Source organism: Pseudomonas sp. SDO5522_S412 (genome assembly GCF_054071215.1).
Window position 1 is genome coordinate 1 of the sequence record NZ_JBSVWQ010000005.1, and the last position, 56,571, is coordinate 56,571.

Here is a 56,571-nt window from a genome sequence, read left to right on the forward strand (position 1 = left end):
GCATATTTAGCGACTGACACACCGCCTTCGCGAGCAAGCCCGCTCCCACATTGGACTCTTTGTGGCTGTTACACCTCGCTGGTCTGCGCCCTGCCGTGCACCGCCGCTTTCTTCGGCACTTCCTCCAGCAACGGAATTTCCTTGCCCTCGGCATCAAACAGCTTGCCGCCGCTGAAGTAATCCCCGTCCCGCAACGCCGCCACGTCCTGGAAGCACAGGCTGCGTTCCGTCCCGGCGACGAATACCGACTGCTGGTCCGAGTTGCCCGCGGTGAAGTGGTTGAACGCCAGGTTCAACAGGATCGCCATGATCGCCGACGAACTGATCCCCGAGTGGAAAATGGTCGCGAACCAGCTCGGGAAGTGATCGTAGAAACTCGGGGCCGCAATCGGGATCATGCCAAAACCGATGGAAGTGGCGACAATGATCAGGTTCATGTTGTTGCGGTAATCGACCTTGGACAAGGTCCGGATACCACTGGCAGCCACGGTGCCGAACAGCACGATCCCGGCCCCGCCCAGCACCGAAGTCGGCACTGCCGCAATCACCCGCCCCATGAATGGCAGCAGGCCGAGGATCACCAGGAATATCCCACCGGTGGCGACCACATAACGGCTCTTGACCCCGGTAACCGCCACCAGTCCGACGTTTTGTGCAAACGCGCTCTGGGTGAACGAGCCGAAGATCGGCGCAAACATGCTCGACAGCATATCCGCACGCAGGCCATTGCCGAGGCGCTTGGAGTCGACCTTGGTGTCGATGATTTCACCCACTGCCAGAATGTCCGCCGAGGTTTCCACCAGCGTCACCATCACCACGATGCACATGGAAATGATCGCCGCGAGATGGAAGGTTGGCATGCCGAAATGGAAGGGTGTGGGAAAGCCGAACATCGGGCCCTGGGTCACGCTGGAGAAGTCAGCCATGCCGAGGAACACCGCGATAACCGTGCCGATCACCATCGCCAGCAGGATCGACAGCCGCGAGATGGTCGCGCTGCCGATCTTGCTCAGCAGCAATACCAGCACCAGGGTCAGCGCCGCCAGGCCGATGTTCGGCATGCTGCCGAAATCTGCGGCGCGGCTGTTGCCGCCCATGGCCCAGCGGGCGGCGACGGGCATCAATGTCAGGCCGATGGTAGTGATCACAATCCCGGTAACCAACGGCGGGAAGAATTTGGTGATTCGCGAGAACACCGGGGTGATCAGCAGGCCTATCAGGGAGGCGGCCATCACCGCCCCGAGAATCGCCGGGATGCCACCCGCACCGTCGCTGCCAACAATCGCCACCATGGTCGCCACCCCGGCAAAGGACACCCCTTGCACCAGCGGCAACTGGCAGCCGAAAAACGGCAGCCCCAGGGTTTGCAACAGCGTAGCCAGGCCTCCGGCAAACAGCGAGGCAGCGATCAGCAGGCCAATATCGGCCGGCGACAACCCGGCCGCCTGGCCGACGATCAACGGTACAGCCACGATGCCGCCGTACATGGTGAGCACATGCTGCAGGCCGTAAGCCATGTTGGCCGCGACGCCGAGATTCTCATCTTCTGGCCGCTGCGGTGACGCCTTCGGGATAGTCATGGTGAGGGGTTCTCTGTTTTTGTTGTGCACTCACTGTATGCAATAGAAAGATTGGATGTCCATAGAGTTGTATACAATCATTTTCACAAGAACACCCTGAACGCCGTTACAAAAATCCATTCAGCCGCCCTGCCCCGTGGCTCGAAGCGCTGCGCACAAGGACTTGAAAAAAATGCTCAACCGCAAGCTGCGCATCCACGCCCCGGCGATTTACTACTTCGACATGGTTCGCCGCTGCCACTCGATCCGCGAAGCCGCGCGCCGCCTGAACGTGGCGTCTTCGGCGGTGAACCGGCAGATCCTCAAGCTGGAAGACGAGGTGGGCGCGGCGCTGTTCGAGCGCCTGCCCGGCGGCCTGCGCCTGACGGCGGCCGGGGAAATCCTGACCCGCCACGTGAGTTTCCTGTTGCAGGACGTGGAGCGCGTGCGCGGTGAACTGGATGGCTTGAACGGCGTGCAGACCGGCCATGTGGAAATCGCCACGGTGGAGGGCGCCACTGTGGAACTGCTGCCCGCCGCTCTCAAGCGCATGCGTGAGCGTTATCCGAAAGTGACTATTGGCGTCACGGTACAAGGTTCGCAATCGATTCCCGGTGCGGTGGTCAACGGCCAGGCTGACCTGGGGTTGGCCTTTGCCTTACCGCGCAGCAGCGAAACCATCCAGGTGTGTGTCGGCCATTTCCGCCTGGGGGCGTTGATGGCGCCGGGGCATCCGTTGGCCGGTGAAAGCAGCGTGAGTTACGCGCGCTGCTGTGAACACGGGGTGATCCAGGCCAAGAGCGAGCTCTCGGTTCACCACCTGATCGCACCGCTGCACAAGCGTTCGGCGGCGACGAACAAGCCACTGCTGCACAGCAACTCGATGGAGCTGGCCCGGCAACTGGCGCGCCAGCAACTGGGCATCGCGTTCCAGACGCGCATTGGCGTGGAGGTGGATTTAGCCCGCGGCGAACTGCTGCACATTCCGCTCAGCGACCAGGGCGGGATCTTCAGCGACCTGGGCTTGTACGCCCGCAAAGACCGGGACTTGCCGATGGCGGTGCAAGCCATGGCCCATCTGCTCAGTGAAGAAATCAGTTTGCGCGAACATCAGGAAACACCCTGGGCGCCGCGTATTTCCTGACTCTCAGGCCAGTTTCAGTGCTGCCGTTTTGGCATCGGCCCAGGCGAGATTCTGTTCTTTGGAACCTACAACGGATGTGCCGATACTGCGCCCGGCGACCCTTGCGCGGTCGCCATGAGCCAAAACGCCAAAGGAATTAAAACAATGAAAAAGGCACTGCACGGCGCAACCGTATTACTCACATTGTTCGGCGGCGGGGAGGCTGTCGCGCTGGAATGGATGAACAACAGCCTGGGATTTCGCTACGGCCAGCAGTTCACCAACCCGAACAACCCGGATGAATTCAGCAAGCGCATCTACAGCTTCACCCACGCCAGCGGCTACCAGTACGGCAGCAACTACCTGAACCTCGATGTGTTCCTGTCCGACAGCCGCGACCCGCGCAAGGGCACCGACCACGGCGGCAGCGAAGTGTATGCCGTGTACCGGCATCAGCTGTATGCCTCACGGGTATTCGATGTACCGCTGGGCACCGGGGTGATCAAGGATTACGCCCTCACCTTCGGCTTTGACGCCAACCGCAACAACAACCTGGCCTCGGCGAAAAAACGCGCACTGGTGATTGGCCCGACCTTGAAGTTCAACACCGTCGGCGTGCTGGACCTGAGCCTGATGTACTACAAGGAAAGAAACCATTCCGGCATCCCTGGCGCGAAAGAACCCGATCACACCTTCGACGATACCTACATGCTCAACCTGACCTGGATGCGGCCTTTCGAGATCGGCAACCACGGGGCGAAGTTTCAGGGGTTTATCAATCACGTCGGGGAAAAGGGCGAGGACTTCCATGGCCGCGACACCGCGCCGGAAACCCTGATGCGCACCGCGCTGATGGTGGCGGTGCGTCCGGGCAAAGGCGTCAAGCCCAATCTCTACCTGGGCGTCGGCTATGAGTATTGGCATAACAAGTTCGGCGTGGACGGCGGCCGGGGTAGCCGCACGTCAACGCCGACGGTGAACATGGAAGTGACGTTCTAGCGGGCGCGCACCAGGTCGGCATCGCCATCGTCGACCTTCGGTCGCGCCAGCCAGTAGCCCAACACGGCCAATGGCGCGGTCGCCAGCATCACGATCGCAGTGATCAACAGCGGCTGGTCGATCATCGACGACACGATCAGGCTCGCCAGGAAGCACAACCCCAACTGCAAGGTGTTCTGCAATGCCGCCGCCTTGCCGGAATTTTCCGCAAACGGCATCAGTGCATTCGCCACCACGATCGGGTAGCTGGCGCCATTGACCAGGGCCATCAGGCAGAACGGAATCAGCAAGGTGGCGAGCGTCGGCACGGTCAAGGTCGCGACGAGGTACAGCGCGACCATGCTGATGCAGTACGCCAGCAGCAGCCACGGCAACAAAGTCTTGCCCTGGAACCGCTGCAACGCACTGCGGCAACTGTAGCCACCGATCAGGAACGACAGCGTTGGCAATACGTAGCTCAAGCCGATGTCATTCGGGCTGTAGCCCATCCCGCCAAGGATGAACGGCGAGGCGGTAAGCCAGGCGAAGAAACTGGCCGAGCATGCGGCAAAGATCATCACGTTGCCGGTGAACACCCGCGACTTGAGCAATTGCCCATAGCCGATTCGGGACGGTTCGCCGTCGGTTGTCAGGCGTTTCGGCAGCGGCCTGAGAAACAACGTAGGCAGCAGCAGGAGCAGCGAAACCACCAACAACACACCGAAAATCGCCTGCCAGCCCCAGTGATTCAGCATCAGCGCTCCCAGCAATGGCGCCAGGGCCGGAGACAGTGACATCAGCGGCATGATGCCGGCGAACACCCGATGGGCCTTGTCCGCCGGGTAGCGGTCGATCACCAGCGCCTGCCAGCTGACGGCGGCGGAACACACGCCAATCGCCTGGACAAAACGCAAGGCCAACAGCTGCGGTGCGGTCTCGACCCAGCACATCCCCAGGCAGCCGAGCACAAACAGGGAAAGGCCCGTAAGCAGCACCGGCTTGCGTCCCAACCGGTCGGATAGCGGCCCCCACAGCAACTGCCCGACGGCAAAGCCGGCGAGGAAAATGCTCAGGCTCGCGCCCACCGCGCCGGGGGAAATCTGCAGTTGCTCGCCCATGGCGCCAAACGCCGGCAAGTACATATCCATGGCCAGATAGCCGAGCATGCTCAGCCCCGCCAGGTACCAGGTGAATCCAAAAGAATTTTTCATTGAAGCCTTGTATAACCTGCCATCAAACTATTTGCTGACTGGCACCTATTATGAAGCTGAGCAAATCCCTGTGAAGCGATAATAATTGGACACTCTTATCAATAATTTTGAAGACAAATCCCATGTGGTCTGAATATTCCCTGGATGTGGTGGATGCAGTGGCCCGCCACGGCAGCTTCAGCGCCGCCGCCCAGGAACTGCACCGCGTGCCGTCAGCCATCAGCTACACAGTGCGGCAACTTGAAGAATGGCTGGCGGTGCCGCTGTTCGTCCGACGGCATCGGGATGTGGAGCTGACACCCGCAGGTAAATTGTTCATCGACGAAGCCCGCGGCGTCATGAAAAAAATGCTCGGCACCCGCCGGCTGTGCCAGCAAGTGGCAAATGGCTGGAGTGGCCAGTTGAAAGTCGCGGTGGATTCCATCGTTAAACAGCAGCGCTGCCGGCAGTTGGTACTGGATTTCTATCGGCAGTTCCCGGAGGTGGAATTGCTGTTGGATTACGAGGTGTACAACGGGGTGTGGGATGCCCTGGCCGATGACCGCACCGATATCGTGATCGGCGCCACCAGCGCGGTGCCGGTGGCCAGTCAATTCACATTTCGTGACATGGGCCTGCTGAACTGGCTGTGCGTGGTCAGCAGCCGGCATCCGCTGGCAGCGGTCGAAGGCCTGCTCAGCGATGACCAATTGCGGCCCTTCGCCTCCCTGTGCATGACCGACACCTCGCGCAACCTGCCCAAGCGCGACACCTGGACCCTGGATAACCAGCGTCGTTTGGTGGTGCCGCACTGGGCTTCGGCGATTGATTGCCTGCGGGACGGCTTGTGCGTCGGCATGGCACCGGCGCACCTGGTGCAGCCGTGGATCGAGCGCGGCGAGCTGAGCGCCCTGCAACTGTCCCGGCCCTTCCCTGCCAGCCCGTCGTGCGTGGCCTGGGCACAGAACAAACTGTCGCCGGCCATGGCCTGGTTGCTGGATTACCTGGGGGATACCGAGACCCTGAATCAGGAATGGCTGAACGGGGTGCAGGTGGGCTCCGGCTACCCCGTTTGACTGATCGTTCCCACGCTCTGCGTGGGAATGCAGCCAGTGACGCTCCGCGTCAGCCTCATCCGTGTTTAGTCCAGAAGCCGGGAAAGTGCTCGCACGATCATCTCCACTTCCTTGGCATCGATGGTCAGCGGCGGCAGCAGGCGGATGATCTTGCCCCGCGTGACGTTGATCAGCAGGCCATGCTCTTGCGCCGCGCGCTGGGCCAGGTCGCGCTGAGGTGTTGCCAGTTCGATGCCGATCATCAGCCCCTGCCCGCGAATCGCCAGCACCTGGGGATGCTCGTTCAATTCCACCCGCAGGCGCGCCAGCAGCCGCTCACCCTGTTGCGCCGCGTTGTCCAGCAGGCCTTGTTCTTCGATGATCTCCAGCACCGTACAACCGACACGGCAGGCCAGCGGGTTGCCGCCGAAGGTGCTGCCGTGGCTGCCGGGGGTAAACAGTTGCGCAACAGCGGCCCGGGCCAGGCACGCGCCAATCGGCACACCGTTGCCGAGGCCTTTGGCCAGGGTCATCACGTCAGGCACGATGCCTTCATGCTGGAAGGCAAACCAGCGACCTGTACGGCCGATCCCGGTCTGGATCTCATCGAGCATCAACAACCAGCCTTGCCGGCTGCAGTGCTCGCGCAAGGCTTTCAGATAGCCCGGCGGCGCGACTTGCACGCCGCTTTCGCCCTGGATCGGCTCAAGCAGCACCGCAACAATGCGCGGGCCAAACTCCCGGGTCACGGCCTCCAGCGCCTTCAAGTCACCGAAGCCGACCTTGATAAAGTCCCCCGGCAGTTTTTGAAATCCCAACCGCACGGAAGGCCCGTCGCTGGCGGACAGGGTGCCCAGGGTGCGCCCGTGAAAGGCATTCTCCATCACCACCACCAGCGGCTGTTCGATGCCCTTTTTCCAGCCATGCAGCCGGGCCAGCTTCAGCGCCGTTTCGTTGGCTTCGGCACCGGAGTTGTTGAAGAACGCCTGGTCCAGCCCGGAAAGCCGGGTGAGGCGCTGGGCCAGGCGCTGCTGCCAGTCGATGCTGTAGAGGTTGGAGGTGTGCAGCAGCAAACCGGCCTGCTCACTGATGGCCGCTACCAGCCGCGGGTGGGAATGACCGACGTTGGTCACCGCCACACCTGCCACCGCATCCAGGTATTCACGGCCCTGCTGGTCCCACAGGCGCGTGCCAAGGCCACGGGTAAAGCTCAGGGGCGACGGTTGATAAGTGGTCATCAGGCAGGCGGCGGTCATGGCATCAAGCTCCAGTGCATCGTAGTGATGGCACCAGTATCGTTAGCCACCCGAGCTGGATAAACTGCACAACACTGCGATCACTTTAAACCAGGGCTTGATAATGGATCTGTTCCAGGCGATGACGGTGTACGTAAAAGTGGTGGAAGCCGGCAGCATGACGGCGGCGGCGCAGGCGTGCGGCATGTCCACCACCATGGTCGGCAATCACCTGCGCGCGCTGGAACAACGCCTGGGGGTCAGCCTGCTCAAGCGCACCACGCGCAAGCAAAGCCTGACCGAGTTTGGCGGGATTTATTACCAACGTTGCCTGGAGGTGCTGGGCCTGGTGGCCGACTCCGAGCAGATGGCCGAACAAGCCAACAGTGACGTGCCCAAGGGGCTGCTGCGGATCACCGCACCACCGGCCTTTGGCACCGAACGCCTGGCACCGGCGCTCAGCGAATTTTCCCAGCGCTACCCACAGATCAAGCTGTACGTGGTGCTGAGCAACCAGCGGATGGACATGGTCGACAGCGGCTTCGACGTGGCCATCCGCTTGGGCGACCTGGACGCGCCAAGCCTGATTGCCCGCCCCATGCAGGATTACACCATCACCCTCTGCGCCTCTGCGGAGTACCTGGCGCGCCGTGGCACACCTCAACGCCCCGATGATCTGCAGCAACATGACTGCCTGGCGTTCGCTTACCCGGCGACCGACGATTGGCGCAACGCCGACAAGTTGTGGCGAATGCGCGGCGCAGAGGGCGAAGTGGAAATTCCGGTTTCCGGCTCATTGACCATCAACAGTTCGCAGGCCTTGCGCCAGGCTGCCCTGGAAGGCATGGGCATCGTGATGCTGCCTGACGCCCTGGTCGAGCCAGACCTGCGGGCCGGGAAACTGGTGGCATTACTGACGGACTACCAACTGCCCAGCCGGCCCATGCATTTGCTGTACGCCCAGGACCGCTATCGCCTGCCCAAGCTGCGGGCGTTTGTGGACTTCGTCATGGAGAAATGGGCGCGCTAGAGGCTCACCCCCAGCTCGATCAAGCGCTCCCGGGTCTGCGCGGCAGACACGTGGTGAATCCCCTGCCAACCCAGCGCAGTAGCCGCCTCGGTATTGCCGGCTACATCGTCAATAAACACCACTTCACCCGGCTGGATATCCGGCAGATGGGCGCGCACCTGCGCCAGGCTGGCGTGGTAAATCGCAGGATCGGGCTTGATCAGCTTGATTTCGCCGGACACCACGATGTCGCGAAAATAATGCAGGAAGGGATAGTTGGCGCGGGCATAGGGAAAGGTCTCGGCGGACCAGTTGGTCAGGCCGAACAGCGGCATCTTCGCCTCATGCAAGGCTTCGAGGATCGCCACGCCCTCCGGCAATGAACCACGCAGCATCTCGTGCCAGCGGTCGTAGTACGCCTGGATCAGTGGTGCATGCTGCGGATGTTCGGCGATCAGCGCGCGGGTGCCCTCAGCCAGGCTACGCCCGGCGTCCTGCTCGGTGTTCCAGGCCTGGGTGCAGACGGTGTCCAGGAACCGTTGGCGCTCCCGGTCGTCGGTAATCAGCTGGCGGTAGAGATGGTGCGGGTTCCAGTCGAACAGGACACCGCCGAAATCAAAAACGACTGCACGAATCGTCATGTAGATCCTCCGTTAGCGTGGGTGTGATAACGGGCGCAGTCTGGCATGACGCGCACAAAAAAGCGGCCCCTGGAGGCCGCTTCTTCGTTACCGCAAGCGCTTAAGCCTGAATCAGGCCCTTGATCTTCACGGTCGGATTCACGTCAGCGTCGTAGTCCACGCCGTCGATCTCGAAACCGAACAGGCGCAGGAATTCCGCCTTGTAGCCGGCAAAATCGCTGATCTCGTTGACGTTGTCATCGGAGACCTGATCCCACAGGGCCGCTACCGCGTCCTGAACCTTAGGCTCAAGTTCCGCGAGGTCGGCACGCAGGCGGCCGTCGGCGTCGAGCTTGGGCTCTTTGCCATACAGGCTGTCCTTGAACAGGCCGTAGACCTGCTCGATGCAACCTTCGTGGGTGCCCTGCTCTTTCATCACTTTAAACAGCAACGACAGGTACAGCGGCATGATCGGGATCGCCGAGCTGGCCTGGGTCACTACTGCCTTGAGTACCGACACACGGGCGTCGCCTTTCAGCGCCGCGAGGTTTTCGCGCAGGGTCAGGACTTTCTTGTCCAGGTCTTTCTTGGCTTCGCCGATGGAGCCGTTCCAGTAGATGTCCTGGGTCAGCTTCTCGCCGAGGTAGGTGAACGCAGTGGTCTTGGCGCCTTCGGCCAACACGTCGGCGTCACGCAGGGCGTCGATCCACAGCTGCCAGTCTTCGCCGCCCATGACTTTCACGGTGCCGTCGATTTCTTCCTGGGTGGCCGGTTCGAGGGTGGTGTCGACCACGACGCCCTTGTCGGTGTTGATGCCGCGCAGGGTCACAGCCTTGCCGATCGGCTTCAGGGTGGAGTTGTGCACCACGCCTTGCGGGTCGGTACGGCGTGGCGCGGCCAGGCTGTAGACCACCAGGTCGATCTTGCCGAGGTCTTTCTTGATGGTTTCGATGGTCAGGCGCTTGATCTCGTCAGAGAACGCATCGCCGTTGATGCTCTTGGCGTACAGGCCTTTTTCCAGCGCAAACTTCTCGAAGGCGGCGCTGTTGTACCAGCCGGCAGAGCTGAGCTTGCCTTCTTCGCCTTCTTTCTCAAAAAACACGCCCAGGGTGTCGGCGCCGCAGCCAAAGGCAGCGCTGATGCGCGCGGCCAGGCCGTAGCCGGTGGAAGCCCCGAGGACCAGCACCTTTTTCGGGCCGCCTTCAATGGCACCGTGTTCGGTCACGTAGTCGATCTGCTCTTTGACATTCGCTTCACAGCCAACCGGGTGAGCGGTCACACAGATAAAGCCACGAACCCGCGGTTTGATGATCATAAAATTTCTGCCTCTTCCAAGGTGCCGAAGGCCAATGGTGGCCATTACAGCGTCAATCGTACCGGTCTATGACGCCCGGAAAACCGAAGCGTCACGATAGTCGCAAATCTTCTGTTCACAAAATGCTATCCGCAACACCGCCGACCTGACCATCCGCCGAGGCATTTTAGGGGGACAACGGTAAAAATCTGTGCTGCGACTTCACAAATTTCCAGCATTTAAAACGCCACGTGAGGGCGATAACACCCTATCATGACCATATTATTTCGATATGTTTCGGCTCGGGCATGATGCCCACGGGTTGACTGACTCCTTTGCCTGGCCTGCCAGTCAATCGCGGACGGTTTTGAAGCAATCGAAAACCGTCCGATGGAGCCCAGTTTCATGAGTAAGAGTGTCATCCGCAAACGCCTGGCATCCGCCGCTTGGGTCCTTGGCGTATTGCTGTTCATTTATTGCTTCCCCAAGACCACCCTGGTGTTTCTGCTGCTGGTGGTGTTCTGTGGACTGTATGACTTCCTACGCAATGGCCTGTACGACAGCGCGACCATCAAGAAGTATTTCATCGGCAACGGGCGCAATACCTGGCTGCTGGCACCGTTCAACACGCTGTTCGATTTGTTGAGCCAGCGTAATCGCCACGTTTATAAAATGAACGACTTGCCGCCGGCCTGGCGCGAAGACCTGCAAAAGGTGATCGACGACGCCATGGCCAACAAAGACGAGATCATCCAGTACCTGGATGAGCGCATGGCCGAGAAAAAACGCGGCATGCTGTTTTTCCAATGGTACGGCCGCCCGATCGAGACCACCCTGGATATCCCGCAACTGCGGGAAAAACTGCCCTACGTGAAAACCATCGGCGTGTCGGTATTCAACGAAAACCGTTCCACCTCGTTTCACTTCGGCCCGCTGCGCATGATGTTCCGCGTGCTCTACAACATGGCACCGGCGCCCCATCACGATGGCGTCTACATCCAGGTCGGCAAGCACAAACACTACTGGCACGATGATCCGCTGTTTATCTTCGATGACACGCTGATGCATGCCTCCTTCAACAAGAACGACGCCAAGCGCTACTGCCTGTTCATCGACATCGTGCGGCCAACCCTGGTGCCGTCGGTGCTCAACGGCCTGATCGCGGGCTTTGCCGGAGCAGTCTTTACCCTGCGTCGGTTTTTCTACAAAAACTGGAAGCTGATTCAGTAACTTCTGCGGCATGATGGTGCGCGACGGTGTTTGCGCTCGGCTCCAGTGCCGGGGAAAATGCCAGTCCAATGCGACCGAAAACGGCGCGCACTATCCTCAAGCCACTGGCCATGCATGGTCCGGTGGCTGTGCTTTCAGGGAATCAGAATGCCCCAAAGACAAGTCATCAATGCCTCCGTAAGCCCTAAAGGCAGCCTTGAAACGCTGTCGCAACGTGAAGTCCAGCAACTGAGCGAAGCCGGTACCGGCAGCATCTACACCCTCTTCCGTCAATGCGCCCTGGCCATCCTCAACACCGGCGCGCACATCGACAACGCCAAGACCATCCTCGACGCCTATAAAGATTTCGAAGTGCGCATCCACCAGCAGGACCGTGGCGTGCGCCTGGAACTGTTGAATGCACCGGCTGACGCGTTCGTCGATGGTGAAATGATCGCCAGTACCCGGGAGATGCTGTTCAGCGCCCTGCGTGACATCGTCTACACCGAAAACGAACTGGACAGCCAGCGCATCGACCTGAGCAGCTCCCAGGGCATCACCGACTACGTGTTCCACCTGCTGCGCAACGCCCGCACCCTGCGCCCGGGCGTCGAGCCGAAGATCGTGGTGTGCTGGGGCGGGCACTCGATCAATACCGAAGAATACAAATACACCAAGAAAGTCGGCCACGAACTCGGCCTGCGCAGCCTCGACGTGTGCACCGGCTGCGGCCCCGGCGTGATGAAAGGCCCGATGAAGGGCGCGACCATTTCCCACGCCAAGCAACGCATTACCGGCGGGCGCTACCTGGGCCTGACCGAACCGGGGATCATCGCCGCCGAGGCGCCGAACCCGATCGTCAATGAGCTGGTGATTTTGCCGGACATCGAAAAGCGCCTGGAAGCCTTCGTGCGCGTCGGCCACGGCATCATCATCTTCCCGGGCGGCGCCGGCACCGCCGAAGAGTTCCTGTACCTGCTGGGCATCCTGATGCACCCGGACAACCGCGACGTGCCGTTCCCGGTGATCCTCACCGGGCCGAAACACGCCGCGCCGTACCTGCAACAGTTGCACGCGTTCGTCGGCGCGACCCTGGGCGAAGCGGCCCAGGCTCATTACCAGATCATCATTGACGACCCGGCTGAGGTGGCCCGGCAGATGACCGTCGGCTTGAAAGCGGTCAAACAGTTCCGCCGCGAGCGCAACGACGCGTTCCACTTCAACTGGCTGCTGAAGATCGACGAGGGCTTCCAGCGCCCGTTCGACCCGACCCACGCCAACATGGCCAGCCTGCAACTGAGCCACGCGCTGCCGCCCCATGAACTGGCGGCCAACCTGCGCCGGGCGTTCTCGGGGATTGTGGCGGGCAACGTCAAGGACAAGGGCATCCGCCTGATCGAGCAGAACGGGCCGTATGAGATTCATGGCGACCCGGCGATCATGAAACCGCTGGATGAGTTGCTGAAGGCGTTCGTAGAGCAGCACCGGATGAAACTGCCAGGCGGCGCCGCCTACGTGCCGTGCTACCGCGTGGTGCAGTGAGTCAGCGCTGAACCGCTACGCACTTGATCTCCAGCAGCAAGCCTGGGTTGGCCAGTTCTGATACGCCAATGACCGTCCAGGCGCACAACCCGCGAGGGAACAGGCGGTTTTTCACTTCACGGAAAACCGCCATGTGCTCGCTCATGTTCACGTGGTAGGTGGTCATGTCGACCACGTCTTCAAACGTACAGCCCCCCTCCTCCAATACCAGGCGCAGGCTCTCCCAGGCGGCGACGAACTGTGCCTCGGGATCGGTGATGACTTCCAGGTGTTCCGTGCGGCCGACCTGCCCTGCGCAGTACAGGGTCTTGCCGACTTTTACGGCCGGGACGTAGCCGGCGCGCTCGACGATGGGGTGCATGGAAGTGGGGATGATGAGGTGGCGGTCGGTCATATGTTGTATCTCTTAAGGCTGGTTTCAGGCGTGTCGACGGGAAACGTTCGGACTATCGTTTTACCTGTTCCGACCCACCCACGCCAGATGAGTAACCTATGGACCAATGGATCTTGCCCTCCACTATTCCTTACCCTAAGGTAAGGAGTATCACGAGAGAGGCTTTCAACATGGCTACCGCCACACTCACTTCAAAAGGCCAAATAACCATTCCCGTTCAAGTCAGGGCCGCACTTGGGCTGAACACTGGCGACCGGGTCGAATTCGTCAAAATGGAAGAGGGCAAGTTTGCGATCATCGCGGCCAGCAAGACTGTGTTGGACCTCAAAGGGCTGATCCGCAAACCCGCCAAGCCCGTCAGCATCGAAGAAATGAACCTGGCCATCGCTGCACAGGGAGCCAAAGCACGATGATTGGACTGGATACCAATGTGCTGGTGCGTTACGTCACCCAGGATGATCCCGTCCAATCGCCAAAGGCATCCAGACTGATCGAGTCGCTCACCACTGCCTCGCCGGGTTTTGTCAGCCTGGTTTCAGTAGTGGAATTGGTGTGGGTCCTGCAGTCCAGTTACCAGTCAGCCAAGAGTGAAGTGGTTGCGGTCCTGGAGACGCTGCTGCGTACCCGCGAACTGACCGTAGAGCACGCCGACGTTATCTGGCAGGCACTCCGGCGATTTACAAGCACCAGGGCCGATTTCGCCGACTGCCTGATTGAACGCTGCGCCCACGCAGCAGGCTGTGAATATACGGCGACATTTGATGTCAGCGCGGCCAAGGCTACAGGTATGCGGCGGCTGACCTGAGGCGTCGCGTTGCAGAAGCGTCAAGGCTTTGGTAGAAAATGCCCTTACTGACTTTATCCAGAGACAAGACCAACGTGCGCACGCTTTTTCTCGCCGGCCTGGCATTAACGTCCCCATTGACCCTCGCCGAAGCCATCGCCTGGCCCGACCTGCCCGACACCTGCTTCGTCAGCGGTCGCTCCGCTACCAGTCAGGATGTGGACACCGGTTGTGCGGCGTTTCTGATCAATGTGAAGGGCAAGGCGGCAGGCACGCCGATCAAGCTGGATATCCCGCAGTACGCCATGCATGTCGACGAAGGCACCGGCAAGGAAACACCGGTGATCCTCATCCAGGCGGAAGAGAATGGCGATGTTAAAGCTGTAGGTTACAAGGAGCTTGGCACCGGCCAGTTGGGCGCGGCGCTGCTCAGGGAAGTTCGGCTTCTGGGTACGAAGAAGCCGATTTAAGCCATCGGAAAACGGTCAGCGAACCCAACCGCCGCCCTGCCAGTGATAGCCGTCGTTACGCTGCTCCCAATGCGGGTGAACATAACGATAACCTGGCCGTACCGGCTCCCAGTGGCCGTGAACCGCCACATAGCGCCCGCCTTCCCAACGCCAGTAGCCACGCGACCACAGGTAACCTGGCCGCCCTTCGGGCTCGACCTCGATGACCTGCACCGGCGGCGGTTGCGGCGCGACGACTTCTACATATTCACGCTGCACCGGTCGTCGATCATGTACGACCCGCTCCTCTACACACCCGGAAGCCGCGACGACCAAAGCCGCCAATGCCGCATAACGTAACAACATACAGAATCCTCGGGCGTGACCGCCCAGCGTTTATACCGGTAAAAAAAATGCCCCCTTGTTCCAGCCGCGCTCCTGCTCGGCCATAAGACTTTTTAACAGGTGCCAACTGTCAGCTTGCTGAACCCACGGGCAGACAGCAGGTAAAGAAAAACTGACCTTTTCAAGAGGCATAGACTGCGACCGGCTGTTTCAGTCGCACCAGAATCAGCCCGGCCACCACCACGGCGATCCCTGCATACGTCGACGCATGAATCTCATCGCCAAACATCAGTGCCGCCCACACCAGTGTCACGGGAGGCTCCAGGTACACCAATGTCGCCACATGGGTAGCCGTCATTACGCGCAACAACATCCACAGGCTCAGGTAAGCCACGAAGGTAGAGAACACCGTCAGCCAAACGATGGAGATCAATACGTCGGGGGTCCGCGGAATGCTCAGCGTATCGGTGTACAGCACCGCTGCAGCAAAGCCGATCAAGGTCAGCAACGACTGGATAAACAACGCCAGGCTCAGGTCGCCGGAGTCAGTGCGGGCCGCCCGCCGTTCGTACAGCGTGGCCACGGTCAGACCGAGTGCCGACACCAGGGGCAATGCATACATGACCCACCCGACTTCGGCCCCGCTGTTGCGGTATTGCCCGAAGATGACGATCGACACGCCGGCAAAACCGATCATCAACCCCAGCCACTGCCAGCCGCCGCTGCGTTCGGCGTGGCTACCCGATGACAGCGCCGCCGTCATCAATGGCTGCAGGGCCGCGATGATCGCCGCAATCCCCGGCGGCAAACCGTTCTGGATCGCCACGTAGACACAGGTCAAATAGAGAAACTGCGAGAGGAAACCCACCACCGCGTGATGGCGGATCTGTGCCCAGGAAACCTTCAGCAGCCGCACGTTCAAAAACAGCGCCAGGCACAACGATACCAGCAAGAAACGCCAAAACAGCACGTTGAACACGCCATCACTCCGGGTCGCCAGTTTCGCGCCGATAAACCCCGAACTCCACGACAGCACGAACACCGCCTGTAACAGCAACCGCCCCACGGTTGATCGCTTCATTGAGCCTCCGGTTCGCTTGATTGACCAAAAGGCTAAGTGCCGCGCATGATTCTGTATATTTGAATAATCTGTACCACTAATCCTTAAAAGTGGAATCATGAGCAAACAACTGAATATTGACCTGTTGCGCACTTTCCACGCGGTGGCCCGCTTCCAGCGATTCAACGAAGCGGCCAATCATGTGCATCGCAGTGCCTCGACGGTGACCACGCAGATCCAGAAGCTCGAAGACCAGGTCGGCCAACGCCTGTTCAGCCGCAGCAACCAGGGGGTTGAACTGACGATGTACGGCAAGAAACTCCTGGGCGAAACCACCGAATTCCTCAAGAGCCACGACCGCTTGCTGGCCTCCCTCACGCCGCAACGCATGCAGGGCAAGATTCGCCTGGGTTTGCCTGATTCCTACGCGCCAGACTTCATGCAGGAGTTCCTGCCCCGCCTGGTCGCCGACAACCCACTGCTGGAACTGGAGGTAGAGGCGCGCTCCAGTGGCGAACTGCTCACGCTGTTCGCCAGCAGGCAGTTGGACCTGGCCCTGATTGTCAGCGCCCAGCCGTTGGAACAAGGCGAGCGCCTGGGAGAAATCCAGCCGCTGTGGGTGGCCGCCGAACACTTCAGCTGCCCTCCGCAGGCGCCGCTGCCGATTGCCGTGCAACTGACAGGTTGCCCTTATCGCGCTGCAGCGATTCGAGCGCTGAAGGAGCACGGCACTTACTATCGGGTGCTGCTGGAAAGCGCGAGTTCGCCCGCTGTTGAAGCGTGTATCCGCAGTGGCATGGCGGTGGGGTTGGTGGAAGAAAGCCGCATGGGTAAGGGATTGACGCGCCAGATTGCTGGAGCTGAACTGCCGCCGCTGCCGCTGCATCACCTGTACCTGCTTGGCGACAGCAGCAACCTGTTGGCACTGCATCTGTATGAGCAGGTCAAGGCCGGCTTCAGCGTCTAGGGTGGTCCGAAACGCAACAGCACCGCATCGACAAATCGCCGCAGCTTGGCGGTGCGCTGGCGATTCGCGGTGTAGAGCAAATGCATCTGCCGACTTGGCGCCTCATAGTCCGGCAGCACTCGCACCAACTCACCGCTCTTGAGGGCCGAGCGCAAGAAATCCTCAGGCCCCAGCACAATCCCGAAACCATCCCGCGCGGCCGACATCAAGGCCCGGCTTTCATTCACGTGCAGGCGGCTGGCAACCTGCGCCTTGTGCAGGACGGCGCCTTGGTAGAACGACCATTCGCGATCCGCCGGGCGTGACCAGTAGGCGTATCCCAGGCACTCGTGGTGTTCAAGGTCAGCGGGCGTCAGCGGCGTGCCGCGCTCGGCCAGGTATTTGGGTGCCGCACAGACCACCAGGCGGTAGGGCTGCAGCGGCCGGGCGGTGAGGCTGCTGTTCGCCAGCGGGCCGATACGGAACGCCACTTCGTAGCCCTCCTCCACCAGGTCGACAAACCGGTCGGTCAGGTGCAGGTCGATTTCCACCTCGGGGTTATCGCGTAAAAATTCGGTCACCAGTGGCATCAGGCTGTAGGAGCCAAAAGTCACCGGGGCGCTGATCTTGAGCTTGCCCCGTGGTGTGTCATTCATGATCTGGGCGAGGGAGTCTGCGGCCTCTGCCTCTGTCAGGATATGTTTGCAGCGCTCGTAGTACGCGCTTCCCAACTCCGTCAGGCTTTGCCGGCGTGTGGTGCGGTTGAGCAGGCGTGCGCCCAGCCGCCGCTCCAGCGCCGCCACATGCTTGGCTACCATCTGCGGCGACATTCCCAGGCGTTCGGCAGCACGGGCGTAGGACCCCAGCTCGGCAGCCATCACAAAGGCACTCATGCTTGAAAGGCGGTCCATCATTCACAACTCCGAGTAACAACACCAAGACCAGAACGGCCATTTATCCTCATCCAGTAGCCAATCATCATAACGTCTCTCTCAACTCAGGAGCACCGACATGAAAATTGGCATCATCGGAGCAGGCTTTATCGGACGCGCCGTTGCGCAGTTGGCGTTGGCGGCCGGCCATGAAGTGATGTTGAGCAACTCCCGCGGCCCGCAGTCGATGAGCAGCGTGCTGAGTGGCATTCGTGGGGTTCAAGTGGGTACTGCGCAAGACGCCGCGCAATTTGGCGAACTGGTCCTGCTGGCGATTCCGTTCGAACATTACCGCAGCGTGCCGGCGCAGTGGCTGGAAGGCAAAACCGTGATGGATGCCAACAACTACTACCCGAACCGCGACGGCCATATTCCCGTGCTCGACCGCTTTGAAACCACCACCAGTCGGTTGGTGGCCGAGCACCTGTCGCAATCAAATGTGGTGAAAGTGTTCAACGCTATCCTGGCGCCGGACCTGACCCAGGATGCTCGCAGCCGCGGCGCACCCGACCGGCGCGCGCTCCCGGTCGCGGCGGATGACCCGGCAGCCAAGGCGCAAGTCATCGCCCTGCTGGACGAGATCGGCTTCGACGCAGTAGATGCCGGTGGGCTGGATGAGAGCTGGCGGTTTGAACGCGCCAAGCCGGCCTACTGCATACCTCTGGATAAAGAGGGACTGAAGGCAGCGTTGGCAGCTGCAGAGCGGCAGGTCGAGTTGCCCGTGCGCTGGTAACACCTGCAAAAAGCCCGCTGACCGTTACCGGTTCAGCGGGCTTTTTTTACATCGGGTTGATCCTGAATCAGGACCTCACCAACGTCTTACAGCGCGAGGTCAGAAGCTGGCTTGCTCGGCTCAGCCGCAGGCTTTGCAGCCTCGGTGGCTTTCGGAGCAGTCAGCTGCGGAATCGCAGGTGGAGGCGTCAGCTGCAGAATGTTGGCGGTGTAGGCCCATTCTTTAGCCACGGCTTCAGGGCTGTCGTTCAGCTTGGTGCCGTAGCTAGGCACGATCTGGTGCAGCTTTTCCTGCCAGGCCGGGGAAGCAACCTGTTCCTTGAACACTTTCTGCAGCACGGTCAGCATGATCGGAGCCGCGGTGGACGCGCCTGGCGATGCACCCAACAGGCCGGCGATGGTGTTGTCGGCGGAGCTGACCACTTCGGTACCGAGTTTCAGGACGCCGCCCTGCTCTTCGTCACGCTTGATGATCTGCACACGCTGACCGGCCTGCCACAGGCGCCAGTCTTCTTTCTTGGCGTTCGGGAAGTACTCTTGCAGCGCCTTGAAGCGGTCGTCATCCGACAGCATCAGTTGGCCGGCGAGGTACTCGACCAGTGGGTATTCGCGGATACCGACTTTGGTCATTGGCCAGATGTTGTGGGTGGTGGTGCTGGTCAGCAGGTCCAGGTACGAGCCTTCTTTCAGGAACTTGGTCGAGAAGGTAGCGAATGGGCCAAACAGAATCACGCGCTTGCCATCCAGCACGCGGGTGTCCAGGTGCGGAACCGACATCGGCGGTGCGCCAACGGAAGCTTTACCGTAGGCCTTGGCCAGGTGCTGCTCGGCAATCGTTGGGTTATCGGTGACCAGGAACGAACCGCCAACAGGGAAGCCCGCGTATTCCTTGGCTTCAGGAATGCCCGACTTCTGCAGCAGGTGCAGTGCACCGCCGCCCGCGCCGATGAACACGAACTTGGCGTCGGTTTCAGTCTTGGTGCCGTCTTTCAGGTTCTTGTAGCTGACACGCCAGGTGCCATCGGCGTTCTTGGTGATGTCCTGCACTTCGCTCGACAGTTTCAGGTCGAACTTCGGCGTAGTTTGCAGGTGAGCGACGAACTGGCGCGTGATCTCGCCGAAGTTCACGTCCGTACCGATCGGGGTCCAGGTGGCCGCGATTTTCTGGTTCGGGTCACGCCCTTCCATCATCAGCGGAACCCATTTGGCGATTTGCGCCGGGTCCTCGGAGTACTGCATGCCGGCGAACAGCGGGCTCGCCTGCAGCGCTTCGTAACGCTTCTTCAGGAACTTGATGTTGTCATCGCCCCACACGAAGCTCATGTGCGGAGTGGAGTTGATGAACGAACGCGGGTTCTTCAGGACGCCCTGCTGAACCTGCCAGGACCAGAACTGACGGGAGATCTGGAACGCTTCGTTGATCTCGACCGCTTTCGGGATCTCAACGTTGCCGTTCTTGTCTTCCGGGGTGTAGTTCAGCTCAGCCAAAGCCGAGTGACCGGTACCGGCGTTGTTCCAGCCGTTGGAGCTTTCTTCGGCCACGCCATCGAGGCGCTCGACCATCTCCATCGACCAGTCCGGTTGCAGCTCATTGAGCCACACACCCAGGGTTGCACTCATGATGCCGCCGCCGATCAGCAGCACATCGACTTTCTTTGCCTCTTCCGCGTGAACGGAAGTGATCCCCATCGACAAAGCCAGCCCCAGCAGGGCAGTGTTTACTTTTTTAAACATCAGTAGCACCTATGATAAAACGCCATCCGCCCCACTGCCCCTGATCATGGGCAACCCTCAATCACGCTGCGCCAGGCAACGCACCGCGGGGTGTGCACATTCATTCGGGGACCGCAGGGTGGGCACACAAGGCCGACGTATCGACCTCACTTTTATGTCCCTTCTGCGCTGACTTCTTATCATTATTGGCTTCAGCTACCTGGGCGCCAGCTAACCACCGGGACGTATACGGGTGTACGTACTCGATAGAGGCTAGACCAAGATGGCGCGCAGAATATCACGCTCGGCGCCTTATATGGACTCAGCGGTCGGGCGGCCATCAGTTCGCCAGTTTTTAAGATTCGTCTCATGTGCCTCTAAAACACAGCATTGCACTATGGATTGGCTTACCTGACGGGTAGGCAGACAACCTTCCTTCTCTTAAAAGAGGCACTGCAATGCTGAACAAACTGAGCCAACTCACCCTCGCCTGCGGCGCTTGCTGGTTGCTGGCCGGCACCGCTCAGGCGGCGGACGGGCAGATCGAATTCACCGGTTCCGTCACCGATAACGCCTGCACCATCACCACCGGCGACGTGAACAAGTCGGTGACTCTGGACCCGGTGCGCATCGCTGACTTCGCGCCCACCGTGGGTTCGGTGCTCACCGATAAAGCTAAGCCGTTTTCCATCAGCCTGGACAACTGCAGCACCGCGACCCGTAAAAACGTCGCGATCACCTTCAGCGGCCAGCAAGACGCCAGCGACCCGACATTACTGGGCCTGACCGGTGAAAACCAGGTGCGCGGCATCGCGATCCAGATCACCGACTCCCGTAACGGCAACAAACTGCCACTGAACACGCCGACCGCCGATTACGACCTGCGTGCACAGTCCAATACCTTCGACTTTACCGCTGCCTACGTGCGCACCGTCGCCGACACCACCACCGGTGAAGGCGACGACGCGGTGACCACCTCCGGCATCAGCACCGGTCAGGTGCACGCGCTGGCCAGCTTCGACGTTACCTACAAGTAATTGCTCGTCAACACCGTGGGCCAGGCGTTCGCGCGCCGGCCCGCGGGCTTCCGGAGGTCCCCCTGTCATGCGTTTGAAAGTCTATCTTCTGCTCGCCCTGCTGCCGCTCTGGCACAGCGCCGCCAACGCCGCCGTCACCGTCGGCGCCACGCGACTGATCTACGACGGCGCTTCCAACGAAGCCAACCTGAGCGTCAGCAACCGCGACGACACCTCGCCTTACCTCGTGCAGTCCTGGGTCAGCCACTTCGGCAGTGGCAACGAGGAAAGCGTCGATAACTTTATCGTCACGCCGCCGCTGTTCCGGCTGGATGCCGACAAGGAAAATATCCTGCGCATCATTTTTACCGGTGGCCCAGAAGTGCCCCAGGACCGCGAAAGCCTGTTCCTGATGAACGTCAAGGCAATCCCGGCCATGAGCGACGATCAAAAAGGCAAGAACGTGCTGCAGATCGCGCTCAAGACCACGATCAAACTGTTCTACCGCCCGGCCGGCCTCAAAGGTTCGCTCAAGGACGCGGTGGCGCAAGTGAACTGGAAGGCCCAAGCGGGTGCATTGGCCGTCAATAACGCCTCCAAGCTGCACGTGGTGGTCAGCGAACTGAAGCTCAACGGCCTGCCGATCACCCAGGCGCCGGATGTGCTGCGCCCAGGCGAAGCGCGTGAGCTGCCGATCCAGGCAAAGGCCGGCGATGAAGTGCAACTGAGCTACATCGATGACTACGGCAGCATCGTGACCGCCCCCGTCATCCGCATTCACTGATACCCACGCGACAACCCCGGAACGCCTTTTCAGGAACGACCATGCTCCGTTCATTCCCAGTCATGCGCCGTTGCGCCGTGAAGGCTTTCGGCTGCCCGCTCGTGGCCGCCGCCGCCTTGCACCTGGCCCCCGCACACGCCGGCTACGAGTTCGATGCGTCGTTTCTCGAAATCGGCGGCGGGCAGAGTTCGGCCGCTGTGAAACAACAGGTCAGCGCCATGAGCGACGGCCAGTTGCCGGGGATTTACCGGGTGGATATCCAGCTCAACCAGCGCTCGATCGAACAGCGTGATGTGCGTTTCATCCGCGCCACCGGCACCCAGGAACGCTCGAGCACCGGCCTGTTCCCCTGCCTGGATGTCGAGTTCTTCCGCGCCCAGGGCGTGGCCGACACGGCCCTGCAAAACCGCACCGACGCCGACCCCACCTGCATTGCGTTCGATCAGGGCCTGGCCGGCGTGAGCTACGACTACGACTTCAACCGCCAGATCCTGTCGATTGAAATCCCACAGGCCTACCTGGGCAGCATCCCTTTTGAAGTGCGCCGTCGGCAATGGAGTAACGGCGAACAGGTGGCCTTCACCAACTACAGCTTCACCGGCAGCACCGTGGAGTCCGATACCGGCCGCCGCCAGGACCAGTTCGGCAGCCTGAGGAGCGGCGTGAATGCCGGGGCCTGGCGCCTGCGCAATTTTTCGACCTGGCAAAAAGGCAGCACCACGCCCGGGCGCTGGGAGTCGCTGGAAACCTACGCCCAGCGCGACATGGGCAATATGATGGCGATCGCCACCCTGGGCGATTCCACCACCGAAGGCGACCTGTTTGACGCGATCCCCTATCGCGGGCTGGGCATCGCCTCTGATCTGGACATGCTGCCCGACCAGGCCCGCGAATTCGCCCCGGTGATTCGCGGCATTGCCAATGGCCGCTCGCGGGTGATCATCCGCCAGCGCGGCTATGTGATCCATGAGCAATGGGTGCCGTCGGGGCCGTTCGCCTTGACCGACCTGTACCCCACCGCCAGCAATGGCGACATCGAAGTCACCGTGGAAGGCCCGGACGGCCAGCGCCAGGTCTACACCCAGTCGTTCTCGTCGGTGCCCTACATGCTGCGCGAAGGCCAGCAAAGCTATTCGGTATTCGCCGGCCAATACCGCCCGGCGCAATCGTCCTTTGTGCAGCAAACCCCAACATTTATCCAGGCCTCCCTACGACGCGGTTTGAGCGGCAGCACCACGCTGTTTGGCGGCAGCCTGCTGAGTAATCAATACAACGCCGGCCTGCTGGGTTTTGCCCACGACTTTGCCGGCTTTGGCGCGATCTCGGTGGACGTGACCCACGCCCGCAGCGACGCCGTGGGCCGGGAGAAAACCACGTCCAGCGGCCAGTCGTTTCGCTTTCGCTATTCCAAGTCCCTGGCGGCCACCGACACCAACTTCAGCCTGATCGGCTACCGCTACTCCACCGGCGGCTACTACTCGTTCAACGAAGCGCTGAACAGCCGCAGCACCGAGCAAACCCTGGACACGTACCGCAGCGGCCACATGAAAAGCAACTTCACCGCCAACGTGTCGCAGCAATTGGGCGGCTACGGCGGGGTCTATGCCAACGTGTCGAAAACCGCCTACTGGGACAAGAGCAAGGCCGACACCTCGATCCAATTGGGATACAGCGCGAGCGTCGGGGACATTTCCTACTCCCTTGGGCTGGGCCTGAACAAAGGCGCCAACAGCGACGACCGCAGCCTGTCCCTGAGCATCAGCATGCCCCTGGGCGGCACGCGCAGCCAGCGCGTTACGGCCAACATGAACCAGAGCGCGCGGGGCTCGGCATCACGCACCGCGACCCTGAGCGGCAACGCGTTCGAGGACGATACGCTGGCCTACAGCGCGGGTGTGTCGCAGCAAGTCAGCGGCGCGCAACGCCAGACCGGCGGCACCTTCGCCGCGCAATACGACGCGCCCAACGCGATTGTGCGCGGTGCCTATAACGAGACCACCGGCAGCCGCCAACTGGACATGGGCGTCGAAGGTTCGGTGGTGGCGTATGGCAGCAACCTGATGTTCAGCCAGCCATTGGGCGAAACCAATGTGATCGTCGCCACACCGGGCGCCGCCGACGTGGGCATCAGCAACAAGCGCGGTGTGCGCACCAACAGCAATGGCTACACCGTGGTGCCGCAGGCCCTGCCCTATCGCAAAAACCGCGTGTCGCTGGACACCCAGTCGATGCCGTCTGACGTCGACATCGCCGAGCCGGTGCAGGAAGTCACGCCAAACCGCGGCGCGTTTGTACTGGCCGACTTCGACACCCGGCGCGGCCAACGCATCCTGTTTCGCATCAGCGACCCCCTTGGCGAAGCAGCGCCGTTTGCCGCCCGCGCCGAATTGTTTGCCCCGGATGGCCGCGCCCTCGGCAACACCCTGGTGGCCGACAAAGGCCGCGCGTTCCTGACCGGCGTGCCGCCCGAGGCGCGGTTGTTGGTCAGCGTCGACGGCCAGCCGTGGTGCAGCCGTGAATTGAAGCTGGACGAAACAGCGCCTGCCGACGGCGGCATCACCCAAATGAATATTCAATGTGAGCGCGCGGCCGGTGGGTCGGGTGCCAAGGATTCCTGACATGATCGTTAAAGCAACACATAAGGTGCGTGGACGGCTGATGCTTGCGCTGTTGTGCGCAGTATTGAGCTGCCTTTCACAACAGGCGCAAGCGTTGGTCGAAGGGAATCTCAACTGCACAGTGCCAGGCGTTCCGAGCGGCGGCTACACGTTTACACCGGGCCAGGCGATCAGGATCGTCTTCGAGGGCACGTGCACCGTTCGCCGCGCATTCCCCTATTCAGCCGGTTTAAATACGCGAATCAACTACATGAGCGGCCCGAATCAAGCCCCGTTGAGATGGTCCGACCCGTATAACAACATCTATTTATACGATCTGGATATCGGCCAATACAGCCGCAATTGCCTGGGCGGCTACTGCCGGCCTCTACCCCTTAATACTGTGGTGCCTTACCGCTACATTCTGGTGGGCACAGCACCCCAAACTGCAGGCACACGTTGGATAGGGGTGTTGCTGGGCGTTACCTCGGAAAACTGGCTGGGTTATGGCGAGTGGTTTCTTAACACAGGGTTTTCATACACCGTAGTCCCGCCTGCCTGCAGCCTGAGTTCACCCGGCAGCGTCAACCTGCGCTTCGGCTCTATCAGCAACAGCGACCTCAATAACCAGATGCAGTCGACCACAGTGTCAATTAAATGCTCGGCGCAGATGCGAGCCAACGTCTACCTGCTTCCAAACCAGACGGTAGTCAGCCCTACTACCGGTGTGACGCGCACCTCGCTGGCAGGTTTGAACATGCAGGCGCTGTGGACCGACACCCTGAACCCGGTGAACTTCACTACCCCGCGCTTTATGCAGTTACGCGTGGGCAGCAATGACGTAAACCTGAGCTTCAAGCCACAACTGGCGGCCGGGCAATCACCGACGGGTGCGTTTCAGAGCCAATACACGCTGAACATCGACTATCAATGAGGGCCTTGCCATGAAAACTCCACTGCTCGCCCTGATGCTGCTCAGCAGCACCGCTCACGCTGCCGACGTGGTGAATATCACCGTCAGCGGCACCCTCACCCGCCCACCGTGCGTATTGAGTACCGGCACAACCCTGACCGCCGCATTTGGCGACGTGCGTACTGACCAGGTGGCGACCACCGGCACTGTGGAAGTGCCGGTGCGCTTGAAGTGCTCGTCGGGTTCTTCGCTAAATGTCAGCTTCACGTCCAATAACGGCACCTACACCTCCACCGTGGCCAAGACCACGGCGGATAACCTCGGTGTGTCGTTGCTGTGGGCGGACAACACGGCGGCAAACCTCAATGGCACCGTCAAGAAATACACCAACCTCAGCGGCGACGTGGATATCAGCCTCAAGGCGCAACTGGTCGAACGCGGCACGCTGGCGCCGGGCGCGTTCACCTCGTCGATGGTCATGACCCTCAATTACCTATGAAAGCGCTCGCCTGGATGCTGCTGGCCGTAGCCAGCACCGCCCTTGCGCAAGCGGCGGAAGAAGCGCAGATCGACGTCAGCGGCAAGCTGACCGCACCGCCGTGCACCGCAAGGTTTCCGAGTACGCAACAGGTGGACCTGGGCAAGGTCAACCTCAACCAGTTGACCGACGGCAGCACCGTCGCCACCGATGTGCCGCTGGTCTTCGACTGTCAGGCGGGCGCTCAGGTCGAGCTGAGTTTGTCGGCGGGCATGGCCCGGGCCCTCACCGTCAGCCCGGTGCTGCTCACCAATCTCCCATCCCTGGGGTTGCAGGTGCAATTGCGTGACAAGACCGACAAGCCGGGGATCGGCCTGGGCCAAACCGGCACCTGGCCGGTAGAAGACGAACCGTTGGCGCTGACCCTGCGCGTCAAGCCCGTGTCCCTGGGCGAGCTGCCCGAGGCGGGTAGCTACAAAGCCACCCTGTTGATGCAGATGACGTACCGCTGATTACTGAAACTGCCGGGCTTCGATGCAATAGGTCAGCAGCGCCTGGTCACTGTCCACCTCCAGCTTGCGCATGGCCGAAATCTTCTGCGCGCTGACGGTCTTGTTGCTGCGGCTCAACTGCCGCGCGATATCGCTCACGCTCATGCCCGTCACGAATAAACGCAGCACTTCCATCTCCCGTGGCGACAGGCTCTGGAAGCGCGCCTGCACCTGGGTCACATTGGCCAAGACCGAAGTCGCGGCGGGCTCCGGTGCGCGGTAACTGCGCTGGGCACTGATCGCGCCGAGGGCCTTTTCGATCTCGCCGTGCAGGTGGTTCTTCTGGATCACCCCGGCCACACCCAATTCCTGCAAGCGGGTGAGAATCAGGCTGTTGGAAATCATGGTCAGCACCAGCACCTGGGTCGCGGGAAAGTGACGCAGGATGTACTCGATCAGCTTCAACCCATCGCCATAGGTGTCGTCACCCGGCATGTTGAAATCGGTGATCAGGACTTGCGGCCGGTGCTTGCGCAACTGCTCGATCAGTTGACTGGAACTGACCGCCTCGCCCACCAGGCTGTAGCGTGAATCACGCTGCACAATTTCGCGCACGCCCACCAGTACGATCGGGTGGTCATCGGCGATCACAACGTTCATTTCTCGCATTCTTTATCTTCCTTGTAATGGGCTTTCATCAAGTTTGCGACTCTGCCAGCAAGCACTGCGCAACCGCTGTAAGCCGTGCGCACACGCCTCGAATCTGCGTGGTGGCGTATGTATCCAGCGGTGCGTCGTACAGGGTGTTCTCCCATGCCTGACAAGCGCTGGACAGTTCCCCGGCACGCACACTGGCCAGCGCGCCGTTGAGGCTGTGCAAACGCTCACGTACGAGGGTGGCATCGCCGGCCGTCAGGCCTTGTTCGATCTGCTGCACATCCACCAGCAACGTGTCGGCCATCAGTTGGCGCATGGCCGGGGAAAGCTCGATCCAGCCTTCGCGGTCCCGGTCCACCTGCACCACCGGCAAGGCCGTGGCTCGCCGGCAGTGCGCCATTAACGCCTGGCGCAGCATGCTCAGGCTCAGCGGTTTGACCACCCACGCGTTCATGCCCACCGCCAGGCAACGCTCGCCCTCCTCGCGCAGGGCATTGGCGGTGACGCCGATGATCGGCACCTGGACGCCTTGTTCACGCAACGCGCGGGCCAGGTCGTAGCCGTTGAGGCGCGGCATATTGATGTCGGTGATCACCAGGTCGAACGGCTGCGAACCCCAGATTTGCAGCGCATGCTCGCCGTCACGCGCTACGGTGGGGTGGGCGCCAAGGGCCTCGAGCTGTTCTTGCAGCACGGCCTGGCTGACCGGGTTGTCTTCGGCGACCAGCACGCGCACGTTCAGGCACGGTGCGTCCAGGCACGGCGGCATCGGCGGTTGTTCCGCAGAGGGCAGGGTTTCCTGAAGCACCGGCAAGGTGATGAACAGCGAAAAACTGCTGCCCAACCCTGGCTCGCTGACCACGCGCATGCTGCCGCCCATCAACTCACTCAAGCGCGAGCAGATAGACAGGCCCAGGCCGGCGCCATTGCCGTCCTGGTCGCCCGCTACCTGATAAAACGGCTTGAACAACTGGTCCAGCGCCTTTTCCGGAATGCCCACGCCGGTGTCAGTGACCTGCCATTGCAGGGTCACTTTATCGTCAAGTAGTTGCTGCACCATCAGGCGCAAACGCACGCGCCCGGAGTCGGTGAACTTGATCGCGTTGCCCAGCAGGTTATGCAGGACCTGCCGGATGCGGCCAGCATCGCCAAGCAGTTGCGGCGGTAGCAGCGGGTCGATCTCGGCATCGATCTGCAAGCCTTTATTGCGCGCGGTCGCGCTGAACGCCAACACCGATTCCGCCACCAACTGGCCCGGGCTGAACGGCGCCGCTTCCACGGCCATTTGCCCGGATTCGATTTTCGATACATCCAGTACGTTGCTGATCAACTGGAACAGCACAGTGGACGAACCCTGGATAATTTCCAGGTAGTGGCGCTGGCGCTCGCTCATGTCGGTCAGGGCCATCAGTTCCAGGTTGCCGAGCACGCCGTACAGCGGGGTGCGGATTTCATGGCTCATGGTTGCCAGGAACACGGTTTTGGCCTCGTTGGCTTCGGTGGCTTCCTGGCGCGCCTGGGTCAGCAACTGGGCTTCGTCCACGTGTCGGGTGATGTCGTTGCAGCCGCAGAGGAACACGTCCTCACCTTCGTACCGCGCCGCCACCACCACGACCTGCAAGTACCGCCCCTCCACCGCCAGGCACATCTCGCCGGGGGTATCCGGGCCATCGTTGGCCTTGAGCACGTCGAGCAGCGGTGCGGTGCCCTGCAATTGCAGCGCGCGCTGGTTTTCCAGGAGTAACTGGTGATCGCTGCGGCGCACTACGCACAATCCCACCGGGGCGTTGTGCAGCATGATGCGGTTGAATGCCTCGCTCTCGAACAGACGCTCCTGCGCGCGTTGCGCCGGGCTGACGATGCGGGTCTTGTACCAATGGTTGATCCACCAGCCCAGCAGCACGGCCGCCAGAAACGTCAGGCCAAGGCCCAGCAGCGGCCATTTGGCGTAGCGCAGGAAATCCTGATAGCTGATGGCGTACAGGCCGGTCCAGTGCTCTCCACCCTCGCTGAGCATCTTGAAGCGCAAACCCTGGCTGTTGAAGCTCAGGCCCAGGGGCGCCATGTGTTCATCGCCGAGGCTGCCGAGCAACACGTCGCCCTGGGGCGAGATCAGGGTGAACTGGTTGTAGACCGACAGTTGCAGTACTCGCTCGATTTCGTCGACCTGCGAGGTGTCCACCACCGCCGCCAGCGTGAGCAGGTCCTGAGGCTGATTGGCCGGCAATACGGCGGCAGGCGCGTCGAGGCCGATCATCGCGACCACGCTGCGGCTGTTCTGGTACAACTGCGGCGGCGCACGCATCCAGCGCACGCGGCTGTCGGTCAGCAGGAGGCTTTGGCTCTGTTGCAGTTGCTGCAAGCGGCTCACCACGTCGCGGTACTGCTCGCGCAACAATGGCTGGTGCTGGCGCAAGCCGCCCACGCCGGGCACGGCCAGGCTGGCGACGGCATTGGGGGTGAACACGAACAGCTGCGGCGAGGCGTAAAACGAGCTGGCCCAGTAGCCGCCGTAGTAGTCAGTCAGTTGCACGCCAAACGCCAGTGCCCGGCGCGTGTCATCCGCCGAGAACGTCTCGGCGTGGGACAAGGTGAAGGGTAGCGACATCGCAAACCCCTTGGCCTGCAACACCACCTGCCCGCCTTCGTGCTGCAACTCCACCACCGAGGTCGACTGCACGGCCGGCAGCGGCGGCGCGTTGCTGCGGCTGTAGCCACTGGCCACGTTGCGCAGGAACGCCTCGTGCTCATGGATGATCTCCACCACGCGGGCGAAGTGGAACTCGACCTTTTCCTGTTCAGCGTCGAGCAACCGCGACACCGCCCAATAGCAACTGCTGGACAGCAACAAGGCGAGCCCCGTGAGCAATAACAGGGCTTTGTTCAAGCGTTGAGAGCTTTGCGCCAGCTTGTCCAGGCGCAGACTTGCATGTTTCATCGTCAGTACCGCAGAAGCCTGAATCAGGATATGGGGCCTATGCTTGATCCCGGCATTGGCCAATAACGCCCGGCTGACCGGGCGACCCTTCCTTCGGGCTTCTTGACTGTGTGACCCTGGCCACTCACATAAGTGCTGGCGCAGGGCCATCCTCGATTAACAGGGCGCTGAATTTTTCCGCCGCCACGGCATGGGAGATCAGGAAACCCTGCACCTGATCGCAGCGGATACGCCGCAACACCGCCAGCTCCGCCTGGGTCTCGGCGCCCTCGGCGATGGTGGTCAGCCCGAGTTTGCGGCCCAGCTCGACAATGCTTTGCAAGGCCGACGCCAGGCTTTCGTTCTCGGCACAGCCATGCACCAGTGACCGGTCGATCTTGACCTCGTTGAACGGCGTCGACACCAGGTTGAAGTAGGAACTGAACCCCTTGCCGAAGTCATCCTGCGCCAACCCAAAGCCCATCATGCGCAAGCGACATGCTCCAGCGTAGTAGTTACTGGGCAGCCGTGTGGTGGAGCTTTCCATCAATTCGAAGGTAATTTGCCGGGGTTCGGCGTCGCGGCTTTGCACCTGGGCAAGCAGGCGGTCGACCAGGTCGCTCTGGTCGAGCAAATGCGTGGGCAGGTTGATCGACACCGGCAGCCGGTAACCGAGTTGCGCCCACTGGGCCTGGGCGATGAGGGTTTGGCCGAGAATGCAGGTGAGCAAGCGGGTTTCCAGGTCAAGGCGCTCGATGTCGTCAAGAAACGCGCCGGGCATCAATAACCCTTCCACCGGGTGCACCCAGCGTGCCAGGGCTTCGGCGCCCACGATGCGCCCGTCATGCAGGGATTTTTTCGGCTGGAACCACGCCTGGATTTCACCATTGGCCAAGGCGCGCTCAAGGTTCTCCCGGGCATGGCTGACACCCCGGTGGCAACACGGCGTGCGCGCCTGCTCGGCGAGTTTGTCGAGGCAATCGCGCAGGGTGCGCACCTCGCGTTCGCGCACCGGCTTGGAGATTAGCCCGGCGACGGTCAGGCCGAGGTTCCCGGCCACCTGCCCGGCGCCCACCAGCATGCGCCGCGACGCCACGCTCATCAGCGCCAGCGCAGGCGGCGCGTGCATGCGGGCCAAGTGCTGGATCAGTTGCACACCGTCCATCCCCGGCATCATCAAGTCGCTGAGCAGCAGATCGTAGCGCTGTCGGGCCAGGCGTTGCAGCGCGGTGGCGCCATCCCAGACCACATCGACGTCAAACCCGCCGATGGCCTGGAAGACGTTGATCAAGTACTCATGCTGGAAAGGATGGTCTTCCACGATGAGTACGCGATAGGCGCTCAAAGCACCCTCCTCTGATAGCGATGCAGGCACTGGTAGAGGGCGCGCAGGGTGAACGGCTTGACCAGGCAATGATCCATGCCAGCGTTCAGGCAGCGCTCGGCTTCGTCGAGCATCGCGTTGGCGGTGGCCCCGATGATCGGCAGTGAGCAACCCAGGCGACGCAGTTGTTCGGTGAGTTCATAGCCGTTCATGCGTGGCATGTTGACGTCGGTGAGAATCATGTCGAACGCGGTATCACCCCACAATGACAGCGCTTCAATGCCGTCGCCGGCCAGCACCACGCTGCAGCCGAGCTCTTCCAACTGGTCGCGCAGGATCAACTGGTTGATCAGGTTGTCTTCGGCCACCAGCAGGCGCAGGTTGAGGCTGAACTCGGTGGGCTTCTCGCTGATCCTCGGCGACAACAACTCTTCGCTGCCCTGGGCGCGGCTGACCGCGCGGTTGAGCGCCTGCAGGTTGTTCAGGCCGATCTGCCAGGGATAAGCGCCATGCTCGTCGACCGCGGCCATCACCCGCGGCCCGGACCAATGCAGCAACTGGTCGGGCTCGGTCGGGCCGGGATACAACTCGACCAATACCGCGCCGGGGTCGGCCTCGGCGGACTCCGGCGCACCGAGTTGCGCGCGCGCGCCCCAGCGACGCAACCAGCCGCCAACACTTTCCGCCAGCTCACGCACCGGCGACACCACATACACCCGCTCGCCGAGCAGCGGCTGCGCCCAGGGAGCCTGGTCGTCGTCGTTGACTTGCTCCAGCGGCAAGGTGAAGGAAAAGCTGCTGCCCAGGCCCGGTTCGCTGACCACCCGCAAGGTGCCGTTCATCAAGTGCATCAGGCGCTTGCAGATCGACAAGCCCAGGCCGCTGCCGGCGACCACATTCGCATTGCCGCTGACCTGGAAGAACGGCTCGAACAGGTACCGCTGGTCTTCCTCGGCGATGCCCTTGCCGGTGTCGACTACCTGCCACTGCAACATCGTGCGCTCGCCTTCACGGCTTTCCAGGCGCAGACGCAAGACAATCCGGCCGCTTTCGGTGAATTTCAGCGCGTTGTTCAGCAGGTTATTCAGGATCTGGCGGATGCGTGTGACATCCCCGCTCACGTGGTCGGGCAACTGCGGGTCGAGGCAGGCGAACAACTGCAGGCCCTTGCTTTGGGCGGCGCCTGCGTAGCCCTGGATCACTTCCTGCACCAACTCGATCGGTGAGAACGTGCTGAACTCTAGGGACAGTTGTCCCGCTTCGATTTTCGACACGTCCAGCACATCGCAGATCATTTGCAGCAAGTTCGCCGACGAGCCCTCGATGGCATTCAGGTAGCCACGCTGCTGGCTGTTAAGGTCGGTGCGCGCAAGCAATTCCAGGGTGCCCAGCACGCCATACAATGGCGTGCGGATTTCATGGCTCATGGTTGCCAGGAACAGGGTCTTGGCCTCATTCGCCGCGTCCGCCAGCGTGCGCGCCTGCTGCAGGGCCAACTCCACCTGCTTGCGTTCGGTGATGTCGCTGAAGGCGCAGATCAGCACCTCCTCACGCTGGTAACGGGTTGGCGCGAAACTCAAGTACAGGTGACGACCGTCGGCCATTTGCAGCTCGTCGGTGCTGCTTTGTTCCGACTCATCGAACGCGCGGCGAATCCAGCCGTGACACAGTTGCTGGCGCTCGTGGCCGTTGCCCAGCCATTGCCGGGACAGGGGGTTTTCCAGCACTACCTCGCCGTCGCTGCGGCGCAGCACGCACAAGGCCACTGGCGCGATGCGAATCACCGCACTGCTGAATGCCTCACTCTCCACCAGCGCTTCGATGCGATTGGCTGCCGGGATAATCAAACGCTGATCGATGCGCCGCACCAACCGCACCATCAACAAGCTGGCCGCTGCGCACAACAGCAGGCACAGCAGCAACGGCATGGCCAGGCTGGGCAACAGTGAGCTCAGCTCCAGGCTGTAGACGATCTGCCACTGGGAGTAACCCAGGTGCTTGCGAATGGCCAAGCGATCCGGCAGCCAGCGGCTGCCTTCCCAACCAAAGCTGGCCGTGGCGTGATACTGGCGCAGCACCTGCGCAGCCGACGGTTGATGAGGCGTGCTGCTGAAAATCAGCTGCCCGGCGCCGTCAAGCAACATGAAGTCCCCGGCTTTTTCATGCTGTAGGGCGTTGATCAGGTCCGGGCCGTCCACCTCCAGCCCGAGCCAACCCGACGTGGGGCTACGGTCGTCGAGGCGGGTGAAGATGTATAGCGGTGAATCCAGGCGGCTCTGCTCAGTCAGCCACAACTCATCGCTGACCGAGACCTTGCCGGTGTCCACCGCCATCAACCGCTGCAATACCGGCTGCGGCACATTCTCCGGGGCCGCCCCAACGGTAAACAGGCGCTCCACCACCGGCTCGGCGCGCTGCGCGACGTAGATCAGGTTGACCTGGTTGACCTGCAGGTAATCAAGCAGGCGCCTAGTCAGCCAAAGGCTCCAGATATTGCCCGCCTCGCCCAAGGTGATGTGCAACTCTTCGGCCGGCACATTATTGAGGTTGCCCACGGGTGGCGTGACATGACGAACCGTCGACAGGCCGAGGCTTTTGAGCAGCGTCTGGCGGCTGACAAAAAAACTCTGCGCATCGGAAATCGCCTCATTCATATAACTGCGCCGTAGCGAAATTTCCTCATTCAACGCCGCACGCAAGTAGCTGTAGGCACCCACATACACGCCGAGCACCAATGCCAGGGCAAACAGCCGCAACAACTTGCGCGCGGCCTTGGGCGTCGAAAAAGAAGAGTCGAGTGGTTGCAGGAAATGTTTGAGCTTCATCGCCAAAAGAGTAAGCGTGGCGAGAGGGTAGTTGAATAAGACGGATCTCAAAGCCCCGCACTGCTTGCGCCGATGGAACTCTCGCGCAACACGCTGTTCTAGACACCTTCGTCGCTGCTTGCGTAGCATCGGCGGCTGTCCTTCGTGCACTTCATCAAACAGAGTTACCCATGACTATCCAGCAAACACCCGGGCACGTGCTGCCCGCGCGCAGCGCCGCCAAAATGGAAGCGGCCATGGCCGTGGGCGCCTTTGCGATCGGCACCGGCGAATTCGCCATCATGGGCCTGATGCCCGACATCGCCCACAACCTCAATCTCAGCGAACCGCAAGTGGGCCACGCCATCAGCGCCTATGCGCTGGGCGTGATGATCGGCGCCCCGCTGCTGGCGATCCTCGGCGCCAAGTTGCTGCGTAAACACATGCTGCTATTGCTGATGGGCCTTTATGCCCTGGGCAACCTCGCCACGGCGTTTACCCCGACCTTCGGTTCGCTGGTGGCCTTCCGCTTTATCAGCGGCCTGCCCCACGGCGCCTACTTCGGCATCGCCGCCGTGGTCGCCTCCAGCATGGTGCCCAACGACAAACGCGCTGGCGCCGTCGCCCGCGTGATGATGGGCCTGACCCTGGCCATGCTGCTCGGCAACCCCATCGCGACCTTCCTCGGTCAACACTTTGGCTGGCGCTCGGCGTTCGCGCTGGTCAGTGCTATCGCCCTGTGCACCATCGCGCTGGTCTGGCAATTCGTGCCGGATCGCCACGACGAACCCCGCAGCGACCCGCGCAAAGAACTGCGCGCCTTCACCAAACCGCAGGTGTGGATGGCGCTGTCCATTGGCGCTATTGGTTTTGCCGGGATGTTTTGCGTGTTCAGCTACCTGGCGCCGACCATGCTCGAAGTGACCAAAGTCTCGCCGCAGTGGATCCCATTCGGTCTGGCCGCGTTTGGCGTAGGCGGCATCATCGGCAACATCGCCGGCGGCAAGCTGTTTGATCGCCTGCAATTTCGCGCAGTGGGCTGGATTATGGTGTGGTCGATGGCCGTGCTGATCTTCTTCACCTTCGCCGCGAGTTCGCTGTGGGGCGTACTGCTGGGTATTGGCCTGGTCGGCACCATGATCGCCATGGCCGCGCCGCTGCAAATCCGCTTGATGGACATTGCGCATGAGGCACCGAGCCTGGCGGCGGCGTCCAACCACGCGGCGTTCAACCTGGCGAATGCGCTGGGGCCGTGGTTCGGTGGGATGGCGATTACGGCGGGGTATGGGTGGACCAGCACGGGCTACATTGGCGCGGCTACGGCGCTGGTAGGCTTGGGCATCTACCTGATCGCCCGACGTATGAAAGGCGGTCACTAAAGCCCTCCCACGATCCAATGTGGGAGCGGGCTTGCTCGCGAAAGCGGTGGGTCAGTCACTGAGTAAATGACTGCCCCACCCGCTCAGTCAGTCAGTCATCATGCATCAACCCCGAACCATACTCCCCGTAACTGCTCCCCAGCGCGTTGCCGCCAAAATTCATCTTGGCGGCCTTGCTGGGGCTGTGGTCCCCAAACGCCTGGCATCCCCCTGAATAACAAGGGTCGCTGCTCAGGTCGCTACTCATGCCCGATGAACCCGACGAACAAGCGGCCAAGAGCAACGTGCCTGCGACCATCACGACTTTGACGAGGTTGGAGATCATTTTTTCAGTTCCCTTTGGGCTTATGGGCTGAGCGTAGGCCTCAATGCCGGTGAGAATTATGAAACTTTGCCGTAGGACAGGATCGGTTCAGGTTGATGTCGTTTTGGCGACGAATTATCCCGGCACATATTCTGATTGGCGATATCAACGGTTAGCCCCTACATATTAAAGCCGACCAGGCATCAATTCAGATGAGCCTGCGGCCTACGTAGAGGGAAGCTCAATAATGGCTAAAGACGAAAAAACCAGTGAAAGCGTCGCTTCAAAAGCAGCCAAGCTGCTGGCGGATCCCACCACTCCGCCGGATGTGAAATCTGTGGCGGCTTCGGCGCTGACTCAGGCGCCCGACAAAAAGAAGAAATAAGCTGAAAACCGTGCCAGGGTGGCTGGAGCTCTGGCACTGACCACCACGGCACCACGCCCATTCCTGTTAAACTGTCCGCCCTTCGCCTTATCCATCTCAGATCCTAATGTCCTCACCTATAGCACCAACGCCATCGTTCTCCCGTCGCTTCTCCGTTGCTCCGATGATGGACTGGACCTACAGCTCGCTTCAAAGGCTTAATTCCTTGGCATTTATTGATCCGAGATAACCGAATGTAGCAAATTTTAAGCAAGCGATTTGGAATGGCGATATGAGATGCAACTGACTTAAAAAATAATCCCGGCGAGGAGCACTTCTGCGTCCTTAGGACTAGCCATTTTGAGAGTTAATGGATAAGCCCTATCCATATAGCAGCACCACATTCGGCTAATAATTTTTTGTTGCGTGCAGCATCACATCTAACTCTTATTCAAGAACGCCGGCTTTGGTGATGTGCATAAGCCTCATCAAGTAACCAAGGATGCCTTCCCAAATAACGGACTATCGCAGCACTCATTGTTTTTGCTTCTCTATCTGCGTTTTGCCCCCAAGCCGCGACTTGGCTTTTAGCAAACCCTCCGTTGGTTTCGAGCTGCAGCAATATTGCAGATCGTGTCAAATTGACACTACGTTTGAGCGAGAGGAATGCATTTGCAACGTCTAAATCTTCGAGGCGGGTATATTCAATTTCTTTTAAGTCCTCAAGACATATTTCCAACAAATTTGAGTGATATTTCAGCATCGGCGGGGTGGGCACCCCCTGCAAGATGTACTGACTTGCTCCCGCAATCACTTCGCTCGCATATGCAGCGACTCCGAAAGCCTTCTCCATATAGCCGTAGCCCTCAAATAGCTTGTCCTCTTTTTGTTGCATCACTCCCCGACGCGCAATCGCGACTGCGGCTAAAATCGCGCCGATGCTTCCTATGGCTTGCACCCATGCACTCATGCTTTCAGGCGATCCGACAGCTTCTATAACCACCCAGAGAGTCCAGCCCAAAATGCCCACCGAGATAAAACTCCATACCACCCAAATTGAAGCCAGCTTCATGCTTTCAGGGACTATCAACGCTTTCATTTTCGAATGGTCCATGTAGAAAATCGGAGCTTGACTGGGTTTCAAAATTTGGTCCAGCGCCGCGTGCTACACACCCTGATTGTGTAGGGTATGTGGGACTTTTGGGGCGCAGCCACGCGTATGCTGGTTAGAATGACCCGTCTCCGAAGCCCCCCCGCTAGGAACGTCTCAAACTCTAACAAGCTGCAAAAGATAGACATCTCATGCAAGGGTCCTTAAGGTACTAACTGAGGGATACCATTTAGCCATCACCAGTCCGGTATCCATTAAAATTAATGTAGGGTCGAAGCGGTTAAAGAAACTCATAGCAATCATAGATTTTTGAAAAAACAAACTTTTAACGCATAAGAAAGCACTCCCCCAAATGAAAACTGGCAGCTATAAAAAATGAATATCGCGGAGCAACTACAAAAGCTAAGCAAAGAGCGCAGTCAAAAACCTCAATTCAAGTCCCTCGAAGAATTTGAAGTATGGAGTGATGCAGTTCGCCCACTAATATCATTCAACAAAAAATATCTAACCGAATTTACTCAAGCCGTAACAAACGCAACTGTACTATACCGAACGGGCAATTTAGTAGATGCAACGACAAACATGAACAACGCCGTAGGCATTGCCAATCAAGCAACGACATTAGCAAAACTGGAGTCCGCTGCAAAAAAACCTGAGATCACAGATTTAACCCCACAAAAAACGGAATCAAAATCGTTAAAGGAAAAATTTGAAAATCATGTTGTAATATTTGGCTCCACCCTCGCAATATTGGGTTTCGCTGCCGGTATTTCTAGCATGAAATTCATATTTTCTTCAGCAAACCAAACATCTTCCGCACCTCAAACCATTAGCTTTGATTGCAAAATAGATGGTCTTCCGATATTAGCCGAATCACATGACAAACGAGTTGCTTCATTGCAAAATAAAATAATGGAGTTCGAAGCTCAGGCAAGCGACAGAATGTTAATTAGCCCCTATCAAGAAAAGTATCTTGAAAGCGCTAATCGAGTGCGCAGAGACATTGACATAGAAAATAGCTTATATGACAAATCAATAGAACGTTTGTTATCAAAATGCAAAGAAACCAGCGCAAAAAATTAAATCAACGGCCTAATTCATCCTGCTGATCATAGTTTTTACCCATTTTCAGCGTTAGGAAATTGCTTAAACTGCAGGGACGGCACACGTTTTATGAAACCGATCACGCAATCCATGTTTGACCTCTATGCCCTTTCCTTGCCCTGGGGGCTGAGCTTCGTCAATCACATGCCCTATACCGGGTGGAGGACGGATGATGGACGCTCATGGGGTGTTCTGACACTCGACGAAGATGCTAATACATTTGGTTGCATTGCAATGCGACAGCGGGTGGACCTAGTTTGGACTTTGGTTTTGGACGAATCCGGACTTGATAGTTTTGACGAAGCAGAACGAAAGATTGCTGCCCTCCTTAAAGAGGGGGCTCCCCGTGAGCCGATGCCACCCAATACCGCAAGAAGGCCAAATATTTTTGATAGCGCCGACTTGCCTACATGCACTCTTTTCCAGCATCTTTCCAGAAAATCTCGACACAAAGCTGCGTGGATGATCGGGCACCTGTACTACTCAATGCCTCGTCCTGATGACAACTGGGTCAGAGATTTTCAAACTGAGAATTTGCACACCCGCCTCTGGGAACTTCATCTGCTAGCGTGTTTTCGTGAACAGGGACGTTTAGTCAGCCAGCAATTTCGATCACCTGACTTCCGCATTTCACGGCGTAATGGTGAGTGCGCATGGATAGAGGCTGTTACCACGAACCCGACTGAACGTTACGACCATGCGACCACTTGGTCGGAGCCGCCCCCGTCCGATTTGGTTGAGAGAGTAATAGGGCAAGCTGCAGTACGCTATGCAAACACCATTCGCAACAAGCTTCAGCGACAATACGATCAGCTCTCGCATGTTGTAGGCCAACCCTTTGCCCTCGCTATCGCTGATTTTCATGCCCAAGGATCCATGACTTGGAGCAGGCAAGCACTCATTGCATACCTCTACGGTGAATACGCAACAACTCAAGTAATTGATGGAAAAAAACAAGCTGTAGGCGTAAGTGTCGAACATTTGCTTGGGAAACAAAAGACTCCTGCTGGCCTCTTTCGCTTCCCGGAAAATGCCAGCTTATCGGCAATAATATTCAGCAACGGCTGTAGTTTGGCTAAATTTGGGAGAGTATTGGTTTCGATGACTCAGAGTGATGATTTCTCCAACATTAGATTTGGGGAGTTCTTTGATCGAACACCAGGCGCCCTAGAGGGATTGCCTTTCTGTCTGGATGTGACTAGCCCTGAATATCGTGATCTATGGCCACAAGGTTATGAGCCTTGGTCTGCTGAGCTAGAAGTATTCCACAACCCACTTGCCGCGCATCCGCTATCTAAAGAAATTTTGCCGGAAGCGACCCACTGGTTTGTCCGGAGTCACGGAACAATTTGCGAGGCGTTCTACGAGACTCAGATCCTCCATTCACAAACCTTAATTCAGCCGAAAACACAGCCAAAATTAACGCTTAAGCACTTTTTTTATAAAGGCAGTGAAATAAGTGACACCGGCCTGGGTGACGATATTTAAAGGTCGATTCAGGAGTCGACTTTCCGATTTCCAGCTTCCCGAGCCGATTACGAGGTGTCTATTTTTGGTTTCCCCGGCCACCTCATAATTGAAACAGGCATCATCACAAAAAAATCAGACCACCACTGCCTGCGTCCCAACCGCTATTTACACGCTACTGCCCACAACTGATCCAGTTTAGTGGTGTAGCTCTGGCTCATCATACTGCGGCGCATGGCCCAAGCCGGGTTGCTGGGCACGCTGGCTGACCGCAACGTTCCCCTCCCCCATCGACCATTGATCTCGTCCAGCACGGTCATCACCCGAGTGGATTCGGCAGTCTGCGAATTAGCGAACATATCACCGGTGTACTCGCCGGGCTGGCAGAGATTGAGCAGCATCACTTCAGCCTTACTATATTTAAAGCCTGGCTGGTAAATACGGTCGACCGCATCAACAGCCGCCTGTGTCAGAAGACGCACGTCATCGGTCGGATACGGCATATTCACCACCACTCCGTTGGCATACTTAGCCTCTTCGGGGTTGAACATCCCAGTCCGGATGCACACGCGCAGCTTCTTGCACAGCGAGTTCTGAACGCGGAGCTTCTCCGAGGCACGCATCATGTAGGTGGCCACCGCTTCTTTGATTGGGGGCAGTTCCGTCAGCCGCTTGCCGAACATTCGACTGCAGCAGATCTCCTGCTTTGGCGGATCGCGAAAAAAGGGGACAGATTTTTAAAACTGAGTCTCGTGCCAGACGATCAATACCCGGCCCCTCAAACCCGTTCCTGATAAACTGCTCACCCTTCGCATTCTCCATTCCAGATCCCAATGCCTTCAGTCATAGCTCCACCGCAAGCCCTGTCCCGCCGCTTCAGCGTTGCACCCATGATGGATTGGAGCTATTAATTCTACAGACTATGAAATACGCGGCCTCCAACGCTTTCCGGAAAAGCTCGTACCACTTTTGTACCACCTATAGTTTTATCAACGTACCCGATTTCGAATAAACCCAAATCAATTGTAAGCTTCGAACCTAGCGAGCTATCGGTCTTTATGTTGGCCTCAAGCGTAAACGGGTCCCGAATGCGGGCGAACCCAACACATTTCTTAAAGTGCATTATAAAAGCGCCCGGCCCGTAGGCCGTGCGACATCTCAACATTGTTGGCGGCCCTACCTGAGACCAAAACAGAACAAACCGTTATTATCGTAGTGATAGAAACACATTCCTGAGGAATCATTCTTTAGTAAACGGACATATGAAGAGCTACCTTCCGCAAGTTCAAGCTGTCTGTCCAATATGACAGGGATACCAAACTCGCTTAATAGATTGCCCAACCCATCTGTAATGACTTCCTTTTCTATGGTCATAAAGGCGTATTCGCCCCAAATAGGGGTAATATCTCCAGTTACATATAGATATTCAGTCCTTCCTGAATCCTGCCATGTTGACGTGTATTGAAATGACCGGTGCCCTAGCGTCATCGTTTCAATATTATTTATCACACGCCCCTCTTTCATAGCAGCATCTTTCTCGATATATACAGTGGTAATCATTCTGTATTCGACGTTTTTCTCTAACCCCCACTCTCGCAAATAGGCGACGAGTACAATCAATGTCAAGCCACAGATCACGACACTCAATATCAACGTTCTCTTAATTACCACCGGCCATTCCTCCTGCGCTCGAAACACAGCGCACAACAAGAAAGTCTAATGGAACATTTATTGGCACAGCATAAGAACTCGATCCTACGGGGGTATAGCATACAACTCTATATCTTTCATCTTGAACTCTGATAATTATTCTTCCATGGAGATTCACAGGAATATTTTTCAACTGCGACACCAAAACCGCGGCGACATCTTTTTTTACCGAAGTAATGAATTCAATATCTAGACCACCAACTTTAAAACTCTTTACGTGTAGAGGATCGTCCGTTAAAATTTCAATTTCCGGCTGAAAAAAATAAGTGAAGGCAACTATAAACGCCAATATTCCCAATATCTTTGACGCAAAAGTAGCAATCGTTTTCCGCTTCAACTCTTTGACAACAGGCTCGACAAACTCCTCATTAGCTGAAGAAAAAAGATTTGTACTATCGATTAATTCGCTCTCGTCATAAAGCGGTTGTTCATCACCAGGATCAGCTAAATAATCCGTGTTAAACATATAGCCCGCCTTGGGACTGGTGACTATGACGCTATGCCCATCCACTCCAAAAAAAGACCTTACATTAAAAATAGCTTGAGTTAAGCTACCAACTGTTACGACACGCCCAGGCCAACCAAATGAAATTAACCGTTCTTTACTGAGGATTTCTCCCGGACTAGAGACAAGTCTATATAGCACTCTAATCTCAGCGCCACCCAAGTGGCAGACTATAGGGCGCTCGTCACGATCGGTTACCTGAAGTCTCCAGTTTGGACAATCAAAAAACAACCGAGCCCATCCCCTACTGCCAGAGACCATGTAAACGTAATAAATTTCGACGTCCATACCTAACTTTTTATCAGGCATACCCCCCCCACTTCAGATCGGAATAGCGCCAATATAAACGACACTGTAATAGGAAGCACGCACTGCCTACCCCCCCCGCACCTAAACCGCTCTCAATTATCGAAAAATAATTAATAATTTATCAATAATTTGACTGTAAGCCAAGCAAGCGACAAATTCACGACATATGACCGTGGAGCAACGACCTTGAATTATAGACCAGATATTAACGACGCTAGCGACTTTATCGAATGCGACCCATTATCAAAGGATCACCAGCAGCAAATCCTTGATCTCAATACTAGGCAATTAAGGCCAAAAATATTAAAAGACAACTCTTTTAATAAAGTCTTTTCGGCTGCTCTTGGGGACCGGATCATCATAAATAATTTCCCTTCAAGCCCAGCTCATAGCTCATCGAATTTTTGTGACAAGGTTTCAATAGAAATAATTTCCGTCAGCAAAAATTCTGTTGATCTGAGACTAACCATAAGCAACAACGCTTTTATAATTGAGAAGGAATTACCAGCAAAGAGTTAGGCCGGCGTCAAGAGCTGGCCCGAACCTATAAACCTGCGCTAACGCCCCACGACAAGCTGGCCGCCTTATCTAAGTATTTAGAAGTTAGGGATTCCGCCCCAGAACCAACGATGGCAATCGTAAATACTTATGCTTAATACTTGTAGTAAATATTCTGAGACATGCACTTCCGTTCGCACTCTTTTAAATTGAGAAAAAATGAAAGGTCTATGGCTCAGAACAATCGATACATGTCAATGCCAAACACAACACGCACTGAAGCTTTTGAAAGGCTCTCTCATTGATTCCGGAGACACAAATCCAACGTTGCCAAGTGCTGGAAATAAGGAGCCAAGTTTATTAGCGGCTCCACGAATGGCCTGCAGAAACAACACAACGACCAGCAATTACTCCCGCAACTAGATGCACTCATTTAGGCTGCTGCGACGCGGAGCCCCACGCTGACGAGAGACTCAACGTCCTCAACGATGTAGCCGCCAACGCAGCCGATCCCCCCAATGCGCCTCTGCCTCACCCAGCCCCCCAATGCACTTGATCACAGCTGTGCCTCAAACGTACTCCCGTCGCTTCCCCGTAGCCCCCTGATGGATTGGAAGCTCTAACTCCACAAACCAAGTAATACGGGGCATACAGAGAAGATGCCAACAGGGCGTACCACTTTCGTACCACCTTATGTCATGCGGATTAAAGCAGGAACATAAGTATCACTTTGACATCGCCCTGATTTTTTGATAGGTATAAACCTCGAAAATCAATACCAGTTATACGCAACATAAACGACTCCTAACCATGAGCGCCTGCGTTGAAAATAGAACTGCTTATATTAGTTTCTGGGGATGATACATTTTGCAATACCGCCAAATCCTTTAGCGACTTTTTAAAAATCGACTCATTGATATCTATATCACAAAAAAAAATCAGCTATAGAAAATCACCAAATGATCCAGAATTAGTAAGTGCTGAATTTGAAATCCAGACTAATAAAGTAAAGTCTATCAATGAACGCTTTTTTTTAGTTATTTTGGAATGCAATAATGCAGAACATATTGATGAGTTTTCTGAGCTAGTAGACCGTTTAAGGGGAATCGTGGAGCGCATATCTCCAGGAAAATGTACGATCAATACTCTTTGGGATGATGTAGGTCGTATCTACGCAGAACGCTCGTACCCAGTCATCAATGAGATTGAAAATCTGATGCGACGACTCATAGCCCGCTTCATGCTAATCACTGTGGGCATGAAATGGTCAAAAGATGCTATGCATCCTGAGTTATTCTCGCAGATTGAAAACTTTGAAGAAGAAGACCCTTACACTGACGACCTCCAAAAACTTGATTTTATACAACTAAGCGATGTTTTATTTAAGAAGAAAAGAGATATCAGCCTCGACGATCTTGACAAACTACTCCAAACGACAAAGTTCAGCCAAGAAGATAATGAAAAAATACTAAAATACATCCCCAAATCAAACTGGGAAAAATATTTCTCTTCACTCATTGAAGAAAAAGACACAAATCTAGCTACAAAATGGTCTATGCTTTACAAACTGAGAAATAAGGTCGCACATAATCGCAGCATAAAAAAAACAGATTATAAAACCATTATAGGACTGACCTCAGCCATTAGAGACATAATTGGCAAGGCTACGGAAAAACTCAGTGAAATCAATATTAATGAAGAAGACCGCGAGCAAATAATAAACTTCTACCAGCCAGAATCTATTATCGCTAGAGGGCACTTGATCGAGAAAGCAGTTAGTGAATATTATATCGCTGCGGGCTACTCCTTATCCCCTAACTCTAGAGATATGCCTTTTGATTTCATCATAACAAAAGATGAGGAATCCATCGGAGTAGAGGTCAGACATACAAACATGGCCAAAATTCATTTAACTTCCCTAAGTGCGTTACTTAAATTTCGCCAAGCCTGGGCCAACTACCAAAAAGCAACGGGACTAACGAGAATACGCCTAGTTCTTGTTCTAGCAGACTATAGCCCTGAATACTCAATTAAAAATTTTCTAGAGAACCTTAAGCCTTTTAGAGAACACCTTCTTGGGATTATTGAAGTGCACATCGGCAAGGTGGACACAGACAATCGATACATATCACTATTCGAACTAACGATAGGCAAAACATAATTAATCATCTTGACATTTAAAAACTAATTACAAAAAACCAATAGAAAATTTTAAGATCCTTTAATATATATAGCATATCGAGGCTAAGCCTCGCTATGCCACACAATGTTCGCCAATCGGAGCCTGTCGCACGATCAACACCCGGCCCACTACAACCCACTCCCGATTATCTGCCCATTGTTCGCATTCTCAATCCCAGTTAATGCCCTTATACATTGCTCCAGCGCAAGCCATCTCCCGCCACTGCTCCTTCGCCCCCTGATGGATCGGATCATCTAACTCTAGACCCCTCTTCAAGCGTGGCCTGTAGCGTACCCAAGGATAACCAGTACCACTTTCTTACCACCTGCATCAGTTTATCCGCCCTCTCCGCCTCATCAGCGACACGAACATTCGTTGCTATGCTTCAGTTTTTTTAACCGGGTCGACACTGATGACGAGCGAATACTCACTACGGATGTACTGGAAAGGCTGTATGAGAACCAACTTGCATTAGAAGCGGCCATAATGGAGCTAGCATCGTGGGCAGAAGAGAGTGGCGCATCGACGACTGGTGAAAATGTCCGGGGCTCGCTTTACACCGTTGGTGAAAATGCGGGTCATATCAAACAGGGTTTAGTTAGGTTGAAGAAGCTGCATCTACCATGACCGAATTTCTGGTCAGCAGAGGCCGCCTCGCATGTAGTGAGGGGTCGAATCTCTCCTTCACCGCCACATTTAGTAAACGCAAACCACTGATTTTGCTATAAAAATTCGGGGGCTTGTGGTTTTTTGCGTCCAAAAAATAGCCCCATGGGACCACCATGGGACTGGCGCGCTGTTTTGGTGCGAAAAGAATGTAGCTCATTGGTGACGCCTCCCAGGGAAATTTCGCACATTGCAACGAACAGAATTTCCTATAATCCAACTCTCAACGGAGCAGAGAAGAATGAATCAGCAGCAATGGAATGAACGAGCAAGCGATGTAGTGAATGCACACGCCAAAGAGATTCAGGAGCTAAAGGAATTTCAGCTTCACCTCGAAAGAGATAAAGAAGCTGACCTGTTGATGCAACTCAACGAAAAGCAGATGGCGGGTGCCACCAATTACACAAATCTTATTTTGGTCGCTGGGTATGCAGGCCTGTTCGGTTTTTGGTCAACTTTGTCACCGAAACTGCCACCTATGCTCTACGCGCTTTGTGGGCTTCTCGGTTTACTTTCACTGATGCTCTTCATCTCATGGGAAATCATCAAAATGATCTGGGGCAGTATTCATATGGCCAGAACAAACGCGATGATTGAGAGCATGAGAGGGCCTAAACTTCTCCAGTTGTTCCTTGCATCTACGAAAAAATTTCAAATCCGTTCACAACGGGTATGGTGGCTTTTCTTAATCCCATCCTTGCTTAGCGGGCTTAGTGCCGGCTTTCTTTTAGTGGGTTTTTTCTGCTATCAGCTTTGGCAAGCATTTCAATAACGCACGTGACAAACAGAAAGGACTCTCTGCTATGCCGACATACACCGAAAAAGAAAAAGCTCGTTACCTCAATCAAGCGCGGCGCAAAGTGGCCTTGATCCTTCAAGCTACTCGGCAGCAAATCCACCATGCTGAGGTGTTCGCTTGCGGCTATGCCGAAGCGCTGGCCGATGTTGACGCAATCACCCATGAGCAGCGTGCCGACCTGTGCGAATTGGCCAAACAAACTGGCGAGGATCGGATTCGCGAATTTGAAGCCAGAGAGGCGGATCGCTGACCTACGAATACGCACACACGGAAAGGAACGCCCGCCGCCTCGGCCGCTGTGGTTACAATGGGCCACCACTAAAGGAGCGACACCGATGGCCATTGAAGACATTAAGCAACTGCGCAAAGTAAACGGACAGACTCAAGCCCAAGAACTTTTAGATAAAGGCTGGGTGATCCTGGCGGTGTGCGTTTGCCAGGACGGTGCGGATCAGTACGCCGAATACCACCTCGGCCGCGCGGCTGAAGCGGCCAAGCAGCCGAGCCAATTACCAGAAGGTGGCGGCTTTCAGCGGGAAGTCGCCCCGCCGCAGCGTTTCTAATAACGCCGCTTATGTTCAAAAGGCCCCTACACCTAAGCCAGGTGTGGGGGCCTTTTTTATGCCCGCGGAAACCACTACCCCAACCGTTGCCAACGGCAACCATTTGACGCCGTGCATGTGAGAGTGCGGGCGCGTGAACGTAAAGGTTGTGAGCGCAGCGCAATGCAGTACGCAGCTTCAAAAGCGCCTCGCCCTAGGCATCTTTCGCGCTTTCATGTTGACCCACGGGAATGAGGTTAGGAGGGTTAGTTTTTTGCTGGGTGCCCTGAAAGCCTTGTCTATTAAGGCTTTTCGAAGGTTTGGCAAGGTTAGCTTTTCGGTTAGGTCTGGTTATTTCCTAACCTTTGTTAGCGTTAAATATTCAATATATTAATTCCTTTAAAAACAGTTAGTTACGAAATCATAACCTTTGACCTAACCCAATCTAACCCATCAAAGTTAGGTCTCAAGACCAACAAATACGGGCCTTCTAACCCAATCACACCCCCTCAAAAAAAAACTAACCTTTTTCCCGAGGCACCCACAGAATTCAGCCGTCCGTGCGTGCTTATAGGCGTTCCGCAAACCATCCACCCTCGCAGGGTTCCGCAGGGTTCCGCCCCCTCCCAAACTCCAAGCAAGCGCCCAGCCTGAGCCGCCGAGAGTGGTCCGCAGGTCCGCAGAAAAATCGACCCATTTAGCCCGCAGGCGTGGTGGGGGGACGACGGCGCGCGCCGGGTGATGAAGCACGTCACAGTCCCGCATGTAGCACGTCAACTCCTCTGGTTGCGCGACGTAGCACGCCACTGGCCCCACCTCCTACAGCTCGTCGCCCAAAATCCCACAACTTGCCAACCTCGATTACTGTATGAAAAAACAGTATTCGGAATCACACCCCATGAATATCGACGAAGACACCTGCGGGTGGCTTGGCATCCCCACGCCTCTCGAAATGCACAAACAGCACGCCCGCCTACTGGAGAACGAGATCCAGGAACTAAACCTGCAGCTGCGTAAAGCGAGGGAAGACATTCACGGCTTGGTGCAGATGCTGGCTGAGGCCGAAGCAGTAAAGACCCAGTTCAGAGGGTTCCTTGCTGAGAGAGCCGCTGAAGCCGCGACCATGCGCAAGCAAATCGACGTCCTCAGAACATCGGAGGGATCCAGCAAACGCGAAGCCGAAACACTACGCGGAATGCTGAACGACCTGATGTCTCGCCCGAAAACCATCGTCTAAGCTCAGGTTTCGGATTGAGGACTTGGCCATGTGTGGAAGACTTTCCCAGTACAACGGCATTCACGACTTCGTTGCGGCGCTGAGCATGCCCAACGCCCTGGCGAACACCGTGGGTGAGTTACCCCTGGAGCGGTACAACGTAGCGCCGTCCACCCAAGTCGCATTGCTCCACCTGCAGGGTGATCTGCTGCACGCCGACCTGGTGCGCTGGGGATGGCGGCCGCACTGGGCCAAGGATCGCGCCGCGCCGATCAATGCACGCGTAGAGAAGGTCGCCCACGGCCCGTTCTTCCGCGCGATCTGGCCGCACAGGGCAATCACGCCCTTCGATAACTGGTTTGAGTGGGTGGACGAAGGTGGAGCGAAGAAGCAGCCCTACCTGATCCGCAGGCGAGATGGCGCACCAGTGCTGTGCGCCGCCATTGGCCAGCTCCCCGAAAGCGATAAAGGCTCGGGCGAACATGACGGCTTCGTGATCATCACCGCGGACAGTGCCGGCGGCATTGTGGACATTCACGACCGGCGGCCCGTGGTGCTGACGCCGGACCTGGCCCGGGAATGGTTGGATCCGGCCACGCCCAAAGATCGCGCCGAGCAGATGGTGCTGCATCAGGGCGAACCATCCGAAGCTTTTGAATGGTTCCGTGTCATAAAGGATGTGGGGAACGTGAAAAACCAGGGTAGACAATTGATTGAGCCCACACAATTATCCCGTGAGATCCAGGATAAATAATAAAACTACTCATAACATTCAACAGGAAGCGCGTTAATGAACTTCACCACACTTCATCTCGGATTTCTTGATGATTTAACGACGAAAATATTAAAAAGCACTGACGCAAACTTCATCCGCGAAAAACTAAACCTTATACTTGACCACTATCAGATAATAAATTACGAGTTCAGATACAACAAGGCATTTTGGCGAGCACGAAAATGCCCCACCGAAAAAGGATTTTTAAATATATCTGAGCTGGGAAGCCCCCCTATAGCATTGACACAATCGGGGCGGCTTAATGAAGCAAATGACCCGATTTTGTATACGTCCACCAATCAGTATTCAACTCTTATTGAAATCGGCGCAGAAGAAGGGGACTTCATACACATCGTTGCATTTGAGCAATTACCAAATCAAAAAATACGCTGCGGATCCATTGGCGAACTTACCCACATGCACAGGTGGGGATCAGGCTTATCATCCGAAACAGTTGGAAAACTCCTAAATGATTACGTAGGTAAAATGCCGCATGACGTCGGAAAAAGCGTTATTTTCACTGATTCTTTTTTTTCGTCCCTATTGAAAGACAAAGAGGCAAAAAAAAGTGACTACATCCACTCTAGAACTTTAGCCAACTTGATATTCAGCCGAAACCCTAATTTAGATGCGATCATTTACAGCGGAGTAGCTCTTGAGTCATCTCGAAACTATGCATTTAAGCCAAGCTCTGTGGAGCGAACACTAAAAATAGGAGCCACCTTTGTATTGAAAATCAACAAAAAGTACAAATATGGCGCCTATGACTTTGAAGTATTAAGAAACGCAGATGGCGTAGAATCCGATGGGACATTAATATGGTAAATATACAGCAATGTAAACTTCAAGTTCGTCAAGTAAGCCAGCGTCGAGCAAGTATCACTGTACCAACTCGTCGCCTCGTTTACTGCGCGGGTGGGTACTACTTCCCCCCCGTTGGAAGCTCAAATTCCTTGAAGCTGACAACCTCCTCACCCAGCCACTCGTTTACCTGGGCCAGCCTCGCCTGCAACGGCTCCAGCTCGTTGACCGCCCAAACCTCAGCAGCCTCCCGCAACGACCCAAAACCACCCGCGTTCTGCGGCACGATGCCCATCAACTGCGGTGGAATGCGCAACGCCGCGAGCAAGTCGTCGCGGCTGATGTTTTTGATCGAGCTGAATTCGTCCTTCGCCGCAACCTCGCTCACAGGGATGAGCTGAATGCCGTCCTTCTTCCCGGCCGGCGCATACACGAACAGGTTGCGAAAGTTGCCTGGCCCTTTCGAGTTCTTCAGCGCGGTGCGCAGTGAGTCGATGTCCTCTTCCTTCTGCGCCGCATCGGTCATGTACAGGATGAAACCGGCGTGGCTGCCGTTGTTGTAGTACTTACGCCGGAACAAAGTGGCGCTCTCGTTGAGCAGCGCACTTTGCAGCGCTGCCAGCCACTCCGGCAGGCCGTAGATCTCTTGGTTGATATCGGCCTCGCGCAAGTGACAGATCGAACCGGGGGCAAATTCGTGCTCGTCCTTCCAGCCACGCACCTGGTAATAGGTCTCCATGTCCACACCCCGGCGCATGTACTTCGCCAGTGGAGGCAGCAGGCCCATAGTGTTGCGGAGCATGTTGTTGCGCTTTTCCAGGTAGCAGTTGCCACACCAGAGCCAGTCCAGGGCGAACTGCTCAAAGGCTTGACGGCTCAACAGCCGGTGGGGAACGAACGTGCGGGCGAGCATGTTGCGCTTGAAGTTCAGCCCCGACTGGAGGTACACGCTGGCCCTGGTCGTTTTCGCCAAGCCGTCCATGGACATCGGGGTTTCAAACCAACGCCCGTTGGCCCAGCACTCCAGATAGTCGAGGATCTCCCGGCTATCCAGTACGGGAGCGGGATCACCGAAAGTGAACGCTTCAACCGGCCCGGACTCAGGCGGCAGCAAGTCCCCTTCAATGGTTGGCTGAGCGGTGGCCAGCTGGGTACCGCGCTTACGTCTGCTCATCAGTAGGACTCCATAAATCCGGTGTTCGCCGTGGTCTGCCCTTCAAGGGGTTCGTTGTGCAGTGCGTGGAACAGCGCCCACGCCAGGTCGGCATGGCCCGTCTCGTCTGTGCGACCGGCCGTGTAAGTGAACATGCGCCCGGAGGCGGTGATTGTTTTGCGGATAGCCATCAATGACTGGGCCATATCCGTCCAGCCTGCATCGAATTCCAGACGGCCGTTTTTGATGACGTCATAAGCCTTCAGCACCAGGCGGGTTTTGACCTCGGGCGAGTAGCTGAATGTGGTGATGTTCGGGAAGAACTGCTTCACCAGCTGCGCCACGCCGGAACCCATGCCGGTGATATCGATCCCGATGTAGGTCACCCAGTAGCGTCGGGTGACCTGGCGAATGGCTTCGGCCTGGGCGGCAAAGTCCATGCCGCGGAACTGGTGTTTCTCCAGCACCCTGAACTTGCCGCCAGGCACCATGGGCGGGCCGATTACCACCAAGCCAGCGCTGTCACCATTCTCTGCTGGGTCGTAACCCACCCAGACCTGACGATCCCCGAACGGACGCGCGGCAAACGGTTTGTAGTCCTCGGCCCAAAGGTCCCAACTGTCCACCATGCACGGCTGCAACATCGCAAGCGGGAAGATGCTCGCCCCGTCGTCGATGAACTGGCACATCAGCAGGTTCTGGAATGCCTCGGCGTCGTACTCCTGGCGCAGCTCGTCGAGGTCGAACAGGTCGCAGCCACGGTCTTCCGCGTCGAGGATGGTGACGATTTGCCGCCAGACCCGGTCCTCACACAACCGTCCCTGCTGCAGCGCGTCATGGGAGACATCGATTTTGACCCGTTGCGCCGCCGGTTTGCCTTTGTTGAACCGCTCGCCCGTCCAGAACGTATAAGCCTCGTGCGCCATGCTGGAAGGCGTCGAAAAGTAGGTCCGGCGGTACTGCTTCTGCATCGCCATGCCGCTGGCTACTTTGTTGAGTTCCTTGAACTTGAACGTCCAGAAGAATTCGTCGAAGTAGAAATTGCCGTGGTAGCCCTGCGCGGTTCGGGCGTTGGTGCCCAGGAAATGCAGCTCCGCACCATTCCCAAGGATGATCGGGTCGCCCGTCAGCTCGACACCCACCACCTCGCGGGCAAAGGCCTGAATATAGGCCTTGAAGATATGCGCCTGGTTTTTCGAGGCCGACAGGAATATCTGGTTGCGGCCAGTCGTCAGCGCATCGATCAGCGCTTCGCGGGCGAAGTAGTACGTCGCGCCGATCTGTCGTGATTTGAGGATCGCTCGGGTTCGCTGGTTACCCGCTTTGTACCAATCCAACTGATAACCGAAGCAGCCGTCAATGAACGCCTCGGTCAGTTTTTCGACGTGTTCTTCGTCGAACTCGTTGCGCTTCGGTGCCTTCTTCGGCCCCTCGTTGCGCTTGGCCAGGTTCGGATTCAGCTCGGTTTCGGTACCGCCGTCGTTGAAACGCTGAATGCGGGCTTGCCGCTCCAGCTGGCGGTGCAGCAGGTCAATTTCCTTGTAGTCCGATCCTGACTTGGGGTCCTTCAGGATCAACTGCACCAGGCGGGCCTCGGTCGCGGCCTGGATACGCTCCAGAGGTGTCGCCCGGTCCCATTCGTCGCGGGCCTTCCAGCTGTGCAGGGTCTTTTCTTTCTCCCCAATCAGCTCTGCGATCTCGCACACGCGATAGCCCTGCCAATACAGGTGCTTGGCATGGCGGCGGTGATCAGTGGGCAATTCGACGATGGCATTCATGGCGCAGATGCTGCCGCCCGCGCGCGAACAGTTCTTGCTCCCGTCCTTGTAGTCTCGCGATCTACAACAGTGCCTCGTTGCCCGTCGCGCTCGCGCTCAACAACATGCGCTCATCGCCAAGGCACACAGCCACCGCTCTGAGGATTCATGCATGGCCGGCAAAACCGACAACCCAGGCAAAAAACAGCTCTCCAAGTTCTTCCGCGTCGCCGTCGAAGGCGCCACCACCGACGGTCGCCAGATCGAACGGCAATGGCTGGTCGATGCCGCCGAGACCTACAGCCAGAACACCTACGGTGCGCGGGTGTGGATCGAGCATATGCGCAGCCTGCTGCCAGACAGCCCATTCCGTGCTTACGGTGACGTGGTCGCGCTGAAGACTGAAGAAGTCGATATTGCCGGGGCCAAAAAGCTCGCCCTGTTTGCCCAGATTGAGCCGACCGCCGACCTGGTCACGATGAACAAGGCACGGCAAAAAATGTACACCAGCATCGAGATTCGTCCGAAGTTCGCCGACACCGGGCGGGCCTACCTGGACGGCATCGCGGTTACCGATACCCCTGCCAGCCTGGGCACCGAGATGCTGACGTTCAGCGCTCAACACCCGGACATGAACCCACTGGCAGCCCGTAAGCGCGATCCTGGCAACCTGTTTTCCGAGGCTGTCGAGATCGAACTTGAATTCGAAGAAGTTGAGGACGAAAGCGGAAAGGTCGTAGGCCTGTTCACCCGCGTTCTCGAACTCCTCGGCAAGAGCAAGGACAAGGAAGGCAAGGACGCCGCTCTATTCACTGAACTCGGCGAAGCCGTCGAGGCCATGGCGGAGCATGTCGCCAGCCAGGGCGAAACCTTCGCCGCCGAAAAGTCCGCCCGCGAAAAGTTGCAGATCGCCCACGACAAGCTGTCCGCCGACTTCTCGGCACTGGTTACTCAGCTCGAAAAAACCCCGGACACCACTGGACAAAAAACGCAGCACTCCGTTCGCCCGCCGGCTACGGGCGGTGACGGCGCGCTCGTCACCGACTGCTGATCCACCAAACGGACAACACCCAGCCAAGGAACATCGGAGAACACCATGCGTAACGATACCCGCGTCATGTACAACGCCTACCTGCAACAACTCGCGCAACTGCATGGCGTGAGCGACGTCACCACAAAATTTACCGCCGCACCGAGCGTGGCCCAGACCCTGGAAACCCGTATCCAGGAGTCCAGCGCCTTCCTCAGCGCCATCAATGTGTTTGGCGTGTCCGAGCAGTCGGGTGAAAAAATCGGCATCGGTATCGACGGCACCATCGCCAGCACCACCGACACAACCGTCAAGGACCGCGAGCCGCGCGACCCGAGCGGACTGGACAACCGTGGGTACGTCTGCACCCAGACCAACTTCGACACCGGCATCCGTTACCAGAAGCTGGATCAGTGGGCCAAGTTCAAGGACTTCCAGGCGCGTATTCGCGACGCCATCATCAAGGCCCAGGCACTCAACCGGATCATGATCGGCTGGAACGGCACCAGTCGTGCCGCCACCTCCAACCCGACGCTCAACCAACTGTTGCAGGACGTCAACGTTGGCTGGCTGGAGAAAATGCGCCTGGAAAACCCTGCTCGTGTGATGAAGGAAGTCGTCGACGGCAGCGGAAAGATCCAGATCGGCGCCGGCAAGGACTTCGAAAATATCGACGCCCTGGTCGTGAGCATGGTCAACGAGTTCATCGAGCCCTGGTATCAAGAAGACACCGACCTGGTGGTGATCTGCGGTCGCCAACTGTTGGCCGACAAGTACTTCCCGATCATCAACAAAACCCAGGCGCCGACCGAAATGCTCGCGGCCGATATCGTCACCAGCCAGAAACGTATCGGTAACTTGCCCGCAGTGCGCGTGCCGCACTTCCCGCCCAACGGCCTGCTGGTGACCCGCCTCGACAACCTGTCGATCTACTGGCAGGAAAACACCCGGCGCCGCACCGTCGTCGACAACGCCAAACGCGACCGCATCGAGAACTTCGAATCGGTCAACGAAAGCTATGTGATTGAAGACCTGGGCTGCGCTGCCATGGCCGAAAACATCACTCTGAGCTGAGGCGGGCAACCATGACCAATCCTTGCCGCCGCCACTTCCAGCGCGTCACAGCAGCCGTTGCAGCGGCTGCCGTGGCCGGTCCTGCGATGACCATGGAAGGCGCATCTGTTTACGAGCTGCACCTCGCCAAGCTCCAGCAAGACTATCTGCGCCTGAAACAGGTGCAATCGACCGAAGGCAAGGCGGAACTGAAACGGCAATTGCTGCCTGAGTATGTCCCCTACGTGGAAGGTGTTCTCGCCGAAGGCAAAGGCGCCCAGGACCAGGTGCTGACCACGTTGATGGTCTGGCGCATGGACGCCACAGACTTTGCCGGTGCCCTAGACATTGCGGAATACGTGATCCACCACGCGCTGCTGATGCCTGACCGCTTCGAACGCACCACCGGCACCATCGTCGCGGAAGAAATCGCCGAAGTGGCGCTGAAAGCGCAGAAGGCCGGCGGAACCTTTGATCTGGATCTGCTGCTACGCACCGAGCAGATCGCAGGTGACGAGGACATGCCGGATCAGGCCAAGGCCAAGCTGCACCTGGCACTGGGTAAGGCGTATGCCGAGAAAGTTTCCGACGAGGATCCAGCAGGAAACCGCCTGATCGTCCTCGGCACTCTGGAGTCCGCCAAAACCCACTTGGCCCGCGCCATCGAGCTGAACACCAACTGCGGTGGCAAGAAGGATCTGGAGCGCGTTGAGCGCCTCCTCAAAAAATTTGCTGCTCCCAGCAGCTAACTGAGCGTCCCCACGCACCCCGCCGGCTCGGGGCGGATCGGCCAGGCCGCTCCTCCTGAACGTGAAGCCCCGACCACCGGCGACCCATTTTTGAGTGCTGTTCCATGAGCGCATTTGTAGCCAGCGGCCCAGTCACCGGCGGTCACATCAACACTGACCCGTTCTGGCCCTCAATAGACCTTGAGCAGCTCCGCGCCACTCTACGCATCGACAACAGCGTCACCCCCGCTCGCCTGGAAACGGCCGTAATCGCTGCAGCGATCAATCTCAATCGCGAGCTGAAGTTGTGGAAGGCCCAACAACTGGCCGCAGGCTACACCACGCTGGCCGACGTCCCTGACGACAAAATCAACGATGTATCGGTCCAGGCTCACCTGTACCGGCGTGCGATCGAGGCCGGTACCGGCGCCGAAGTCTGCGAGCGGTACCGCGACTACAGCGCAACCAATACAGGCAACGATAAAGCCGAAGATGTCGCCCCGACCATCGACGACTACCGCCGCGATCTGCGCTGGGCTGTCCGTGACTTTCTCGGCATCAGCCGCACCACCGTGGAGCTGATCTGATGCCTGTCGCCGTCCGCGCCAATCAGAACGACACCGTCGACGCCCTCTGCTGGCGCCACTACGGCCGCACTGCAGGCGTAACCGAGGCAGTACTTGAAGCGAACCCAGGCCTGGCCGACCACGGCCCAATCCTGCCGCAAGGCCTTGTCGTCAACATGCCCGAAGTCCAAACCAGCGCGCCCCAGCGGCAGATGGTGAACCTATGGGACTGACACCGCAGCACCAAGCCCTTGAACCCACCAACCCTGGACAACGGAATGAAGCGCATGCCTGACCGTCCCGACACCTGGGCCTGGCTCGCCGCCTGGCTCGAACAGAACTGGCCGACGCTCTACGCCGGAGTCCTCGCCCTGATCATCGCCGCGCTGCGGATCATGTACG

54 protein-coding genes and 2 pseudogenes (1 of these 56 only partly in view) are annotated in these 56,571 nt (G+C 57.7%); 35 read left to right on the plus strand and 21 right to left on the minus strand.

Going from position 1 to position 56,571, the window contains the following annotated elements:
- Window positions 1–68 precede the first annotated feature (68 nt).
- Window positions 69–1,580, minus strand: a complete 1,512-nt coding sequence (locus tag ACW9I6_RS02290; protein WP_010176247.1) for a nucleobase:cation symporter-2 family protein — start codon at window positions 1,578–1,580, stop codon at window positions 69–71.
- Between the two features lie 172 nt (window positions 1,581–1,752).
- On the opposite strand from ACW9I6_RS02290, the gene ACW9I6_RS02295 reads away from it, so the two are divergent.
- Both ACW9I6_RS02295 and ACW9I6_RS02300 read left to right on the plus strand, forming a co-directional pair.
- Entirely contained in the window at window positions 1,753–2,703 is a 951-nt protein-coding gene (locus ACW9I6_RS02295; RefSeq protein ID WP_177040078.1) for a LysR family transcriptional regulator, read from the plus strand.
- Window positions 2,704–2,847: 144 nt separating this feature from the next.
- The gene (locus ACW9I6_RS02300; protein ID WP_177028733.1) at window positions 2,848–3,681 is read left to right on the plus strand and encodes a nucleoside-binding protein; all 834 of its coding nucleotides are present in this window, start codon (window positions 2,848–2,850) and stop codon (window positions 3,679–3,681) included.
- Here the strand turns inward: ACW9I6_RS02300 and punC are convergent.
- Window positions 3,678–4,871: a purine nucleoside transporter PunC gene (gene punC, locus ACW9I6_RS02305; protein WP_457338803.1), complete on the minus strand. Its 1,194-nt coding sequence runs from the start codon at window positions 4,869–4,871 to the stop codon at window positions 3,678–3,680. The genes ACW9I6_RS02300 and punC overlap by 4 nt on opposite strands.
- 122 nt (window positions 4,872–4,993) lie before the next feature.
- Between punC and punR the strand changes: the two genes are divergently transcribed.
- Complete coding sequence (gene punR, locus ACW9I6_RS02310) at window positions 4,994–5,926, plus strand: DNA-binding transcriptional activator PunR (protein WP_003218855.1); 933 nt, start codon at window positions 4,994–4,996, stop codon at window positions 5,924–5,926.
- A gap of 65 nt (window positions 5,927–5,991) precedes the next feature.
- Here the strand turns inward: punR and ACW9I6_RS02315 are convergent, their stop codons facing one another.
- Window positions 5,992–7,161 (minus strand): acetylornithine/succinylornithine family transaminase, encoded by a 1,170-nt coding sequence (locus ACW9I6_RS02315; protein ID WP_457338804.1) that lies wholly within the window; start codon window positions 7,159–7,161, stop codon window positions 5,992–5,994.
- 103 nt (window positions 7,162–7,264) lie between these two features.
- Here ACW9I6_RS02315 and ACW9I6_RS02320 point away from each other — a divergent pair, with 103 nt between their 5' ends.
- The gene (locus tag ACW9I6_RS02320; RefSeq protein ID WP_102368413.1) at window positions 7,265–8,170 is read left to right on the plus strand and encodes a LysR family transcriptional regulator; all 906 of its coding nucleotides are present in this window, start codon (window positions 7,265–7,267) and stop codon (window positions 8,168–8,170) included.
- On the opposite strand, the gene ACW9I6_RS02325 is transcribed toward ACW9I6_RS02320, so the two are convergent.
- Both ACW9I6_RS02325 and fabV read right to left on the minus strand, forming a co-directional pair.
- Window positions 8,167–8,790 (minus strand): HAD family hydrolase, encoded by a 624-nt coding sequence (locus ACW9I6_RS02325; protein WP_457338805.1) that lies wholly within the window; start codon window positions 8,788–8,790, stop codon window positions 8,167–8,169. The two genes, ACW9I6_RS02320 and ACW9I6_RS02325, sit on opposite strands and share 4 nt — an antisense overlap.
- 100 nt (window positions 8,791–8,890) lie before the next feature.
- The gene (gene fabV, locus ACW9I6_RS02330; protein WP_008437660.1) at window positions 8,891–10,084 is read right to left on the minus strand and encodes an enoyl-ACP reductase FabV; all 1,194 of its coding nucleotides are present in this window, start codon (window positions 10,082–10,084) and stop codon (window positions 8,891–8,893) included.
- A gap of 384 nt (window positions 10,085–10,468) precedes the next feature.
- On the opposite strand from fabV, the gene ACW9I6_RS02335 reads away from it, so the two are divergent.
- Window positions 10,469–11,293: an aspartyl/asparaginyl beta-hydroxylase domain-containing protein gene (locus tag ACW9I6_RS02335; protein ID WP_177050884.1), complete on the plus strand. Its 825-nt coding sequence runs from the start codon at window positions 10,469–10,471 to the stop codon at window positions 11,291–11,293.
- Window positions 11,294–11,440: 147 nt separating this feature from the next.
- The gene (ppnN, locus tag ACW9I6_RS02340) at window positions 11,441–12,814 is read left to right on the plus strand and encodes a nucleotide 5'-monophosphate nucleosidase PpnN (protein ID WP_003218868.1); all 1,374 of its coding nucleotides are present in this window, start codon (window positions 11,441–11,443) and stop codon (window positions 12,812–12,814) included.
- 1 nt (window position 12,815) lies between these two features.
- Here the strand turns inward: ppnN and ACW9I6_RS02345 are convergent, their stop codons facing one another.
- Window positions 12,816–13,208 (minus strand): RidA family protein, encoded by a 393-nt coding sequence (locus ACW9I6_RS02345; protein WP_003218870.1) that lies wholly within the window; start codon window positions 13,206–13,208, stop codon window positions 12,816–12,818.
- Between the two features lie 98 nt (window positions 13,209–13,306).
- Between ACW9I6_RS02345 and ACW9I6_RS02350 the strand changes: the two genes are divergently transcribed.
- From ACW9I6_RS02350 to ACW9I6_RS02360, 3 genes are all read left to right on the plus strand, one after another.
- Window positions 13,307–13,621 (plus strand): AbrB/MazE/SpoVT family DNA-binding domain-containing protein, encoded by a 315-nt coding sequence (locus tag ACW9I6_RS02350; RefSeq protein WP_457338806.1) that lies wholly within the window; start codon window positions 13,307–13,309, stop codon window positions 13,619–13,621.
- Window positions 13,618–14,013, plus strand: coding sequence for a PIN domain-containing protein (locus tag ACW9I6_RS02355; protein ID WP_003218874.1), 396 nt, complete (start codon window positions 13,618–13,620; stop codon window positions 14,011–14,013). The genes ACW9I6_RS02350 and ACW9I6_RS02355 overlap by 4 nt, the downstream gene beginning before the upstream one ends.
- Before the next feature lie 74 nt (window positions 14,014–14,087).
- A complete protein-coding gene (locus ACW9I6_RS02360; RefSeq protein WP_032899669.1) occupies window positions 14,088–14,462 on the plus strand; it encodes a hypothetical protein in 375 nt (124 codons plus the stop codon).
- Between the two features lie 15 nt (window positions 14,463–14,477).
- Here the strand turns inward: ACW9I6_RS02360 and ACW9I6_RS02365 are convergent, their stop codons facing one another.
- Window positions 14,478–14,807 carry a YXWGXW repeat-containing protein gene (locus tag ACW9I6_RS02365; RefSeq protein WP_023659079.1) on the minus strand — a complete coding sequence of 110 codons (330 nt, stop codon included), beginning with the start codon at window positions 14,805–14,807 and terminating at the stop codon, window positions 14,478–14,480.
- 160 nt (window positions 14,808–14,967) lie between these two features.
- The gene (locus ACW9I6_RS02370; RefSeq protein WP_177080477.1) at window positions 14,968–15,867 is read right to left on the minus strand and encodes a DMT family transporter; all 900 of its coding nucleotides are present in this window, start codon (window positions 15,865–15,867) and stop codon (window positions 14,968–14,970) included.
- 97 nt (window positions 15,868–15,964) lie between these two features.
- On the opposite strand from ACW9I6_RS02370, the gene ACW9I6_RS02375 reads away from it, so the two are divergent.
- Complete coding sequence (locus ACW9I6_RS02375; protein WP_134325972.1) at window positions 15,965–16,813, plus strand: LysR family transcriptional regulator; 849 nt, start codon at window positions 15,965–15,967, stop codon at window positions 16,811–16,813.
- On the opposite strand, the gene ACW9I6_RS02380 is transcribed toward ACW9I6_RS02375, so the two are convergent.
- Window positions 16,810–17,706 (minus strand): LysR family transcriptional regulator, encoded by an 897-nt coding sequence (locus tag ACW9I6_RS02380; RefSeq protein ID WP_173883044.1) that lies wholly within the window; start codon window positions 17,704–17,706, stop codon window positions 16,810–16,812. The genes ACW9I6_RS02375 and ACW9I6_RS02380 overlap by 4 nt on opposite strands.
- 97 nt (window positions 17,707–17,803) lie before the next feature.
- Here ACW9I6_RS02380 and ACW9I6_RS02385 point away from each other — a divergent pair, with 97 nt between their 5' ends.
- Window positions 17,804–18,457: an NADPH-dependent F420 reductase gene (locus ACW9I6_RS02385; RefSeq protein ID WP_307517111.1), complete on the plus strand. Its 654-nt coding sequence runs from the start codon at window positions 17,804–17,806 to the stop codon at window positions 18,455–18,457.
- Window positions 18,458–18,543: 86 nt separating this feature from the next.
- On the opposite strand, the gene mqo is transcribed toward ACW9I6_RS02385, so the two are convergent.
- Entirely contained in the window at window positions 18,544–20,190 is a 1,647-nt protein-coding gene (gene mqo / locus ACW9I6_RS02390; protein WP_003218888.1) for a malate dehydrogenase (quinone), read from the minus strand.
- A 437-nt stretch (window positions 20,191–20,627) separates the two neighbouring features.
- Between mqo and ACW9I6_RS02395 the strand changes: the two genes are divergently transcribed.
- The 6 genes from ACW9I6_RS02395 (at window position 20,628) to ACW9I6_RS02420 (ending at window position 26,469) form a co-directional block, all read left to right on the plus strand.
- The gene (locus tag ACW9I6_RS02395; RefSeq protein WP_003218890.1) at window positions 20,628–21,206 is read left to right on the plus strand and encodes a fimbrial protein; all 579 of its coding nucleotides are present in this window, start codon (window positions 20,628–20,630) and stop codon (window positions 21,204–21,206) included.
- Window positions 21,207–21,273: 67 nt separating this feature from the next.
- Complete coding sequence (locus ACW9I6_RS02400) at window positions 21,274–21,969, plus strand: fimbrial biogenesis chaperone (RefSeq protein ID WP_003218892.1); 696 nt, start codon at window positions 21,274–21,276, stop codon at window positions 21,967–21,969.
- A gap of 41 nt (window positions 21,970–22,010) precedes the next feature.
- Window positions 22,011–24,587 (plus strand): fimbria/pilus outer membrane usher protein, encoded by a 2,577-nt coding sequence (locus ACW9I6_RS02405; protein WP_457338807.1) that lies wholly within the window; start codon window positions 22,011–22,013, stop codon window positions 24,585–24,587.
- 1 nt (window position 24,588) lies between these two features.
- Entirely contained in the window at window positions 24,589–25,500 is a 912-nt protein-coding gene (locus tag ACW9I6_RS02410) for a fimbrial protein (protein WP_256736780.1), read from the plus strand.
- A gap of 10 nt (window positions 25,501–25,510) precedes the next feature.
- On the plus strand, window positions 25,511–25,978 hold the full coding sequence (locus ACW9I6_RS02415) for a fimbrial protein (RefSeq protein ID WP_003218898.1): 468 nt from the start codon (window positions 25,511–25,513) through the stop codon (window positions 25,976–25,978).
- Window positions 25,975–26,469, plus strand: coding sequence for a fimbrial protein (locus ACW9I6_RS02420; RefSeq protein WP_457338808.1), 495 nt, complete (start codon window positions 25,975–25,977; stop codon window positions 26,467–26,469). Before ACW9I6_RS02415 ends, ACW9I6_RS02420 begins: the two co-directional genes overlap by 4 nt.
- Here ACW9I6_RS02420 and ACW9I6_RS02425 read toward each other — a convergent pair whose 3' ends face one another.
- The 4 genes from ACW9I6_RS02425 to ACW9I6_RS02440 all read right to left on the minus strand — a co-directional run bounded on the left by ACW9I6_RS02425 (window position 26,470) and on the right by ACW9I6_RS02440 (window position 34,171).
- A complete protein-coding gene (locus ACW9I6_RS02425) occupies window positions 26,470–27,117 on the minus strand; it encodes a response regulator (protein ID WP_017477281.1) in 648 nt (215 codons plus the stop codon).
- 28 nt (window positions 27,118–27,145) lie between these two features.
- Window positions 27,146–30,043, minus strand: a complete 2,898-nt coding sequence (locus ACW9I6_RS02430) for an ATP-binding protein (RefSeq protein ID WP_457338809.1) — start codon at window positions 30,041–30,043, stop codon at window positions 27,146–27,148.
- A 124-nt stretch (window positions 30,044–30,167) separates the two neighbouring features.
- Window positions 30,168–31,367 carry an EAL domain-containing response regulator gene (locus ACW9I6_RS02435; protein ID WP_003218906.1) on the minus strand — a complete coding sequence of 400 codons (1,200 nt, stop codon included), beginning with the start codon at window positions 31,365–31,367 and terminating at the stop codon, window positions 30,168–30,170.
- Complete coding sequence (locus ACW9I6_RS02440; protein WP_134325968.1) at window positions 31,364–34,171, minus strand: ATP-binding protein; 2,808 nt, start codon at window positions 34,169–34,171, stop codon at window positions 31,364–31,366. The genes ACW9I6_RS02435 and ACW9I6_RS02440 overlap by 4 nt, the downstream gene beginning before the upstream one ends.
- Window positions 34,172–34,341: 170 nt before the next feature.
- Here ACW9I6_RS02440 and ACW9I6_RS02445 point away from each other — a divergent pair, with 170 nt between their 5' ends.
- Complete coding sequence (locus ACW9I6_RS02445; protein ID WP_457338810.1) at window positions 34,342–35,529, plus strand: MFS transporter; 1,188 nt, start codon at window positions 34,342–34,344, stop codon at window positions 35,527–35,529.
- A gap of 91 nt (window positions 35,530–35,620) precedes the next feature.
- Here ACW9I6_RS02445 and ACW9I6_RS02450 read toward each other — a convergent pair whose 3' ends face one another.
- Window positions 35,621–35,854, minus strand: coding sequence for a hypothetical protein (locus tag ACW9I6_RS02450; RefSeq protein ID WP_003218911.1), 234 nt, complete (start codon window positions 35,852–35,854; stop codon window positions 35,621–35,623).
- Between the two features lie 226 nt (window positions 35,855–36,080).
- On the opposite strand from ACW9I6_RS02450, the gene ACW9I6_RS02455 reads away from it, so the two are divergent.
- Window positions 36,081–36,218, plus strand: a complete 138-nt coding sequence (locus ACW9I6_RS02455; protein WP_167410166.1) for a hypothetical protein — start codon at window positions 36,081–36,083, stop codon at window positions 36,216–36,218.
- Between the two features lie 430 nt (window positions 36,219–36,648).
- Here ACW9I6_RS02455 and ACW9I6_RS02460 read toward each other — a convergent pair whose 3' ends face one another.
- Window positions 36,649–37,296: a hypothetical protein gene (locus ACW9I6_RS02460; protein ID WP_178903605.1), complete on the minus strand. Its 648-nt coding sequence runs from the start codon at window positions 37,294–37,296 to the stop codon at window positions 36,649–36,651.
- Between the two features lie 387 nt (window positions 37,297–37,683).
- On the opposite strand from ACW9I6_RS02460, the gene ACW9I6_RS02465 reads away from it, so the two are divergent.
- Both ACW9I6_RS02465 and ACW9I6_RS02470 read left to right on the plus strand, forming a co-directional pair.
- Complete coding sequence (locus ACW9I6_RS02465; protein ID WP_178903604.1) at window positions 37,684–38,391, plus strand: hypothetical protein; 708 nt, start codon at window positions 37,684–37,686, stop codon at window positions 38,389–38,391.
- Between the two features lie 90 nt (window positions 38,392–38,481).
- The gene (locus ACW9I6_RS02470; protein WP_178903603.1) at window positions 38,482–39,900 is read left to right on the plus strand and encodes a hypothetical protein; all 1,419 of its coding nucleotides are present in this window, start codon (window positions 38,482–38,484) and stop codon (window positions 39,898–39,900) included.
- Window positions 39,901–40,043: 143 nt separating this feature from the next.
- Here the strand turns inward: ACW9I6_RS02470 and ACW9I6_RS02475 are convergent.
- The 3 genes and pseudogenes from ACW9I6_RS02475 to ACW9I6_RS02485 form a co-directional block, all read right to left on the minus strand.
- A pseudogene (locus tag ACW9I6_RS02475) lies at window positions 40,044–40,595 on the minus strand (DUF4113 domain-containing protein); the annotation flags it as partial.
- 460 nt (window positions 40,596–41,055) lie between these two features.
- Window positions 41,056–41,439: a hypothetical protein gene (locus ACW9I6_RS02480; RefSeq protein WP_457338811.1), complete on the minus strand. Its 384-nt coding sequence runs from the start codon at window positions 41,437–41,439 to the stop codon at window positions 41,056–41,058.
- Window positions 41,440–41,539: 100 nt separating this feature from the next.
- A complete protein-coding gene (locus tag ACW9I6_RS02485) occupies window positions 41,540–42,403 on the minus strand; it encodes a winged helix-turn-helix domain-containing protein (RefSeq protein WP_457338812.1) in 864 nt (287 codons plus the stop codon).
- A 1,321-nt stretch (window positions 42,404–43,724) separates the two neighbouring features.
- On the opposite strand from ACW9I6_RS02485, the gene ACW9I6_RS02490 reads away from it, so the two are divergent.
- From ACW9I6_RS02490 to ACW9I6_RS02525, 8 genes and pseudogenes are all read left to right on the plus strand, one after another.
- Window positions 43,725–45,062 carry a hypothetical protein gene (locus ACW9I6_RS02490; RefSeq protein ID WP_457338813.1) on the plus strand — a complete coding sequence of 446 codons (1,338 nt, stop codon included), beginning with the start codon at window positions 43,725–43,727 and terminating at the stop codon, window positions 45,060–45,062.
- A gap of 433 nt (window positions 45,063–45,495) precedes the next feature.
- Window positions 45,496–45,710: pseudogene (locus ACW9I6_RS02495) on the plus strand (hypothetical protein).
- A 280-nt stretch (window positions 45,711–45,990) separates the two neighbouring features.
- On the plus strand, window positions 45,991–46,521 hold the full coding sequence (locus ACW9I6_RS02500; protein ID WP_457338814.1) for a hypothetical protein: 531 nt from the start codon (window positions 45,991–45,993) through the stop codon (window positions 46,519–46,521).
- A 31-nt stretch (window positions 46,522–46,552) separates the two neighbouring features.
- On the plus strand, window positions 46,553–46,798 hold the full coding sequence (locus ACW9I6_RS02505) for a hypothetical protein (protein ID WP_457338815.1): 246 nt from the start codon (window positions 46,553–46,555) through the stop codon (window positions 46,796–46,798).
- A gap of 85 nt (window positions 46,799–46,883) precedes the next feature.
- Window positions 46,884–47,111: a hypothetical protein gene (locus ACW9I6_RS02510; protein WP_457338816.1), complete on the plus strand. Its 228-nt coding sequence runs from the start codon at window positions 46,884–46,886 to the stop codon at window positions 47,109–47,111.
- 877 nt (window positions 47,112–47,988) lie between these two features.
- Window positions 47,989–48,327: a hypothetical protein gene (locus ACW9I6_RS02515; protein ID WP_457338817.1), complete on the plus strand. Its 339-nt coding sequence runs from the start codon at window positions 47,989–47,991 to the stop codon at window positions 48,325–48,327.
- 28 nt (window positions 48,328–48,355) lie between these two features.
- Window positions 48,356–49,060: an SOS response-associated peptidase family protein gene (locus ACW9I6_RS02520; protein WP_457338818.1), complete on the plus strand. Its 705-nt coding sequence runs from the start codon at window positions 48,356–48,358 to the stop codon at window positions 49,058–49,060.
- 36 nt (window positions 49,061–49,096) lie between these two features.
- Window positions 49,097–49,906 carry a hypothetical protein gene (locus ACW9I6_RS02525; protein WP_457338819.1) on the plus strand — a complete coding sequence of 270 codons (810 nt, stop codon included), beginning with the start codon at window positions 49,097–49,099 and terminating at the stop codon, window positions 49,904–49,906.
- A gap of 97 nt (window positions 49,907–50,003) precedes the next feature.
- On the opposite strand, the gene ACW9I6_RS02530 is transcribed toward ACW9I6_RS02525, so the two are convergent.
- Window positions 50,004–51,056, minus strand: a complete 1,053-nt coding sequence (locus ACW9I6_RS02530; RefSeq protein WP_102604845.1) for a phage portal protein — start codon at window positions 51,054–51,056, stop codon at window positions 50,004–50,006.
- Window positions 51,056–52,813: a terminase ATPase subunit family protein gene (locus tag ACW9I6_RS02535; protein ID WP_102604844.1), complete on the minus strand. Its 1,758-nt coding sequence runs from the start codon at window positions 52,811–52,813 to the stop codon at window positions 51,056–51,058. Before ACW9I6_RS02535 ends, ACW9I6_RS02530 begins: the two co-directional genes overlap by 1 nt.
- Window positions 52,814–52,964: 151 nt before the next feature.
- Here ACW9I6_RS02535 and ACW9I6_RS02540 point away from each other — a divergent pair, with 151 nt between their 5' ends.
- The 6 genes from ACW9I6_RS02540 to ACW9I6_RS02565 all read left to right on the plus strand — a co-directional run.
- A complete protein-coding gene (locus ACW9I6_RS02540; protein ID WP_457338820.1) occupies window positions 52,965–53,843 on the plus strand; it encodes a GPO family capsid scaffolding protein in 879 nt (292 codons plus the stop codon).
- 45 nt (window positions 53,844–53,888) lie between these two features.
- Entirely contained in the window at window positions 53,889–54,896 is a 1,008-nt protein-coding gene (locus ACW9I6_RS02545) for a phage major capsid protein, P2 family (RefSeq protein ID WP_102604842.1), read from the plus strand.
- An 11-nt stretch (window positions 54,897–54,907) separates the two neighbouring features.
- A complete protein-coding gene (locus tag ACW9I6_RS02550) occupies window positions 54,908–55,624 on the plus strand; it encodes a phage terminase small subunit (RefSeq protein WP_102604841.1) in 717 nt (238 codons plus the stop codon).
- A gap of 104 nt (window positions 55,625–55,728) precedes the next feature.
- Window positions 55,729–56,190 carry a head completion/stabilization protein gene (locus ACW9I6_RS02555; protein WP_177036295.1) on the plus strand — a complete coding sequence of 154 codons (462 nt, stop codon included), beginning with the start codon at window positions 55,729–55,731 and terminating at the stop codon, window positions 56,188–56,190.
- Window positions 56,190–56,402: a tail protein X gene (locus ACW9I6_RS02560; protein WP_017477259.1), complete on the plus strand. Its 213-nt coding sequence runs from the start codon at window positions 56,190–56,192 to the stop codon at window positions 56,400–56,402. Before ACW9I6_RS02555 ends, ACW9I6_RS02560 begins: the two co-directional genes overlap by 1 nt.
- Window positions 56,403–56,447: 45 nt before the next feature.
- Window positions 56,448–56,571 carry the 5' end (the start) of a phage holin, lambda family gene (locus ACW9I6_RS02565; RefSeq protein ID WP_017477258.1) on the plus strand. The gene runs 200 nt beyond the window's last position, so the window shows 124 of its 324 coding nt (coding positions 1–124); it begins with the start codon at window positions 56,448–56,450; its stop codon lies beyond the right edge, outside the window.

Bases quoted from the DNA above. Each gene is read 5' to 3' on its own strand.
- ACW9I6_RS02455 (WP_167410166.1), top strand. From the start codon at position 36,081: ATGGCTAAAGACGAAAAAACCAGTGAAAGCGTCGCTTCAAAAGCAGCC.
- ACW9I6_RS02370 (WP_177080477.1), bottom strand. From the start codon at position 15,867: ATGAAGCGATCAACCGTGGGGCGGTTGCTGTTACAGGCGGTGTTCGTG.
- ACW9I6_RS02430 (WP_457338809.1), bottom strand. From the start codon at position 30,043: ATGAAACATGCAAGTCTGCGCCTGGACAAGCTGGCGCAAAGCTCTCAA.
- ACW9I6_RS02375 (WP_134325972.1), top strand. From the start codon at position 15,965: ATGAGCAAACAACTGAATATTGACCTGTTGCGCACTTTCCACGCGGTG.
- ACW9I6_RS02415 (WP_003218898.1), top strand. From the start codon at position 25,511: ATGAAAACTCCACTGCTCGCCCTGATGCTGCTCAGCAGCACCGCTCAC.
- ACW9I6_RS02460 (WP_178903605.1), bottom strand. From the start codon at position 37,296: ATGAAAGCGTTGATAGTCCCTGAAAGCATGAAGCTGGCTTCAATTTGG.
- ACW9I6_RS02550 (WP_102604841.1), top strand. From the start codon at position 54,908: ATGACCAATCCTTGCCGCCGCCACTTCCAGCGCGTCACAGCAGCCGTT.
- ACW9I6_RS02405 (WP_457338807.1), top strand. From the start codon at position 22,011: ATGCTCCGTTCATTCCCAGTCATGCGCCGTTGCGCCGTGAAGGCTTTC.
- fabV (WP_008437660.1), bottom strand. From the start codon at position 10,084: ATGATCATCAAACCGCGGGTTCGTGGCTTTATCTGTGTGACCGCTCAC.
- ACW9I6_RS02540 (WP_457338820.1), top strand. From the start codon at position 52,965: ATGGCCGGCAAAACCGACAACCCAGGCAAAAAACAGCTCTCCAAGTTC.
- ACW9I6_RS02290 (WP_010176247.1), bottom strand. From the start codon at position 1,580: ATGACTATCCCGAAGGCGTCACCGCAGCGGCCAGAAGATGAGAATCTC.
- ACW9I6_RS02380 (WP_173883044.1), bottom strand. From the start codon at position 17,706: ATGATGGACCGCCTTTCAAGCATGAGTGCCTTTGTGATGGCTGCCGAG.
- ACW9I6_RS02470 (WP_178903603.1), top strand. From the start codon at position 38,482: ATGAAACCGATCACGCAATCCATGTTTGACCTCTATGCCCTTTCCTTG.
- ACW9I6_RS02420 (WP_457338808.1), top strand. From the start codon at position 25,975: ATGAAAGCGCTCGCCTGGATGCTGCTGGCCGTAGCCAGCACCGCCCTT.
- ACW9I6_RS02425 (WP_017477281.1), bottom strand. From the start codon at position 27,117: ATGCGAGAAATGAACGTTGTGATCGCCGATGACCACCCGATCGTACTG.
- ACW9I6_RS02515 (WP_457338817.1), top strand. From the start codon at position 47,989: ATGAATATCGACGAAGACACCTGCGGGTGGCTTGGCATCCCCACGCCT.
- ACW9I6_RS02365 (WP_023659079.1), bottom strand. From the start codon at position 14,807: ATGTTGTTACGTTATGCGGCATTGGCGGCTTTGGTCGTCGCGGCTTCC.
- ACW9I6_RS02485 (WP_457338812.1), bottom strand. From the start codon at position 42,403: ATGCCTGATAAAAAGTTAGGTATGGACGTCGAAATTTATTACGTTTAC.
- ACW9I6_RS02510 (WP_457338816.1), top strand. From the start codon at position 46,884: ATGGCCATTGAAGACATTAAGCAACTGCGCAAAGTAAACGGACAGACT.
- ACW9I6_RS02450 (WP_003218911.1), bottom strand. From the start codon at position 35,854: ATGATCTCCAACCTCGTCAAAGTCGTGATGGTCGCAGGCACGTTGCTC.
- ACW9I6_RS02395 (WP_003218890.1), top strand. From the start codon at position 20,628: ATGCTGAACAAACTGAGCCAACTCACCCTCGCCTGCGGCGCTTGCTGG.
- ACW9I6_RS02545 (WP_102604842.1), top strand. From the start codon at position 53,889: ATGCGTAACGATACCCGCGTCATGTACAACGCCTACCTGCAACAACTC.
- ACW9I6_RS02315 (WP_457338804.1), bottom strand. From the start codon at position 7,161: ATGACCGCCGCCTGCCTGATGACCACTTATCAACCGTCGCCCCTGAGC.
- ACW9I6_RS02320 (WP_102368413.1), top strand. From the start codon at position 7,265: ATGGATCTGTTCCAGGCGATGACGGTGTACGTAAAAGTGGTGGAAGCC.
- ACW9I6_RS02445 (WP_457338810.1), top strand. From the start codon at position 34,342: ATGACTATCCAGCAAACACCCGGGCACGTGCTGCCCGCGCGCAGCGCC.
- ACW9I6_RS02355 (WP_003218874.1), top strand. From the start codon at position 13,618: ATGATTGGACTGGATACCAATGTGCTGGTGCGTTACGTCACCCAGGAT.
- ACW9I6_RS02535 (WP_102604844.1), bottom strand. From the start codon at position 52,813: ATGAATGCCATCGTCGAATTGCCCACTGATCACCGCCGCCATGCCAAG.
- punC (WP_457338803.1), bottom strand. From the start codon at position 4,871: ATGAAAAATTCTTTTGGATTCACCTGGTACCTGGCGGGGCTGAGCATG.
- ACW9I6_RS02555 (WP_177036295.1), top strand. From the start codon at position 55,729: ATGAGCGCATTTGTAGCCAGCGGCCCAGTCACCGGCGGTCACATCAAC.
- punR (WP_003218855.1), top strand. From the start codon at position 4,994: ATGTGGTCTGAATATTCCCTGGATGTGGTGGATGCAGTGGCCCGCCAC.
- ACW9I6_RS02525 (WP_457338819.1), top strand. From the start codon at position 49,097: ATGAACTTCACCACACTTCATCTCGGATTTCTTGATGATTTAACGACG.
- ACW9I6_RS02440 (WP_134325968.1), bottom strand. From the start codon at position 34,171: ATGAAGCTCAAACATTTCCTGCAACCACTCGACTCTTCTTTTTCGACG.
- ACW9I6_RS02335 (WP_177050884.1), top strand. From the start codon at position 10,469: ATGAGTAAGAGTGTCATCCGCAAACGCCTGGCATCCGCCGCTTGGGTC.
- ACW9I6_RS02520 (WP_457338818.1), top strand. From the start codon at position 48,356: ATGTGTGGAAGACTTTCCCAGTACAACGGCATTCACGACTTCGTTGCG.
- ACW9I6_RS02560 (WP_017477259.1), top strand. From the start codon at position 56,190: ATGCCTGTCGCCGTCCGCGCCAATCAGAACGACACCGTCGACGCCCTC.
- ACW9I6_RS02325 (WP_457338805.1), bottom strand. From the start codon at position 8,790: ATGACGATTCGTGCAGTCGTTTTTGATTTCGGCGGTGTCCTGTTCGAC.
- ACW9I6_RS02400 (WP_003218892.1), top strand. From the start codon at position 21,274: ATGCGTTTGAAAGTCTATCTTCTGCTCGCCCTGCTGCCGCTCTGGCAC.
- ACW9I6_RS02385 (WP_307517111.1), top strand. From the start codon at position 17,804: ATGAAAATTGGCATCATCGGAGCAGGCTTTATCGGACGCGCCGTTGCG.
- ACW9I6_RS02300 (WP_177028733.1), top strand. From the start codon at position 2,848: ATGAAAAAGGCACTGCACGGCGCAACCGTATTACTCACATTGTTCGGC.
- ACW9I6_RS02530 (WP_102604845.1), bottom strand. From the start codon at position 51,056: ATGAGCAGACGTAAGCGCGGTACCCAGCTGGCCACCGCTCAGCCAACC.
- ACW9I6_RS02505 (WP_457338815.1), top strand. From the start codon at position 46,553: ATGCCGACATACACCGAAAAAGAAAAAGCTCGTTACCTCAATCAAGCG.
- ACW9I6_RS02410 (WP_256736780.1), top strand. From the start codon at position 24,589: ATGATCGTTAAAGCAACACATAAGGTGCGTGGACGGCTGATGCTTGCG.
- ACW9I6_RS02465 (WP_178903604.1), top strand. From the start codon at position 37,684: ATGAATATCGCGGAGCAACTACAAAAGCTAAGCAAAGAGCGCAGTCAA.
- ACW9I6_RS02350 (WP_457338806.1), top strand. From the start codon at position 13,307: ATGGACCAATGGATCTTGCCCTCCACTATTCCTTACCCTAAGGTAAGG.
- ACW9I6_RS02295 (WP_177040078.1), top strand. From the start codon at position 1,753: ATGCTCAACCGCAAGCTGCGCATCCACGCCCCGGCGATTTACTACTTC.
- ACW9I6_RS02345 (WP_003218870.1), bottom strand. From the start codon at position 13,208: ATGACCGACCGCCACCTCATCATCCCCACTTCCATGCACCCCATCGTC.
- mqo (WP_003218888.1), bottom strand. From the start codon at position 20,190: ATGTTTAAAAAAGTAAACACTGCCCTGCTGGGGCTGGCTTTGTCGATG.
- ACW9I6_RS02480 (WP_457338811.1), bottom strand. From the start codon at position 41,439: ATGATTACCACTGTATATATCGAGAAAGATGCTGCTATGAAAGAGGGG.
- ppnN (WP_003218868.1), top strand. From the start codon at position 11,441: ATGCCCCAAAGACAAGTCATCAATGCCTCCGTAAGCCCTAAAGGCAGC.
- ACW9I6_RS02500 (WP_457338814.1), top strand. From the start codon at position 45,991: ATGAATCAGCAGCAATGGAATGAACGAGCAAGCGATGTAGTGAATGCA.